Below are 57,671 nucleotides of genomic sequence, written 5' to 3'. Positions count from 1 at the left end.
GAGGGTCGCGCCCTCGCGGCCGATCGGGGCACCCGGCGGACAGCCCTGCGCGGTGAGCCAGTCGCGTGCCTCGGTGGGTGACAAGCGACCGACCTCGATCTGGGCCAGGCAGCGGCCGGGGCGCACGACGGCGGGGTGCAGGCGGGACAGGTCTTCATTGGTGGTGACCGCGATCAGCACATTGCGGCCCTGGCCGAGCATGCCGTCGGTGAGGTTGAGCAGGCGCGACAGCTTCTGTCCCGCAGCCTCTTTCGCCTCGCCGCGGATGAGTTCGTCGCAGTCCTCCAGCACCAGCAGGCGCCAGCGGCTGCCGTCATCGCCGTCGGCGCCCGCGGCGACCTCCATGAGATAGCCGGGATTGCTGAACAGTTCTTCGGGATCGACGACGCAGTCGACCTGACACCACGACGACCACGCCCGCGCGAGCGCGCGCAGCGCGGTGGTCTTGCCGGTGCCCGGCTCGCCGTGCAGCAGCACCAGCCTGCCCCTGATCTCGGCGACCTCGAGCGCCATCAGCCGATCCATACTCGCCGAGACCGGCGCGGCGTAGTTGCCGCGGATCTCCGGCCACGCGGGCGCGCTGATCTGGCGACGCCTGCGCAACGGCCGCCGGACATCCATATGCCAGAAGCCCATCTCCACGGTGGCACCGGCACCCGGCGGCTGCACGGCGTCGGCCGTGGCGCCGGCCAGCACGGTGACGGCGAGTTCGTCGCTGACCGCGGTCACCTCGACCGTGGCCGACCCGCCCGCCCAGCGCACCGCCCGCAGCGACCAGCCCTCGCCTTCGACCAGCATGGCGCTGCTGTCGTCGTCGGCCACCGAGCGCACGATCCGCGAGTCGGCGGGCCGCAGCGGCGCGTCGGGCCGCACCCGGTCCAGGTGTGCCTGCCGGGCGAAGGACTGGTCACCCCGCAGGAACGGCGCGAGCGCCAGCGCGTCGATGGCGTCGCGGGTCGAGTAGGTGGAGTCGATGGCCGCCGACCACGGAAACCGCTCGCCCGGATCGTCCGGCTGACGCGGCGGATCGACGAGCCTGAGCTGTTCATTACGTGTGGACACCGCGCCCATCCTCGCGGCACCGCCCCGGCAATGTCCAATGACTTCTGGGCGGGCAGACCGGCCGCGGCGCCGAAAAACGCCTGGCACGCGCGGTCGATTCGTCGGTAACGTCGCTGTCGTGACGTCCACGCAGAGTGAGCAGGCCGCAGACGAACCAACCACCACGGCCGGGCTCAGGGAGTGGATAGGGCTGGCGGTGCTCGCGCTGCCGACGCTGCTGATCTCGATGGATCTGAGCGTCCTCTACCTCGCCATCCCGAGCATCAGCGAAGCGCTGCAACCGAGCAGTTCCCAGCTGCTCTGGATCCTGGACATCTACGGCTTCCTGGTCGCCGGATTCCTGATCACCATGGGCACCCTCGGTGACCGGATCGGCAGACGCAAGCTGCTGATGATCGGCGCGCTCGCGTTCGGTGCCGCCTCGATCGTCGCCGCGTACTCCACCAGCGCGAACATGCTGATCGGCACCCGGGCGCTGCTCGGCATCGCGGGCGCGACCCTGATGCCGTCGACCCTGGCGCTGATCCGCAACATGTTCCACGACGACCGCCAGCGCACCACCGCGATCAGCGTGTGGATGACCAGCTTCATGATCGGCATGGTGATCGGTCCACTGGTCGGCGGGGCGATGCTGGAGAACTTCTGGTGGGGCTCGGTGTTCCTGGTCGCGGTGCCGGCGATGGTGCTGCTGCTGGTGACCGGACCGATGCTGCTGCCCGAGTACAAGGACCCGAATCCGGGCAAGCTCGACGTCGCGAGCGCGGTGTTGTCGCTGCTGTCGGTGATGGCCGTCATCTACGGCATCAAGGAGCTGGCCAAGGACGGCTGGGCGGTCGACGCGATCGCCGTACTGGTGGCCGGTCTGGTGCTGGGCACGGTGTTCGTGCTGCGGCAGCGACGACTGACCGATCCGCTGATCGACCTGCAACTGTTCGGCAATGTGCGGTTCAGTGGTTCGCTGGTCGCGCTGATGGTCGCCATGCTCGCCATGGGCGGGCTGTTCCTGCTGCTGTCGCAGTATCTCCAGCTGGTGCTCGGGCTGTCGGCCTTCGAGGCCGGGCTGTGGACGGTGCCGCAGGCCGCGGCGATGGTCGTGGCCGCCGGTGTGGTGAGCGCCCTCGCGCCGCGGATGCGACCCGCGTACCTGATGGCGGGCGGCCTGGTGATCGCCATGGCCGGGTACGCGATGTTCACCCAGCTCTCCGGGGCCGACGACCTCGCGCTGATCGTCACCGGCATGGTGGTGTTCTCCCTCGGGCTGAGCCCGATGTTCGTCCTCGGCCTCGATCTGATCGTCGGCGCGGTCGACCCGGCCCGCGCCGGCGCCGCGTCCGCGATCTCCGAGACCGGCCAGGAACTCTCGGCCGCGCTCAGTGTCGCCGTGATCGGCAGCATCGGTACCGCCGTCTACCGCGGCCAGATGGCCGGGAACCTGCCGACCGGCCTGCCCACCGAGGTCGCCAACGCCGCCGAGGACACCCTGGCCGGCGCCCTCCAGGTCGCCGCCACCCTCCCCGAAGCCCTCGGCGCCGAACTCACCACCATCGCCCGCCAGGCCTACACCCATGCCCTCCAGGTGAATTCCCTCGTCGGTATCGGCCTCACCGCCGTCGCCGCCGTTCTGGTCATGGTGCTGCTCCGCCACATCCCCGCCCCGAGCGAGAAGACCCAGGCCACAGACGCCGACGTGAGCTGATGCCGAACCTCGGGACCGCCGACATCGAGGTCCTTCGCGCCAACTGGCAGATCATGGCGGTCGATGCTGAGCGTAAACAGATCCTTGACATCACCCACGCCCGTAAAGGTAACCTTGACAGGTGGAGATCCTGGCATCGGCCCGAAAACATGGTGTGGCCGACGCGGATATTCTCCACGCCTGGGAGAACGCTCTCCGGTACGTCGAACTCGAGATGTACGGCGAGGATCGCATACTGGTCCTCGGTCCAGACCGTGCCGGGCGGATGCTCGAATTGATCGCCGTTCCTCCGAACGGCCCAGTCCGAATCATCCACGCCGACAACATGAGAGCCAAGTTCCACGAGTATTTGAGGTGATGCCGATATGTCGATGACGAAGAAAGGTATGCAGGCCAAGCGTGCTGGCCACACCAGACTGCCAGCAACAGGACTACTCGGGTCCGCGGTGACACCGCGGCGCCCAACTCCCACTGCGGCGGATACGCCACACAGCACCAACACGGTGTATCTAGTCGTGGCCCCCGAGTTACCGTGCAGCCGCGAACCAGCGAACTTGATCTTCGACGCCCAGCCAGGCTCGGACTTGACATCCATCCTCGAACAGTTCGAGGGCTTGCGCCATATCCTGTTGCGGCACTGGGACGTTGGACGAAACGATGCCACACAGAACAGGGTGCCGGACAACATTGAACCGGAGGTGGCCGCAGGCGAGTTGGACGCGGCGTTGGATCAGCTGGATCCAAGTACCACTCCAGCCCGCGATGCCAAGCACTTTCGCGGCATAATCGCAGCACGGAAGAAAGTTGCCGAGGCGGAAGCGGAACTGCGGGCCGCGGTCAAAGCCGCTCGGGATGCCGGGGATTCCTGGACCGTGATCGGCGCAGCGCTTGACACCTCGCGGCAGGCCGCGTTCCAGCGGTTCGGCAAGGACTGACGACAACCCACCGACCCGCTTTCGGCCATGCCGAGACGACCGCGTAACCATGCGCCGATACCCGCCTGGGCCGCGGCGGTGTCCAACGCCCGGAGGGCACAACAAATCCCGCCCGATCGGGATCGGGCGGGATTCGTCAGCTCGTCGAGTTGTCCCCTCCACGAGTGTTCTGGGGCGACCTACTTGGCCGGTGCCGGGTTGTTCGGCATCGGGGAGTTGATCGTGGTGAAGTACTGGACCGCGGCCATGATCGCGACGGGGGCGGTGATGAAGATCTGGCCGGCGAGGGTGCCCAGGGCGCCGATGGCCATGATGCCGGCGATGCAGCCGACGGCGGCGGCGGGGATGAACGGGCCGAACATGCCGACGATGGTGGCCGAGGCGATGGTGGCGCCCGCGATACCGCCGAGCACGCAGCCGATCGCGCCGCCACCGAGGCCGCCGACGAGGGTGGCGACGCTGGCGCCCAGGGAGATGGTGCTGCCCAGACGACTCCAGGCGGCCTGCTCACGGTCGTACTCGCTCTTCCACGGCGCCTTGTCCTCGTACGGCAGCGCGACCGGCTTGTAGGTGGCGTGCGCGAGGTCGAACTGCGGGGTCAGAGTGGCGGTGCGGCCGGAGATCTCGGCGGCGATCGGGAACACGAATTCGTCGACACGGAAGGCCAGTTCGCTGCCCGCGACGGTGGTGCCGTCGGCCGCCTTGATCTTGAACACACCATCCTCGACCACTTGCTTAGGCTAACCTCTCTTCGAGACAGCGTTCGCAGCGAAAGAGAACCCCTGATGAAGAGTCCGCGTGGTGCGTGGTGTTCGTGATCAAGCTCGACGGCGGCCGCGACATTCCACAGCTGAAGCAGGATCCGGCGCTGGCCATGCTGCCTGCCTTCCAGCGGGGCCAGGTCTACGAGCTGCCCGCGGCCGGCAAGCGGCCGGACTACCGGCAGGCCATGGCGACCCTCGACATCGTCGGAGTGGAGCCGTTCGTCACCGAGCGGGCGGCGTTGCTCGAGGAAGGCAACCGCCTTACTGCCGTATACAAGGAGCTGGGGGCGACCGAGGAAGGGTGGGCCGCCTTCGACGGGGCCAGTGCGCTGCACGACCGCTACCGCGAGCTGCTACCCGACATCGTGGTCTCGCGGTGCCCGTTCAGCAATCAGCTGGTGCATTGGCCGCTCGACATCGTCGACGTCGACGGCTGGTTCTGGTTCGCGTTCAACCCGATTCGCCGGTTGGACCCGGTGCCGCACACCTGGTTGTTGATGGCCGGTGCGATGCGGCTCGACGGTGCGCCCGCACCAGCGCCGTTCGATCGCCGCGTAGGTCCCGACGTGCCCTACGTGTACCCCGAGGTCCTCGATCATCCCGACATGCGGGCCGTGATCACCCAGGTGCGGGTCGGCCCGCACACCGGTTGGCCGATCACTTACCACTGCTCCGTCTACCGGCCGCGCGGCATCGCGCTCGAACCGGTCTGGGGCAGTGACAATTACGATGTCAGCCAGGCCCCGGGCAGGTACGCCGCCTGGGACGACAACTGGCACTCGAACCGCCGCGACTTCGACCTGAAACCCTGGCTCGACAGCGGCAAACTCCAGTGGATCGCCCCCGGCGACGACACCGCGACCCTGCGCACCGGCTCCGCCGACTGCCCCTATCTGGATCTCCCAGGCACCCGCAAGTACAACCGGCCGTTCTGGTAAGCAACGCACGGGGCCCTTGCCGTTCGTGATGAACGGCAAGGGCCCCGTGGTGCGTGCGACTTACAGCGCCTTGAGTTCCTCGGTGACCGCACCGACGGACTTCTTGGCGTCGCCGAACAGCATGGAGGTGTGGTCGGCGTAGAACAGCGGGTTGTCGATACCGGCGAAGCCGGAGTTCATCGAGCGCTTGAGCACGATGACGCTCTTGGCCTGGTCGACGTTGAGGACCGGCATGCCGTAGATCGGGCTGGACTTGTCCTCGCGGGCGGCCGGGTTGGTGACGTCGTTGGCGCCGATCACCAGGACCACATCGGTACGGCCGAATTCGCCGTTGATGTCGTCCATTTCCTTCATCGCGTCGTAGGAGACCTCGGCCTCGGCCAGCAGCACGTTCATGTGACCGGGCATACGACCGGCGACCGGGTGGATCGCGTACTTGACCTCGACACCCTTGCCCTCGAGCAGCGAGGCCATCTCCTTGACCGCGTGCTGGGCCTGCGCGACGGCCATACCGTAGCCGGGCACCACGATGACCTGGTTGGCATACGCCATCTGGATCGCGGCATCGGCGGCCGAGGTGGCCTTGGCCTGCTTGGACTCGCCACCGGCGCCGCCACCGGCCGCACCGCCGCCGCCACCGAAGCCACCGGCGACGATGGCCGGGATGGAGCGGTTCATGGCCTTGGCCATGAGGTTGGTGAGGATGGTGCCGGACGCGCCGACGATCATGCCCGCGACGATCATCGCGGTGTTGTTCAGCGCCAGACCCGCGGCCGCGGCCGACAGACCCGTCAGCGCGTTGAGCAGCGAGATGACGACCGGCATGTCCGCGCCGCCGATCGGCAGCACGACCATCAGGCCGAGCACACCGGCCAGCACCAGCAGGCCGATCATCCACAGCTGCGAGACGCCACCGTTGTCGGCGCCGAGGCCGATCACCACGGCGCACACGATCGCGCCGACGAGCAGGAGCAGGTTCAGCGGCTGCTGCAGGCGGCCGACGCTGATCGGCTTGCCGGACAGGAGCTCCTGCAACTTGGCGAAGGCGATGATCGAGCCCCAGAAGGAGACCGAACCGATCACCGCGGCGAACAGCGACCCGATGATGATGTGGATGGTCGGCTCGTCGTGCAGCGCCGAGAAGCCCGAGCTGTCGATGAACTCGGCCCACGCGATGAGCGCGACGGTGCCACCACCGACACCGTTGAACGCGGCGACCAGCTGCGGCATCTCGGTCATCTTGGTGCGCACGGCGGGCGGAACACCCAGCGCCACACCGACGACCAGGCCCGCGCCGATCAGGATCCAGTTGATCAGGTCCGCGTGGCGCACCGAGATCAGCGTGGCGATCACCGCGATGGCCATGCCGACCGCGGCGATCTGGTTGCCGCGCACCGCGGTCTTCGGGCCGGTCAGGCCCATCAGGCCGTAGATGAACATGGAGAAGGCCACGATATAGAGGCCGTTGACCAGGTAGGTCATGTTGTCGACTGCGTGCATCACTCGGCCGCCTTCTTCTTACCCTTGAACATGCCGAGCATGCGGTCGGTGACCACGAAGCCACCGATGACGTTCAGCGTTCCGAACACCACGGCGACGAACAGGATGATCTGGACCAGCAGGGACGGGTCCTTCACATTGCCCAGCGTCACCAGCGCGCCGAGCACGACGATGCCGTGGATGGCGTTGGTGCCCGACATCAGCGGGGTGTGCAGGGTGTTGGGGACCTTGGAGATGACCGCGAATCCGACGAACCCGGACAGGACCAGGATCGCGATATTGGCGAGAAGTTCGGTGTACATCAGGCTTCCACCTCACGGGTGACGCAGGAGTCCGCGAGCACCTGATCGTCGAAATCGGGCGCGAGCTTGCCGTCGACCAGCATCAGTTCCAGCAGCGCGGCGATGTTCTTGGAGTACAGCTCGCTGGCGTGCTCGGGCATGGTGGCGGGCAGGTTCAGCGGCGAGGCGATGGTCACCTCGTGCTTGACGACGATCTCGCCGGGCTCGGTGAGCTCGCAGTTGCCGCCGGTCTCCCCGGCCAGGTCGACGATCACACTGCCGGGCTTCATGCCCTCCACGGCGGCGGCGGTGACCAGGCGCGGCGCGGGACGACCCGGCACCAGCGCGGTGGTGATGACCACGTCGAAACTCTTGATGGCGTCTTCGAGGGCCTGCTGCTGCTGAGCCTTCTCGTCCTCGGTGAGTTCGCGGGCGTAGCCGCCCTCACCGGCGGCGTCGATGCCCAGGTCGAGCCACTGGGCGCCGACCGAGCGCACCTGATCGGCGACCTCGGGACGCACGTCGTAACCGGTGGTGCGGCCGCCGAGGCGCTTGGCCGTGGCCAGCGCCTGCAGACCGGCGACACCGACACCGAGCACCAGCACGGTGGCCGGCTTCACGGTGCCCGCGGCGGTGGTCAGCATCGGGAAGAAGCGGGTGGACTCCGAGGCGGCGAGCAGCACGGCCTTGTATCCGGCGACGTTGGCCTGCGAGGACAGCGCGTCCATCACCTGCGCGCGCGAGATACGCGGAATCGCCTCGACCGCGAACGCCTGCACACCGGCGGAGCGCAGCGCACCGATCTGGTTCTCGGCGTTGCGGGGCGCGAGGAACCCGATCAGGGTCTGCCCGGACGACAGCTTGGCCACCTCGGCATCGCTGGGCGGTGCCACCTTGACGACGACGTCGGCCGACCACGGATCACCGATGGTCGCGCCCGCCTCGACAAAGGCTTCGTCGGGGATGAGGGCGCCGAGGCCGGCACCGGCTTCCACGACCACCTCGACACCCTGCTTGGACAGGGCGGGGATGATCTTGGGCACCAATGCGACCCGCCGCTCACCCGCGCCGGACTCGCGAACGACTCCGACACGCGCGCCGCGCGGCGAACCCTCGCCCACGTTTTGCGTTGTCTCCACTAGTCAGACTTCCTTCTCGTGCTGGCTTCGAGCCGGGGAACAACGGGTCAGCCGACGTTACTAGCCAGTAGGTTCGGCTGAAATCCTCGCTACTGTACTCGGCTCGCGGTGAGCCTAGCCGAGATGCCCGTCACATCGGCGGGCTGGACCATCCACTGGGAAATCGGACAGAGCCGACCCGTTTCGCCAAGTTGACGACCTTTCCGCGCGACGGCCGCGACCCCGCGGCGGTGTTCACATTCGTCGCCGCAGGTAGGGCCGGACAAGAGCGCACATCGAAGTGGGCTACTTACTTCCACGTCCGAATACTGGTCAGACGACCGGTTACTCGGCATACGTGACGCGCGTCATGTCGGTGCGTGGTTCGGACTGTTGCGCGACCCGCGCCACACCGTAGGGTCGTCGCTGTGAACGACTGCGTCTTCTGTCGGATCGTGGCGGGTGCCGCACCGGCGACCAAGGTCTACGAGGACGACGCGGTGTGCGCGTTCCTCGACATCAGGCCGATCACTCGCGGGCACACCCTGGTCGTTCCCAAGCGGCACGCCACCGAGCTCGACGATCTCCATCCCGACCTCGGCGCGACGCTCTTCCGTACCGGGCACCGGCTCGCGCGCGCCCTGCGCCGCAGCGGCCTGAGCAGCGACGGCGCCAATCTCATCCTCAACGACGGCATCGCGGCCTTCCAGACCGTCGGCCACGTGCACCTGCACGTGGTGCCGCGCAGACACGGTGACAAGCTCAGCTTCGCCAAGGGCTTCCTGCTGCGCCGTCCCCACGAACCGAACTCGACCGCGGCCGCGATCCGCGCCGGCCTCACCGCCCTCGACGCTGAAGGAGCACAGGGATGACCGACGGCACGCCCGATCGCGAGCAGTTGACCGACCTGCTCGCCCAGCAGTGGGAGGCCATCGGGATCCTGGTGGCCGACCTCGACGAGAAAGCGTGGCGCAAGCCGTCCCTGCTGCCCGGCTGGACGCTGTTCGACGTGGTCGCGCATGTGATCGGCACCGAGTCGTGGCTGCTCGGCGAGACCCCGCCGCCGCACGACCCACTGCGTCCCAAGACCGACGTGCGGACCCTGCCGCACGTGCGCAACGAGGTCGCCGTGCTCAACGAGATCTGGGTCGACCGACTGCGCCCGCTCTCCGGTAAGCGCCTGCTCGCACTGTTCGACGAGGTCACCGATCGGCGGCGGGCGGCGCTGGTCGCGATGGACGAGCAGGCCTGGCAGACGCCGACGGTGTCGCCGGTCGGCCAGGTGCCCTACGGGCGGTTCATGCGGGTGCGCCTGTTCGACTGCTGGATGCACGAACTCGACCTCGCCGACGGCATCGGCCGCACCGTGTCCGAGGGCGGCGCGCGCGCCGAGACCGCCTTCACCGAACTCACCATCGGGCTGGGCCGCGCGGTGGTGAAGGGCGCCAAGGCTCCCGACGGCGCGCGCCTGACCGTCGACCTGACCGGGCCGGTCACCCGGCAGATCCACCTCGCGGTGGTCGACGGCCGCGGCGCGGTGCTCGACGCCGCCGACGCCGAGCCGAACGCCGTGATCAGCATGGACTCCGGGCTCTTCGCGCGGTTGCGGGGTGGGCGGACCACCGCCGACGCGCACCGCGACGAGGTCACCGTCACCGGCGACCAGGCCCTCGGCGAGCGCCTCGTGCAGAACCTGGCCTTCACCATCTGATGCGGCTGTTCCTGGCGTCCTACCGGTTCGGCGCCTTCGCCGACCGGCTCGCCGGGCTCGTCGGCGCGCCGGGCGGCCGGGTCGCGGTGATTCCCAACGCCTGTGACGCGTGGCCCGCCGCGTGGTCGTCGGCGGTGGCCAGTGACCTGACACCGCTGCGGCAGCACGGGTATTCGCCGGAGGTCCTCGACCTGCGCGACTACGTCGGCAAGCCGGGCGAGCTGGAGCGGCGGCTGCGCGCGTTCGCCATGGTGTGGGTGCGCGGCGGGAACACCTTCGTGCTGCGGGCCCAATTCGCCCGCAGTGGAGCCGATTCCGTCCTACCCGCCCTGCTCGCCGAGAACGCGCTGGTCTACGCGGGCTACAGCGCGGGCGCCTGTCTGCTCGCCCCCGATCTGCACGGTCTCGAGACGATGGACGACCCGGCCGAAGTGCGTCCGGCTACCGGTGTCGAATCACGGTGGGACGGACTGGGTGTGGTGGATCGCCCGCTCGTCGTCCACCTCGACTCCCCCACCGACCCGGACGGCGAGTCCGCGAAGCTGCTGGCCCGCTACCGCGCCGACGGCACCCCGCACTGGGCCCTCACCGACGACGACGTCGTCCTGGTCGACGGCGATCGCACCGAGGTGCTGCGCGGCCGTTCACCGATCGACGGCGACCGGATCCGCTGAGCGCTCGCGCCGGAACACGATCCAGCGCATCGCGGAGTACATGTACACGGCCTCGCAGGCCCCGGCGGCCAGCCGCGCGACGTGGTACTCCACGCCGAGCGCCACCAGCCCGGAGCCGACACCGAGAATGAAGGCCAGATAGTTCACCAGCACCACGACCACGTACACCACGGCCTGCCTGCCCATCGGCGCGTGCGAGTGGAAGTTGAAGGTGCGGTTGAGCAGGAAGGCCAGGCCGAACGCGGCGATATAGGCCAGCGTGATCGACACCGGCACCGGCAGCCCGAACCCGGTGTGCAGCAGCGTGAGCAGCAGCAGGTCGACACCGAAGGTGAAGCTGTTGATCAGGCCGAAGCCGAGCAGCGTCGCGGGGACGATCCGGTCCAGCCCGAACGGCAGGCGGGCGACGACGGCTTCGCACCAGCGGGTGAACCGGTCGGCCATCGAGTCGGTGACACCCGCGTGCTGCTCCACGCCGTCAGCCTGCCAGCGCGAGATGACGTCGAGATGAGCAATCGGCAAACGGGGGCGTGCGCCGCCTCAGTGCGGGACGGCGACGGCCACCGCGCGCGCAGCGGGCTCGACCGCCGGGCGGCCCAGGGCGGTCCAGGTGGCCAGGCAGCGGCGGCGGGTGAACGCGTCGGCCTCGGCGAGCAGCGCGTCGCGCAGCAGGCGCGGGTCGGCGGTCCATTCACCGGCGATCTCGGCCAGCGCGCGGACGCCGAACATGCCGGTCGCCTCCAGCGCGGACAGCCACTCCTCGTGCGCACCGTCGTGCACCCGGCGCATGGCATCGGGATCGATCCCGGCATCGGCGAACTCGGCGGCGAGCAGGGCGCCGACCAACTCGTTGCGGTCCTGCGGTTCCTTCATCTTCCGGCCCCTCCCGGCGAGTTACGGTGCGACGCGGCGCGTCGTGTGTGCGATGCGCGAGCGGGCGCACCGTAGAGCGGAATGCGAAACACGCCGGGTGCGCGGCGGCGAATCGCCGTCGGACACACCCGCTACGGGCATTGTGACGGGTTGGACGCCGTATACACCAACCGGGCGCGCCGGATCACAATCATGCGCGAATTCACTTGGTCGGCCGCACATCACCTCGGTCATGTGACCACCTCGCTCCGGTGGCGGCTTCCCGCTGTTCACGAGTCCGGCCCGAGTGCCGACGCGGGGTGGTCGCCGCGGGTTAGTTTGAGTGGGTGGACGAGAGCAGGGTTGACCTCGATGCGTTGATTTCCGCGGTGTCCGAGGGGGCTGTGGTCATCGATCCCGATCTGCTGGCGGGGTATCGGCAGGACTGGGCGCGCGATCCGGACGCGGGCACGCCGGTGGCGGTGGTGCGGGCACGCGACACCGCCGATGTGGCGGCCACGCTGCGATGGGCGCACACGGGGCGGGTGCCGGTGGTGCCGCGCGGAGCCGGGTCGGGGCTGTCCGGTGGGGCGACCGCGGTGGACGGCGGGATCGTGCTCAGCACCGAGCTGATGCGCGAGATCAGCGTCGACGCGGTCACCCGGACCGCCGTCGTCGGGCCCGGTCTGCTCAATGCCGAGGTGAAGCGGGCCGTCGCGGCGGAGGGCCTCTGGTACCCGCCCGACCCGTCCTCGTTCGAGATGTGCTCGATCGGCGGCAACGCGGCGACCAACGCGGGCGGGCTGTGCTGTGTGAAGTACGGCGTCACCACCGACTACGTGCTCGGCATGGAGGTGGTGCTGGCCGACGGCACGGCGGTGCGCCTCGGCGGGCCGCGATTGAAGGACTCGGCCGGGCTGTCGCTGACCAAGCTGTTCGTCGGCAGCGAGGGCACACTCGGCGTGATCACCGAGCTCACCCTGCGCCTGCTGCCCGCCCAGCCGCCGCAGGCGACCGTCGTGGCGAGTTTCGGCTCGCTCACCGCCGCCACCGACGCGATCCTGGCCATCACCTCGACCCTGCGCCCGGCGATGCTCGAGTTCATGGACACCGTCGCGATCAACGCCGTCGAGGACGAGATGCGGATGGGGCTGGACCGCACCGCCGCCGCCCTGCTGGTCGCCCGGTCCGACGCGCCGGGCGAGTTCGCCGCGCACGAAGCGCAGTTGATGGTGTCGCTGTGCGAGAAGGCCGGAGCGACAGAGGTTTTCGATACCAGCGACCCCGAGGAAGGCGAAGCCTTCACCGCCGCACGGCGATTCGCGATCCCGGCCGTGGAGCGGATCGGGCCGCTGCTGCTCGAGGACGTCGGCGTCCCGCTGCCCCGGCTGGGCGAGTTGATCACCGGGGTCGCCGCCATCGGGGAACGCAACGACGTGCTGGTGTCGGTCATCGCGCACGCCGGCGACGGCAACACCCACCCGCTGATCGTGCACGACCCCACCGACCCCGACAACACCGCCCGCGCGCACCGCGCCTTCGGCGAGATCATGGACCTCGCCATCGCGCTGGGCGGCACCATCACCGGCGAGCACGGGGTCGGCCGGTTGAAGAAAGCGTGGCTGCCGAATCAGGTCGGTCCCGACGTGATGGCGCTGACGCGGCGGATCAAGGACGCACTCGACCCGGCGGGCATTCTCAACCCCGGCGCGGTGCTCTAGCGGAACAACCCGTCCCGACCCCGGGTTAGCATCCGGTATGACCACCAGGCTCGAGCACAACGTCGCCGATACCCGCTACGAGATCTACCACGACGACGTCCTCGCGGGATACGCCGACTATGCCGAACGGGACGACCCCAAGGTCCGCGACTTCCACCACACCATGACCTTCCCGGAGTACCGGGGCCGCGGCGTGGCCGCCGACGTGGTGAAGTTCGGCCTCGACGATTCCCGCGCCAACGGCTACCAGGTCATCCCCACCTGCTGGTATGTGGAGAAGTACATCGCCGAGCACCGCGAATACGCGGACCTGGTCGCCTAGCGGCGCAGGTAGCCGGCCAGGATCGGGCCGATCACGGCGAGCGACTCGGGGGCGGTGAGGCGGTTGTGCTCGTGGCCCGTCTGGTTGTCGATGATCTCGCCGCTGACGTAGGGACGCCAGGTGTCGGCATTGGGCTGGTAGCCGGGCCGGGCGCTGGTGCTGCTGAAGAACAGCAGGTCGCCGTCGAACACGCCCGGCGCGTAGTCGGCGGCTTCGCGGACGATCTGCTGGTAGTCGGCGTAGAGCCGGCGCAGGTCGGCCGCGCTGATGGTGTCGAGGAGCCCTTCGGCCTGGTTGCCGGGGCCTGCGCCGGCGCGAAGCAGTTGGGCGGCCTGATCGTCGCCACCGAGCCGGGCCGGATCGAGCCCACCGAACTCGGCGAGCAGCGCCTCCATCGGCGGCATCTCCTCGGCGCTGGCCGGGTCGACGTCGGCCCGGCCGTCCAGGATGGTCAGCGCGTCGACCTGGGCGCCACGGCGCTGGAGTTCGACCGCGACCGCGTGCGCGATCGGACCGCCCGCGGAGTAGCCGAGCAGCCGGTACGGTCCGTCGGGCTGGGTCGCCTGGATCTCGTCGGCATAGTGCGCGACCCGCTCGCGCAGCGGCCGGTCGGGCTGCTCGGCCGCGATCCCCGGTGATTGCAGGCCGTAGACCGGGTAGCCGGGGTCGAGATGACCGGACAGACCCGCGTAGCACCAGGCGACGCCGATCGCCGGATGCACGCAGAACAGCGCCGGACCGTCGCCGCCGGAGCGCAGCGGCAGCAGCGTCCGCAGAGCCGGATCGACGGGGGCATCCCCGGACGCGGCGATCCGCTCGGCGAGCGCGCCCGGCGACGGGTCGCCGAACATCCACTGCACCGGCATCGGGAAGCCGAGCAGCTCGCGCACCTGCGCGACCAACCGGATGGCGACCATGGAGGTGCCGCCCAGCTCGAAGAAGTTGTCGTCCAAGCCGACTCGGTCGACATCGAGCACGGTCTCGAACGCGGTGACGACGGCGTGCTCGGTCGGCGTCACCGGCGGCCGGTACGGCAGGTCGGCGCGGTGCGCGGGCGCGGGCGCGAGCGCGTGCACGACGGTTCCGGGCGGCGCGGTGACGTCGAGCGCGCCGATCAGCAGGGCGGGGTCCGCGGTGACGGCGCCGAGCACGTCGACGAACCGGTGCGCCAGAGTCTGCGCGGTCGACTCCTCGAACAGGTCGCGGGCGAAGGTCAGGGTGCCCGACATACCCGCGGGCGCGCCGTCGGGGCCGAACTCCTCGGCCAGCATCCACTCGAGGTCGAACTTCGCGCCGACCGGCGGCATCTCGATCGGCCGGACGTGCAGATCGGGCAGGTCGAAGGTCTCCCGGTCGAAGTTCTGGAAAACCAGCAGCACCTGGAACAGCGGGTGGTGCGCGGTCGACCTGGTCGGGGCCAGCACCTCCACGAGCTGTTCGAAGGGGACGTCGGCATTGCTGAAGGCGTCAAGGTCGCCGTTCTTGGTCGCGGCGAGCAGCGTGTCGAAGGTGTCCTCGGAGCGCACCCGGCTGCGCAGGACCAGGGTGTTGACGAACATGCCGATGAGATCGTCGAGTTCACCCGCGCCACGGCCCGCGATGACCGAACCGATCGCCACCTCCTCGGTCCCGGCCAGCCGCGCCAGCAGGGCCGCCAGCGCCGCGTGCGCCACCATGAACACGCTGACGCCGTGCCAGCGCGCCAGCGCGCGCAGCCGGGTCTGGATCGCGGCGTCGATCTCGAATTCGACCAGTCCCGCCCGATGGGTGAGCACCGCCGGTCGTGGATGGTCGCTGGGCAGCGCCGAGACCTCGGGCAGTCCGGCGAGGCGGTCGCGCCAGTACGCCAGCTGCTGGTGCGCCACGCTGCCGGAATCGTCCGCGTCGCCGAGCAATTCGTGCTGCCACAGCGCGTAGTCCGGGTAGTGCAGCGGCAGCGGCGCCCACGCGGGGGCGGTGCCTGCGCGACGCGCCGCGTAGGCAATCGCTACGTCGCGAATCAGCGGTGCCAGCGACCAGCCGTCGGAGGCGATGTGGTGCATGGTGACCGCCAGGACCGACCGGTGCGCGGCGATCCGGAACAGGCCCACCCGCACCGGCACTTCGGTGGTGAGGTCGAAGCCCTGCGCGATCTCACCCGCCACCGCCGCCCGGATACCGTCCGGCTCGATCGTCGACACACGCACCGGCACTTGGGCCTCGGAGCGCACATCCTGGTACGGGTCACCGGCGGCGTCGACCGGGTACACGGTGCGCAGCGATTCGTGGCGGGCCAGGACGTCGGCGACCGCAGCGCGCAGCACCACCGGGTCGATCTCGCCATCCACCTCGACGGCGATCGGCACGTTCTGGGCGGGCGAGTCGGGATCGTAGCGGTTGAGGAACCACATCCGCCGCTGCGCGGCCGAGAGCGGAATCCGGTCGGGGCGCGGCCTCGGGCCCGGACGCGGGCCCGGCGGAAGCGCGTCGGCGCGGATGGCGGCGGCCAGCTCGGCGACGGTCGGCGCGTCGAAGACGGTGCGCACCGGAACGCGGGTATCGAGGGCCGCGCCGAGCCGGGCCGCGATCCTGGTCGCGATCAGCGAGTTGCCGCCGAGGGCGAAGAAATCGTCGTCCAGGCCGACCTTCGGCACGCCGAGCAGGTCGGCGAAGGTGTCGGCCACCGCCCGCTCGGCCGCGGTGACCGGGGCCCGGAACCGGCCGGATCCGAGGTCGGGAGCGGGCAGCGCGCGCCGGTCGAGTTTGCCGTTGGCGGTGCGCGGCAACGCGTCGAGGACGACGAAGGCCGACGGCACCATGTACGACGGAAGGCGCAGCGCCAGCGCCGCTTTCACCACGCCGACATCGAGCTGTCCCGGCTGTTCCGGTACCGGGTAGGCCACCAGCAGTTCGCCCACCGCGGGGTCGGTGTGCACGGTGACGGCGGCCTGGTGCACCGCCGGGTCCGCGGTGAGCGCCGATTCGATCTCGCCGAGTTCGATGCGCAGGCCGCGCAGTTTCACCTGCAGGTCACCGCGACCGCGATAGTCCAGCGCGCCCGCGCGGCGGCACACGAGATCGCCGGTGCGATACATCCGTTCGCCCGGCCTGCCGAACGGGTCGGCGACGAAACGGGCGGCGGTGAGATCGGCGCGACCCTGGTAGCCGCGGGCGAGCGCCGGTCCGGCCAGGTACAGCTCACCGGTGACGCCGTCGGGCACCGGGTGCAGGCGCTCGTCGAGGACCAGCGTGGCCAGGCCGGGAATGGCTGTGCCGATGGTGATCTCGCCGCCGGGCAGCAGCGGGCCCGCACCGGTCGCCCAGATGGTGGCCTCGGTCGGCCCGTAGTCGTTGAAGTGCACCCGCCCCGGCGCCGCCCACCGCCGCACCAGCTCCGGCGGACAGGGTTCGCCACCGGTGACGATCGCCCGCAGGTGCGCGTGGTCGGCGGTGTCCACCGAGCTCAGCGCCGAGGGGGTGAGCGCGATATGGGTGACGCGCTCCCTGGCGAGCAGCTCACCGAGCTCGGCCCCGCCGTACGCGGCCGGCCCGGCGACCACCAGCGCGGCACCCGCCCCCGCGGCCAGCAGCAGCTCCAGCACCGCGGCGTCGAAACCGGGTGAGGCCACGTGCAGTACGCGCGAGTTGCTGGTGATACTCATCCGCTCCCGCTGCGCGGCAACCAGATTCGCCAGCCCGGCATGGGTGACCACGACGCCCTTCGGCCTGCCGGTCGATCCGGAGGTGAAGATGATGTAGGCCGCGTGCGCAGGTCGCGGGGGTGCCAGGCGTTCGGCGGGGTCGATCGGTGCGGCCGACACGGTGTGGTCACGTGCGGCCTGGTCATCGAGAACCAGCCACCGCACACCGGGGATCGCGGAGCGCCCGTCGCCGGCAATATCGATCCACTGGCTGGTCGAAGTGGTGATGCCCAGGTGGGCACCGGAGTCGGTGATGATCTGGGCGATGCGGTCGGCGGGATAGGCGGGGTCGACCGGGACGAAGGGCGCGCCGGTTTTGGCCACGGCCCAGACGGCGACGACCGAGGCCGCGCTGCGGGGGACGGCGATGACCACCGGGTTCTCCGGGCCCGCACCGGAGCGGATCAGGGTGCGGGCCACGCGGTTCGAGCGGTCGTCCAGGTCGCGGTAGGTGAGGTGGGTCGGGCCGTCGATGATCGCGACACCGTCCGGGTTTCTGGTGACGGCGGCGGCGAGCAGGTCGGGGAAGACAGCGGGGGCGACGACGGCGGGCAGTGCGGCGCCGGGCAGGATCGTGCGCTCGCGGGCGTCGAGCAGGCCGATATCACCCACCGGCACTTCGGGATGCGCGACGACGGCGCGCAGGATGCGGAGCCAGCGGTCGGCGAAACGAGCGGCGGTCGAGGCGTCGAAGAGGTCGGTGGCGTAGCCGAGGCGCACGGCCAGCCCGTCGGCGCCGTCGTCGCCGACGGTGACGCTGAGATCGAAGCGCAGGCTCTGCTGGTCCAGGTCGAGCGCCTCGACGCTCAGGCCGGGCAGCGTGAACTCGGCGCGGCCCAGGTTCTGGAAGATCAGCATGGCCTGGATCAGCGGATGGCGGGCCGCCGAGCGAGTGGGTTCGAGCAGGTCGACGAGGTTCTCGAAGGGGACATCGGCGTGCGCGAAGGCATCGAGGTCGGTGCGGCGCACCCGGTCGAGCAGCTCGGTGAACGGCAGCGCGGCGGGCAGGTCGGTGCGCAGCACCACGGTATTGACGAACATACCGACCACATCGTCGAGTTCGGCCACCCCGCGCCCCGCGACGGGCGTGCCGACCGCGATATCGGTGGAGTCCCCGAGGCGGGCGAACAGCACGGCGAGCGCACTGTGCAGGACCATGAACAGCGAGCACTTGCGTTGCGCGGCAAGCTTTTCCAGGCTCGCGTGTAACTCCGGATCCACGGCGCGGGCGACGGTGCCCGCGCGCAGGGACGCGACCGGCGGCCGGGGCCGATCGGCGGGCAATTCCAGCCGGTCCGGGAGTCCCGCCAGGGCCTCGGTCCAGTACGCCAGCTGCCGGGCCGAGAGCGCCTCGGGATCGTCGACACTGCCGAGCCGATCTCGTTGCCACAGTGTGTAATCCGCGAACTGCACCGCGGGCGCCTGCCATGCGGGCGAGGTCCCGGCGGCGCGCGCGGTGTAGGCGATCATCACATCGCGCGCGAGGGGTCCCATCGAGTAGCCGTCCGCGCTGATGTGGTGCACCACCACGGCCAGCACGTGCTCCCGCGGTCCTACCCGGAACAACCGCAGCCGTACGGGGACCGCGGCGGCGACATCGAAACCCTCGGTGACGCAGTCGAGTACGGCGGCGGGTAGGCGGACGGTGTCGATATCGGTGACCTCGACCCGGTCGGCGAGTTCGTCCGGCGTCACGACCACCTGGTAGCCGACGCCGTCGTGGCCGGGATACACGGTGCGCAGCGACTCGTGCCGTTCCACCACGTCGAGCAGCGCCGCACGCAGCGCCGGGAGATCGAGTCGTCCGGTCAGCCGCAGGACCACCGGGATGTTGTAGGCACCGGAGGCCGGGTCGTACTGGTTGACGAACCACATCCGCCGCTGCGCGGGCGCGAGCGGGATCCGGTCGGGGCGCGGCCCCGCGCTCGGCCCGCCGAGCACTCCGGCGGGCAGCACGGCGTCACTGCCGAGCCGGGCCGCGAGCCCGTGCACGGTCGGGGCCTCGAAGAGCAGCCGCAGCGGCACCTGGACGCCCAGTTCCGCGCCGAGACGGGCGGCTGCCCGCGCCGCGGACAGCGAGTCGCCACCGAGAGCGAAGAAGTCGTCGTCGGCGCCGACCGACGGGTGATCGAGGACCGCGGCGTAGACCTGCGCGACCAGTCGCTCGGCACCGACCGGCGCGACGTACGGCGCGAGGGTGTGCTGGGGTTCGGGGAGCGCGCGCAGGTCGACCTTGCCGTTGCCGGTGACGGGGAGCGCGTCCAGGACGGTGACCGTCGCGGGCACCAGGTGCCGGGGCAGCCGCCGCACCAGGATCTCGCGCAGCCCCGTCGGGGTCAGCTCGGCCCCGGCGACCAACGCGACATACGACGCCAGCGTCTGGTCACCGGTCGGCCCGGGACGCGGGACGGTCACGGCGAGCGCGACGCCGGGCGCGGCGAGCAGCGCGGCGTCCACTTCGCCCGGCTCCACCCGGATTCCGTGCAACTTCACCTGGGAGTCGTTGCGGCCCACATAGTTCAGCCGGGTGGCCGAGGTCCGGCGGACCAGGTCGCCGGTGCGGTACATCCGCTCGCCGGGGGCACCGAACGGGTTGGCGACGAAGCGCTCCGCGGTGCGCGCGGCGGCGCGGGCATAGCCGCGGGCCAGACCGGGGCCGATCAGGTACAGCTCGCCGACCGCGCCCTGTGGCACCGGCCGCAGCCAGCTGTCGAGCACCGCCAGGCCGCAACCGGGGAGCGGGGTGCCGAGGTCGGCCGCGTCGTCCGGGGTCAGCGGCGCGCTCAGGGTCACCGCGACCGTCGACTCGGCGGGGCCGTAGGAGTTCAGCATCGTCCGGCCCGTGCCCAGGCGCGCGACCAGTTCGGGCGGGCAGGCCTCGCCGCCGGTCACGATCGTGCGGACCCCGGCGACGGCCGTGGTTGGCAGCGTGGTGAGGACGGCGGGCGTCGCGACCAGGTGGGTCACCCGGTGGTCGGTGATCACCCGGGCGAGGGCGTCGCCCGCGGTGGCCTCCGGCGCGGCGACGACGAGCGTGGCGCCGGCGTGACAGCAGGTCAGCCACACCAGGATCGAGGCATCGAAAGCTGAGTTCATGCACAGCAGGAAGCGGTCGCGCGGACCGGGACGCAGCCTGGCGGCGATGCCGTCGACGAGCCCGCTGAGTCCGGCATGGGTGACCGTGACGCCCTTGGGAGTTCCGGTCGAGCCGGAGGTGTAGATCAGATAGGCGGGGTGCCCGGCGTGTAGTGGTCGCACGCGGTCGGCGTCGGTCACCGGGTCGGCCGGGCGGGCAGTCAGCCGGGTGGCGGTGGACTCGTCGTCGAGCACCAGCCAGGACACCTCGTCCGGCAACGTATTCCGATGCGCGCCGAGGGTGATGCCGAGCCGGGCACCGCTGCCGTGGGCGACCGCGGCGATCCGGCCGGCCGGATGGTCGACGTCGACCGGCACGAACGCCGCACCCGACTTGGCGATCGCCCAGACCGCCACCAACCACTCCGGTGATCGAGGCAGCGCGACCAGCACAGTGCTCTCCGGCCCGGCGCCGGCGGCGATCAGTGTGCGCGCCAACCGATTCGACCGTTCATCGAGCGCGGTGTACCCGAGCTCGACCACCTCCCCCTCCGCGCCAGGCCAGAGCTCGGATCCGATGACAGCGGTCGCGCCCGCGGATACTCCGGCGGCCAACAGGTCCGGCAGCAGCTGGATCGGCCGTGGCCGGGTGCGGAGGACCTGGGCGCCCTCGATGCCGCGTACCGCGCAGACCGGGGTCGCCGGGTCGGCGAGCCTGGCGAGAATGTGGGCCAGGCGGTGTGCGAGCGCGGTGGCCTCGGTGTCGTCGAAGTACTCGTCGGAGCAGGTGAGCGTGAGGTACAGGTCACCCCGGTCGTGGGCGGCCAGGCACAGTGGGTAGTGGGTGCCGTCGCGGCCGTGGAAATCGGTGACGCGCAAACGCGCCCGCGCCGAGGCCGCGCGCAGGGCCTCGGCGTCCATCGGGTACGACTCGAAGACCATGCCGGTGTCGAACAGCGGGCCGAGCCCGACCGCGGACTGGATCTCGTCGAGTCCCACGATGTGCCGGTCGACGAGCGCGCCCTGCTCGCGCTGGACGCGGGCCAGCAGCGCGCCGACCGGCTCGTCGGGGATGAGTCCGATCCGCACGGGGATCGTGTTCACGAGCATGCCGACGATGCGATCGGACCCGGGGAGCTCGGGCGGGCGGCCGGACACGGTGGCACCGAAGACCACGTCGGTGTGGCCGGTCAGTTCCGCCAGCAGCAGCGCCCAAGCCGCCTGCACCACCGTGTTCGCGGTGATGCCCGCGGCGCGGTGCCGGGTCAGCGCGGCGGCGGTACCCGGTTCCAGCGGAACGTCGCGGCGCAGGTCGGCCGGTTCGGGACCGGGTGATCGTGGGGCGCGGGCGGCCGTGACGAGAGTCGGACCGGTGAGCCCGGTGAGCGCGTCCGACCACGCCGTGCGCGCCGCGGCCAGGTCCTGGCGGCCCAGCCACTCCAGGTAGCGCTGATACGGCACCGGCTCACTCAGCGGCACGGTGCCGTCGTAGAGCGCGAGCAGCTCGCCCAGCAGCAGCGGCATCGACCAGCCGTCGAGGACCAGGTGGTGATTGGTGACGATCAGGCGCACGTCGTCGGGCCCGCAGCGCAGGCAGAGAAAGCGCAGCAGCGGTGGCTGTTCGGGATCGAAGGGGCGGGCGAGTTCGGCCGCCGCGAGCGCCGCGCGGTCGGCCGGGTCGACGTCGAGCACCTGCCACGGCACGTCGACCTCGTCGAGCACCACCTGCACCGCCGCGTTCGCCGTGGTGACGAACGCGGTGCGCAGCGCGGCGTGCCGGTGCACGAGGGTCGTGGCGGCGGCCCGGAGCCGATCCAGATCCACGGGTCCGGCCAGCGCGAATTCCGACTGCACGATGTACTTGTCGGTGTGCCCGGCGGCCAGCCGGGTGTGGAACAGCAGACCCCGCTGCAACGGCGACAGCGGCACGACGTCGGCGATGCCGTCGTAGCGGCGCTGCCATCGGTCGAGGTCACCGCCGGTGACCTGCACCAGCGGAAGGTCCGACGGGGTCGGTCCGCCCGCGCCGGGCTCGGCGACGGCGCGCGCGATCGACTCCAGCGTCGACACCCAGCGCCGGGCGATCCGCTCCACCGCGTCGCGGGCGATGACATCGGACGGAAACCGCCACACCGCCTGTACCACAGGCCCTTCCGGACCATCCAGGGTCGCGGCGTCGACGGCGAGCACGGTCGACACCGGCAGCTCGCCACCACCGGCCCCACCGAGCTGATCCGCCACATCGACCGGTAGCCAAGGGATTCCGGAACCGGCACCGGTGATCTGACCGAGGTAGTCGAACCCGATCTGCGGGCTCCCCGCCGCACGCAGGCGGGCCGCGCTGTCCGGACGGAGGTGCCGCAGCAGCCCGAATCCGAAACCACCGCGCGGCACCGCGCGCAACTGCTCCTTGACGGCGGCCACCGCGGCCAGCGGCCCGGCATCGGCACCGAGGTCGAGTGCGATCGGGAACTGGCTGGTGAACCAGCCGACGGTGCGCGACAGGTCGGCCCCGGGCACGACGGTCTCGTCGCGGCCGTGCCGCTCCAGCATGAGCACCGCGGGACCCGCCTCGCCACGGTGCTCGCGCACCGCGGCGACCAGGGCGGCCAGCAGTGCCTCCTCCATGCCGCAGCGCAGCGCCGTCGGCAGGTGCTCGAGCAGGGGCGTGACGGTGGCGGCCGGGATCACGATCTCGATGTGGTCGAGTCCCGCGCCGACGTCGCGCACCGGGTCGAGGGCACGCTCGCCCAGGCGCGGTTCGGGGGTGTCGAGCACGGTGCACCAGTAGTCGAGCTGATCGGCCCATTCCGCGGCGTCGGCCGCGGTGTCGAGCGCGTGCGCCCAGGTCCGCACGGAGGTGCCGACCGGCGGCAACCGCACCGGGGCGCCCGCCTCGACCGCGGTCCACGCGGCGACCAGGTCGGCGATCAGGATGCGCCAGGACACCGCGTCGACGGCCAGATGGTGCACGGCCAGGACCAGCCGCCCACCGGGACCGCCCGGATCGAGCCAGACGGCGGCGAGCACGCGCCCCGCGGCGGGGTCGAGCCGATCCACCGCCGCCGCCGTGGCCGCCGCGATGTCGTCGGCCTCGAGCCGCGGGCAAGCGCGGTGGTCGACGAGGGTGGCCACGTCGATCGTCCGGGGCGAGGCGACCTCGAGCCGCGCACCGTCGTCGACCCGCACGCGCAGCATGTCGTGCTGGTCGACGACGGCTTGCAGCGTGCGCGCCAGCCGAGCGCGATCGATGTCCGCGGGCAGGGCCAGCACCATCGTCTGTGCGAACCGCTGCCAGCCGGGCTGCGTCAGCAGCCAGTCGACGATCGGCGTCCGGCGCACCGGACCCACACCGCCACCGGGCAATTCGCGCAGCACCGCGCGCTCCCCCGGCACCGCGACGACGGTGGCCAGCTCGGCCGGGGTCGGATGCTCGAACACATCACGCGCCGAGAAGACCAGATCGGCGGACCGGCCTCGCGACACCAGCTGGATCGAGAGGATCGAGTCACCGCCGAGGGCGAAGAACGAGGCCTGCGGGCCGACCTCGGGCACCCCGAGCACCTCGGCGAACAGCGTGCACAGCGCCCGCGCCGGCCCCGCCGCGGCGGGTGTCGACGGCGCCGCCGCCGGTTCGGGCAGCGCCTGCCGGTCGACCTTGCCGTTGCCGGTCAGCGGCAGCGACGTGAGCACCGTGACCGAGCTCGGCACCAGGTGTCCGGGCAGCCGATGCAGGCAGAACTCACGCAGCGCCGCGCCGTCGAGCTCACCCACCCCGTGCACCGGCACCACATACGACGCGAGCACGTCGCGCCCCGACGCTCCGGTGCGCACCACCGTCACCGCGAAGTCGACCCCGGGGCAGGTTGCCAGGACGGCGTCGATCTCGCCCGGCTCCACCCGCATGCCGCGCAGTTTCACCTGGAAATCGTTGCGGCCCAGGTAGTCCAGGACGAACGTGCCGTCGACGGCACGCCACCGGACCAGATCGCCGGAGCGGTACATGCGGGCGCCGGGCGCACCGAACGGGTCGGCGACCATCCGCTGGGCGGTCGCGGCCGGACGACCGGCGTAGCCCCGCGCCAGTCCCGGACCCGCGATGAACAGCTCGCCCGGCGTCCCGGCGGGCACCGGGCGCAGCAGATGATCGAGGACATACAGCGTGACACCCGGCACCGGCGACCCGATGCCCGTGTGCCGGTCGGTCGTCAGCGGCGCGGTGAACGTCGCCGCCACCGTCGTCTCCGAAGGCCCGTAGGAATTGATCAGGGCACGGCCGGCGCTGAACCGCGCCACCACCTCGGGTGGGCACGCCTCCCCACCGGTGGACACCGCGCGCACACCGTCGAGCGCGTCGGGCGGCAACGACGACAGCACGGCGGGCGTCGAGCACAGCTGCGTGATCGCCGAATCATGGATCGCGGCAGCCAGTTCGGCGCCCGCGGCCGCGTCGGTGATCACCAGGGTCGCGCCCGCGGTGACGGCGACCAGCAGCTCGAGCAGGGAAGCGTCGAAACTCGGGTTGAGACAGTGCAATACACGCGAGTCGCGGTCGGCGCCGTAGGCGTCGCGGACGGCGCAGGCCAGTCCGGCGATGCCCGCATGGGTGACCACGACACCTTTGGGGGTGCCGGTGGAGCCCGAGGTGAACACGATGTAGGCGGGGTTGTCGATCCGGGCGCGGGGCAACGGCTCGGTGCCGGTGTCCGCTTCGCCGAGTTCGTCGACAACGATCCAGGTCACCGTATCGGGCAGCTCCGCGCGCCGATCCGCGGTCGTGACGCCCAGCCTCGCACCGCATTCCGCCGCCATGCCAGCCAGGCGCGGCGCCGGGTTCTGCACGCCGACCGGCACATACGCCGCGCCCGATCGCACCACGCCCCAGAACGCCACCACCGACTCCACCGATCGAGGCAAGGCCACCAGGACGGCGACCTCCGGACCCGCGCCGACCGCGACGAGGTGACGAGCCAATCGATCCGAAAGCTGATTCAGCGCACCGTAATCCAGAGCACGGTCGCCGTCGACCACCGCCGTCGCCGCCGGACCCGCCGTCGCCATCCCCTCGTCGAGGACGTCCGCGAGCAGCCGGGGCGCGGGGGCGGGCGCACCGCGCAGTCCGGCGCGCAGCGGCCGCTCGCCGGGCAGGAAGTAGTCGAGCGCGCGCACCTCGGTCGCCGGATCGGCGTCGAGGATCGCGTCGAACAGCGCCAGGAACCGCTGATGGTGGCGGGCCAGGGTGTCCGCGTCGTAGAGATCGGGGTTGGCGGTGAAGTCCACGTGGACCGGACTGTTCGCGCCGTACTGATAGAAGTTGACGAAAAGGTCCTCGATCGGGCCGGAGGTCAGCACGTGCAGGCTCGTCTCGACATCGGTGATGTCGACCTCGGCCGGGAACAGCATGATGTTCACCACCGGTCCGACGAACCCGCGTCCGCCCTCGGCCTCCCCCTCGCCGTGCCGGATCTCCTCGTGCCGGAACCGCTGATGCCGCAGCGCACCCGACACCTCGACCCGGATGACGTCGACCAGCTCGGCGACGGTGCTGTCGGCGCGGACCGGCACCCGCAGCGGCACCACATTGGCGAGCATGCCGCCGGAGCGGCGCAGCACGGCGGTGGTGCGGCCGGACACCGGCAGACTCAGCACGACGTCCTCGGTGCCGGTGGCCTGCGCGTAATAGACGGCGAGCGCGGTCATCACGAGCCCGGCCGTACCGACGCCGTGGCGGGCGGCCGCCGCGTCCAGGCGCGTCTTCGCCGCGGGCGAGAGCTCCGCGCGGTGCTGACGGCCGAGGGCATGGGCGGGCGCGGGGGCGTCGACGAGACTGCACCGGCGCGGCATCTCCGCGATCCGCTGCTCCCAATATGCGGCGTCGGCGGTGCAGCGCGTGCTGTCGCGGTAGCGCAACTCCGCCTCGTGCACCGTGCGCAAGCCCGCCGCCACGCTCGGCGTGGGCGGCTGCCCGGCCACGGCCGCGTTGTAGAGCTCGGCGACGCGGTACAGCGCCGTCGCCGACGCGAACCCGTCGATGACGATGTGGTGGGCGCGCGAGTACCAGAGCACCCGCTGCGGTGCGATCCGGATCAGGGCCGACATGACCAGCCGGTCGCCGAGCAGATCTATCGGCGCCGCGACATCGGCGCGCATCCACCGGATCGCCTCGGCCTCGGGATCGGCGGCGTCGGTGAAGTCCAGGACGGTGATCGTCAGGTCGATCCGCCGGTCGACGATCTGGTGCGGCCCGTCGGCGGTGTCGACGAGCCGGAGCAGCCCGGACTCGAACTCCCGGCTCACCTGCCGGGACACCGCGATGAGCAGGTCGACGTCGAGGGGCCCGCGCAGGTCGAGGTACTGCGCCTCGTAGAGCGGCACCGCCGGGTCGAGCTGCTGGGCGTACCACATGCCCAGCTGGGCGGGCGAGAGCGGAAACTCCTCGACCGCTGCCGGGTCGGTCGCCGGCGCGGTGGACAGCTCGCGGGTCATCGTGTGGCGCTCCCCGCCCCGACCCCGTGCAGCTCCTCGTCGTGGTACGCGGGGACCTCGGTGCTCGCGTTCGCGATGAGCCGGTCCACCACGACCCGTCGCACATGTGCGGGCAGGCCGGGCGCGAACTTCTTGACGTAGGCCGACATCCACTCCGGCCGCGCGAGCAGGAACGGGAAATCGGTGGCCATCATGGTGCGCACCACCAGCATCGGGATCGGCGCGTCGAGCGGGTGGTAGTTCCGGTTCCACAGGCCCGGCTGGGTGCACCCGGGGTAGAACTGCCCGAGCATGAGACCGCGTTCGACGAATTCCGATTTGAGCTGGTCGTGCAGGTCGTCGATGAGGGTGTATTCGGGCAGCTCGGGCAGCGCCGTCACCAGGCAGCGCAACACGGTGGCCCCGCCGGTGGCCGGCGGCAGCTTCGGGAACAGTTCCAGCGCGTCCGAGAGCACCAGCCGCACGTACGCGGGCCATGGTTGCGCGCCGGCCACCCGGCCGACCCAGATGAGGTCGCGTCGCATCGCCGGGCCGACATACGGGCAGACCGGGCCGTCCCGGCCGATCTCCGCCAGCGGCTGAGTCAGATATTCGCGCGCCCACCCGCGAATCCCGTCCAACGTGGCCTGCGTGAAACGCGAGCTCTCCGTGGTGGAAGTCGACAGGGGGAACCAGCTCATTCCCGAGCGGGATCCGAAAATTACTTCGGTCATATTCCACCTCGCCACATCACGAGGTCGAGCATTCCCCGAAGTACCGTCGCGCGCACGAGTAGCGGACCACTCGAATATCCGAGGCAGCCCAGCTCACAGAAGGTTTCAGCGCAACGCACCATATTGTCGATTCCTGCTATAGAAGGCCAAAGAGCCAGCTCACAGCCCTTTTCTACTCAGGAGGATTCGACATCGGCCACAAACAACGACCCCGACGGCTCAGTTGGATCCCACCTGTCCTGGTATATTGCATCGATGCCGCGAAACGATTCGCTCCAGGGGCACGAATGAATAACCCTCTGATGTCGGATCAATTTCTCGGCCCGTTCTCCTCTTAATCAAATGGCACAATTCGATCGTCAATCGCCCGCTACGCAGCGCCTATCGAGATAACGCCGCGCAATCACCCGCGCACCGCGATCGACCGCCGCCACACGTCGGCCCGCGCACCCATCGATGCGACATCGCTGCTTTGATTTCCCGGTGAGCGCAGAGAGTTTCCGCCTGATCCCACCCGTCGCGATGCATGCGGCAGCCCCGGGCTGGGCGGCCCAGTTCCCCCAGTTCGACACCGTCATCGGCTACTCCGATCTCGGCCACGTCTTCCCGTCCAACGCCGACAACGAATGCGGCGTACTGCACCCGTACAAGGCCGCCGCCAAGAGTTACGGCACCTTCCCCGACCACGAGACCTTCGCCGACCAGGTCCTGCGCGACCCCGGCTTCGCCACCTACGTCCTGATGCCCGACCACGTAGCCGAGATCCGAGCCCTCCTCGGGCCGCTGCCCTCCGGCCACATCTACATCCCCCAGCCCTACCCGTTCCTCGGCGGTTCCCTGGAACCCTCGACCTACACCACCGGTGACATCTGGGTCTTCCTCGAACTGGTCGGTCAGTTCCAGATCGAGGAGGCCGCGCACGCCACGCCGTCGCCGATCCGGCAGTTCAGCGACGAGCAATTCGGCCTCGCGCTCGCGGAATGGGCCTGGCTCGGTATCGATGGCAAACGCCCGGTCTTCGCGACCCTGTTCGGCGATATCTTCCTCGGCGACGACGACGGTGTGTGGCGGCTCGACATAGTCGACGGCTCGCTGACCCGGTTGTGGGCGTCGTTCGACGAATGCGAAGCGGCCCTGAACGACCCGGCCGTCGGCCCGCACCTCCTGCGGACCGAGCTCGCCGACGAACTCGTCGCCGCCGGTCTGCGACCCGATCCCGATCAGGTCTACGACTTCAGTCACCCACCTGTCCTGGGCGGCGCGCTCACCGCCGCCAACATCGAACTGCTCGACTTCGTCGTCGCCGTCGGCACCGCCGGACAGATCCACGATCAGGCTCGATTCATCCCCGAGGGCGCTCAGATCTCGATCGCCGTCGACGAGGCACCACGACGATCGGGCTGGCGGCGCCTGTTCGGCGGGCGCTGAGGTCGGACCGGAACGCACGTGGCCCCCGGCGGAGTTCGCCGGGGGCCACGGTGTCGCGCTGGTGCGCCGAGATCAGCGCAGGATCTGGCGCGACATCACCAGACGCTGGATCTGGTTGGTGCCCTCGTAGATCTGGGTGATCTTGGCGTCGCGCATCATGCGCTCGACCGGGAAGTCGGTGGTGTAGCCGGCGCCGCCGAAGAGCTGGACGGCGTTGGTGGTGACCTCCATGGCCACGTCGGAGGCGAAGCACTTGGCGGCGGCGGAGATGAAGCCGAGGTTCTTCTCGCCGCGCTCGGCGCGGGCCGCGGAGGTGTAGACCATGAGGCGGGCGGCCTCGACCTTCATCGCCATGTCGGCCAGCATGAACTGGGTGTTCTGGAAGTCGGCGATGGCCTTGCCGAACTGCTTGCGATCCTTGGTGTAGGCGATCGCGGCGTCGAGCGCGCCCTGGGCCAGGCCGACGGCCTGCGCGCCGATGGTCGGGCGGGTGTGATCGAGGGTCTGCAGCGCGGTCTTGAAGCCGGTGCCGGGCTCGCCGACGATACGGTCACCGGGGATACGGCAGTTCTCGAAGTACAGCTCGGCGGTGGGCGAACCCTTGATGCCCAGCTTGTGCTCGAGCGGGCCGACGATGAAGCCCTCGTCGTCCTTGTGCACCATGAACGAGGAGATGCCGTTGGCACCCTTCTCGGCGTCGGTCACGGCCATCACGGTGTACCACTCCGAGCGGCCACCGTTGGTGATCCAGCACTTGGAGCCGTTGAGGATCCAGTCGTCGCCGTCGGCCTTGGCGCGCGTGCGCATGGAGGCGGCGTCGGAGCCGGCCTCACGCTCGGACAGCGCGTAGGAGGCCATCTTGCCGTTCACCAGGTCGCCGAGGACCTTCTGCTTCAGCTCTTCGGAGCCGTTGAGGATCAGGCCCATGGTGCCGAGCTTGTTGACGGCGGGGATCAGCGAGGACGAGCCGCAGACGCGGGCGACTTCCTCGATCACGATGCAGGTGGCGACCGAGTCGGCGCCCTGGCCGCCGTAGGCCTCGGGCACGTGCACGGCGTTGAAGCCGGCGGCGTTGAGAGCGGTCAGCGCCTCCTCGGGGAAGCGGGCGTTGCCGTCGACGTCCTTGGCGTAGGGAGCGATCTCCTTCTCGGCGAGACCACGGATCGCGCCGCGGAGCTCATCGTGGAAGTCCTCGAGCTGGAACAGGTTGAAATCCGGGTTTCCCGCCATCGGGCACTCTCCTGGTCGTGGTGGTGATCGCTGCGGTCAACAGCGCGTCTTGCATCGGCACCCAGTGCCAATCCGACTCGATTATACGCCCGGCACTCTACCCCTACATGGGGATATGCCGGTGGCACTCAGTGTCACCTCATGATTCAGCCGCCGCAGCGGCGCTCACAGGTTACCGAGCTGGGCGGTGATCAGGTCGGCCACCTTGCGCGGCGGCATGTCCCGCGGGAACACCGCGACGACCAGCTCCTCGCGCGGGGCGAGCTCCTGCCTGCCGCGCGGGATCATCGCCAGTTCGGTGCGCAGATCGGCGACGGCGGCCGCGGGCTCGCCGCGCACCATCCGGCGCAGCAGATAGTTGTGCGTGGCGGTCACCGCGGCGGTGAACTGCACCCGCGCCAGATCCGGCGCCTCGGGCAGACGCTCACGCAGGAAATCGGTGAACAGGCGCTCGTACCGGAACACCGTCACGATCTCGCGCTCGCGCAGCGCGGGCACCCGACGCACCACCTGATACCGGCGCGCGGCGATGTCGCGCCACTGGGTGAACCGCTCGAACACCCCGATCACGGCCTCGCACACCGCATCCCACGGATCGCCCTCGGCCCGCCGCAACGAGTCCTCGGCCAAAGCCAGCTGGAACTCGTGATCGGCGAAGATCACGTCCTCTTTGGACCGGAACTGCCGGAAGAAGGTCCGCCGGGAGATTCCCGCCGCCACCGCGATCTCGTCCACCGTCGTCGCCTCGTACCCCCGCTCGGCGAACAACCGCAACGCCTGATCCACCACCGTGAGCCGGAACTGCGCCGCGTCGTCGTGTGCCACCCGACCACCGTAGTCACCGGCCCGCGACCGAAATCAGGCAGGCGAACGTCGAGAGGAACCCAGCCTGTTACGTTTACTTCGAATGTTTCGTATAATTCGAATAGACACCCGTGGTGTCAGAACGCCACCGCACACCTGAGCAGGAGGCAGCGATGTCTGGAATTCAGTCAGCCAAACGCACCGAGCCGGGGGCCATCGACGCAGCCGTCGCCAATCGAGCCATGCGCCGGATCAAGGACTACCTCATGCGCCACCCGGACGAGGAGATCATCCCGGTCACGGGCGAGATCGGCAGCGACGAAGCGCTGGCGCTACCCCGTGAGGCCGTCAGCCTGCTGGCGTTCATCCTGGCGCAAGCAGCGGAAGGCCGAGGCGTCTCGGTTGTCCCTTCGCACGCGGAGATGACGACGCAACAGGCCGCCGACATGCTGAACGTTTCACGTCCCTATCTGGTTGGCCTATTGGAGAACGGCGAGATCCCCTATCGGCTGGTCGGCAGACACCGCCGGATCAGGTTCGAGGACCTCAAGGTATATGCCCAGCGCAGCGAGGCCACCAGCCGCGCAGCCGCGGACGAGTTGACCCGCCTCGGGCAGGAACTCGGCCTCTGATGGCATTCATCGTGGTCTATGACGCGAACGTTCTCTACGGCAACGCCGTCCGCGATCTGTTCATCCGTTTGGCCCGCGCGAAAGTTGTCCAGGCGAAGTGGACAGACCGGATCCTCGACGAGGCACTCGGCAACCTATCTGCCAAACGGCCGGACATCCCTACCGAGAAGATTGCACAACTCCGGCAGATGATCATCGCCGCCGTTCCGGACTGCCGAGTCGAGGGCTACGAACCGCTTGTCGAAAGCTTGAAACTGCCGGATGCGGACGACCGTCATGTGCTTGCCGCTGCCATCAAAGCGGGCGCTCAGGTCATCGTCACATCGAACCTCAAAGACTTCCCCGAGGACTACCTCACGACCTGGGACGTAGCAGCAAAGAGCCCCGACGACTTTCTGCTCGATCTGATCGACCTCGACGATCGGGTGGTCTGGGCGTGCGTGCAGGAAATCGCCTATTCCAGGCGAAACCCTCCCGAAACGGCGGAGGACGTGCTCGACGAACTCGAACGTGCCGGGCTGGTGGAAGCTGTGGCAGCGTTGCGTGAGGGCCGCGATTCGTGAGCTCCCCGGGCATCCACCGCGCTCGCCGGTTCGGTGTCATCGGCGAGCGCGAGGTTGTCAGCCCAGGAGCTTGGTGCGCAGGGCCTCGTCCTTGGCGAGGACCATCTGCTCGAGGCCGGCCTGGAACTGCTCCATGCGGGTGCGCAGGGCGGGGTCGTGGGCGGCCAGGATGCGCACGGCCAACAGGCCCGCGTTGCGGGCACCGCCGATGGAGACGGTGGCGACCGGGACGCCTGCGGGCATCTGGACGATCGACAGCAGCGAGTCCATGCCGTCGAGATACTTCAGCGGAACCGGCACCCCGATCACCGGCAGCGCGGTGGCCGAGGCGACCATGCCGGGCAGATGGGCGGCGCCGCCCGCACCCGCGATGATCACCTGCAAGCCACGGCCCGCGGCGTCACGCGCGTAATCGAGCATGCGCTGCGGGGTGCGGTGCGCGGAGACCACACCGACCTCGAAGCGGATGCCGAACTCGGCCAGCGCCTCGGCGGCGGCCTCCATCGTCGGCCAGTCGGAATCGCTGCCCATGATCAAGCCGACCTGGGGACCGATGTTGCTCACGTGCGCTCCTGTGTTATCGGCGGCTGGTGCCGCGGGTTTTCGGCCTCGTGACCTCGCCTCCGAGGGGCGATACTGCGCCTTCGGCGTTACGTCTCGCCCCTCGGAGGCGAGGCGGCCGAAAACGTGGGGGTCGGGATGGGGGTCACGGTGGGGGGTCGTCAGGCGGTGTGGGGGTTCCAGCCGTCGGTCCAGACTGCGTGGGACATCCAGTGGGCGGCGCGTTCGGCCTTCTCGCGGACCTCGGTGACATTCTCGCCGAGGATGTTGACGTGGCCGATCTTGCGGTCGGGGCGTTCGCCCTTGCCGTAGAGGTGGACCTTCGCCTCGGGCAGGCGGGCGAACAGGTGGTGCAGGCGCTCGTCCATCGACATCTCGGGGGCCTGGGGGGCGCCGAGGATGTTGGCCATCACCGTCACGGGGGCGAGGGGGGTGGTGTCACCGAGCGGGTAGTCCAGGACGGCCCGCAGGTGCTGTTCGAACTGGCCGGTGCAGGCGCCGTCCATACCCCAGTGGCCGGAGTTGTGCGGGCGCATGGCGAGCTCGTTGACGAGCACCTCGCCGTCGTGGGTCTCGAACAGCTCCACGGCCATCACGCCGACGACGCCGAGTCCGGCGGCCAGCTCCAGCGCCATCGTCTCCGCGCGCGCGGCCAGCTCCTCGTCCAGGTCGGGGGCGGGCGCGATGACCACCGCGCACTGACCGTTGCGCTGCACGGTCTCCACCACCGGCCAGGTCGCCGCCTGACCGAACGGCGAGCGCGCGACCATCGCCGACAGCTCCCGCTTCAGGTCGACCTTCGCCTCGGCGAGCAGCTGCACACCGTGCGCGAGCTGGTCGGCGACCAGCCGCTCGGCCTCGGCCGCGTCGGCGGGCATCCACACGCCACGGCCGTCGTAGCCGCCGCGCACCGCCTTGAGGACGAACGGCCAGCCGTGCTCGTCGCCGAAGGCGATCGCGTCGGCGGGCGCGTTGACCTCGACGAACGCGGGCACCGGTAGGCCGAGCTCGGACAGCTTGGTCCGCATGGCGAGCTTGTCCTGGGCGAAGATCAGCGCCTGCGGCGGCGGCGCCACATTGACGCCCTCGGCGACCAGGATCTCGAGATGTGCCGTCGGCACATGCTCGTGATCGAAGGTCAGCGCGTGCGACCCGACCGCGGCCTTGCGCAGGGCGGACAGGTCGTCGTGGCTGCCGAGGACGACATCGGGGCTCACCTGCGCGGCGGGGTCCTCGGGGCGCTCGGCGAGCACCCGCAGACGCTGGCCGAGGGCGACCGCGGCCTGGTGCGTCATGCGCGCGAGCTGGCCACCACCGACCATCGTGACGGTGGGCATGGCAGACGGATCGAACGAACGTGCACTCACGTCGTGCAATGTTGTCATGTCGAAAGCGAATCTTTGCTACCGGTACACTCGGAACTCGTGTCAATCGTCGACGACGTGGTCAGCGTCCTTCCCCCGCGCCTGCGCGAGCTAGCGTTCCGGCATAAAGAGCTGATCAAGTTCGCCATCGTCGGTGCCACGACGTTCGTGATCGACAGCGGCCTGTTCTACCTCCTGAAATGGACGGTGCTGGCCGAGAAACCGGTCACCGCCAAGATCATTTCCGGGGTCGTCGCGGTGATCGCGTCCTACATTCTCAACCGGGAATGGTCGTTCAAGAATCGCGGCGGCCGAGAGAAACATCACGAGGCGTTTCTGTTCTTCGGCGTCAGCGGCGTCGGCGTCATCCTGAGCAACATTCCACTGTGGATCTCGAGCTACGTCCTCGATCTGCGTCAGCCCGATGTGAGCTTCCTGGTCGAGAACATCGCCGACTTCGTGAGCGCGTTCGTCATCGGCAACCTCCTGCAGATGGCGTTCCGGTTCTGGGCGATGCGCCGCTGGGTGTTCCCGGACGAGATGAACGAGATCGTCGCCGAGTTCGAGGACCTCATCGAAGAGGAACCGGAACCCCTCGGCCGCGGCTGAGTCAGCGCGGCTCGGTCAGCGTCGCGTTCGGCGACCGGTTGACCTTCGAGCCGAGGAACACCGCGAACAGCGCGGGACGGCGGCGTTGCAGCTCCAGCCTGCCACCGTCGGCCTCCACCAGCGCACGCGCCAGGGCCAAACCGACACCGGTCGAACCACCGGCCGAGAAACCCCGGTCGAAGATGTGCGGCGCGAGTTCGTCACGCACGCCCTCGCCCTCGTCGGCCACCTCCACACAGATCAGCGGATCACGCGAACTCATCGTCGGCACCGTGCGCACCGACACCGTGCAGGTGCCACCGCCGTGCATCAGGGCGTTGTCGACCAGCACCGCGACGGCCTCCCGCAGCCGTGAGCCGGTGATCGGGGCGCGCAGCGACTCGTCGCCGATCAGGCGCAGCTCGCGCCCCTCCTCGGTGAACGGGTGCGCCCATTCGGCCATGACCCCGCGCAGCTCGGCCATCACCGGGACCGGATCGCGGTCGGCGGCGTCCTCGTCGCGGGATGCCCGGACCAGGTCGTCGATGGCGTCGGTGAGCCGGTCGACCTGCGCCATCGCCTCCTCCGCCTCGTGCACCACCTCGGGGTCGGCGTGAGTGGACAGCTCGTCCAGGCGCAGGCGCACGGCCGTCAGGCGGCTGCGCAGCTGATGGGAGACGTCGGCGACCAGCGCGTGCTCGCGTTGCAGCCTGCCCGCGATCTCGACGGTCGCCGAATCGAGCACGTCGGAGACGCGGTCCAGTTCGGCGATGCCGTGCCGGCGCGGGTCGGGCCGGAAGTCGCCCATGGCCAGCCGGGCGGCGCGCGCGGCCACGTCGCGCAGCGGGTCGGCGACCCGGCGCGCGGTCACCACCGCGACCGAGAACGCCGCGCCGAGCGAAGCGAGCACGGCCAGCGCGACCGCGGCCACCGCCTGCTCCTGCCTGGCGTGCATGGGCCCGGCGGGCACCTCGAGCCGCAGCGAACCGGAGGTGCCCATCGACAGCGATTCGACGAGGGGATCGTCGACATGGTCGACGCCGATATCGGTGCGCGCGGCGTTGTCGTGCGGCGCGGGGTAGACGATCGTCAGCTTGCCGCCCTCGGGCACCAGCGCCCGCATGGCGCGCACGTCCAGGCCGTCGTGGACGGTGCCGTCGCCGCGCTCCTGGGCGATCACCTCGGCGGCGACCCGTTCCAGGCGGCTCTGCAGGTCGTTGCGGGTGATGTCCTCGACCCACAGCCACGCCGTGTAGATCAGCGGCACGCCGAGCACCACCGTGGTGATGGTCAGCACGGTCAGGATCGAACGCAGGATGCGGCGGCGCACTGCCCTGATCAGCCTCGGCCCGCGCTCGACGGCCCGTCGGTGTTGAGCCGGAACCCGACACCGCGCACCGTGACGATGCGGCGCTCCGCCATCGGGCCCTCGTCCCCGATCTTGCGGCGCAACCAGGACATGTGCATGTCCAGGGTCTTGGAACCGCGCAGATCCGCGTCGCCCCAGACCTCGCGCAGGATGGTCTCGCGCGGCACCACCTGACCGGCCCGGTCGATGAGCACCTTGAGCAGCTCGTACTCCTTGTTGGCCAGGTTCACCTCGGCCCCGTTGACCAGCACCCGGCGCGCGGCCGGCTCGAGCCGGATCCCGCCGACCTCCACCGCGTCGTCACCGATGCCACTGCGCCGCAGCAGGGCGCGCACCCGGGCCAGCAGCTCGGCCAGCCGGAACGGCTTGCCGACGTAGTCGTCGGCGCCCGCGTCCAGCCCGACGACGAAGTCGACCTCGTCGGTGCGGGCGGTGAGCATCAGCACCGCCAGATCGGCGCCGCTGGCCCTGACTTGCCTGCACACCTCCAGCCCGTCCATGCCGGGCAGGCCGAGATCGAGGATCAGCAGATCGTGATCGCCCTCGAGGGCACGGCGCAGCACCGCGGGACCGAACCGTTCGACGGTGACGGTGTAGCCCTCGCGACCGAGGGCTCGGGACAGCGGCGCGGCGATCGCCTCGTCGTCTTCGGCGAGCAGTACGGCGGTCATGTGCTCAGGTTACGGATACCGGTCGTGGTGGGCCGGGAGCTCACCGATAACCGCCCCAGGTCGGGTCACGGCGGCTGCTGCCCGCTTCGAACACTTCGTGGTAGAGCAGCGCGTGCACCTGCTGGACCTGCGGGATGTCGTCGTATTCGAGCGGCTCCTCCGACGACGAGCCGATGATCAGCGTGCCGGTGCCCAGCATCCGGTCGAACACCCCGTGCTGGAACTGCACGCTGGAGATGCGGCTGAGCGGGATGTCGATGCCGGTGTGGGTGAGCACGCCCTGGCGCACCAGCACCCGGCGGTCGGTGATGATGAAATGGGTGGACTTCCAGGCGATCACCTTGCCGACGCAGCGCCACAGGATGAGCCCGAGCCAGATCAGCCCGATGAGCAGCAGCAACACCGCGCGTACGTTCCCCTCGGTGTTGCGCCAGGCGAGGCCGCCGAGAAAGCCGGCGACGGCGGTCCCGGCGATGAGTGTGACGACCGGCCACACCAGCATCTTCCAGTGCGGGTGGCGGTGCAGGATCAGCTGTTCCTCGGGCGCGAGAACGTCCTCCGGGTACCCCATGGCCGAACGATACCCCGTTGGGACGGTGCATTTCCCGATGCCACGGCCGAGGCGATACTGTGGTTTCCACGCTAGCTGCCAGGTTTTGCCCATATCTGCTTGCTCGACACCCGACAGTGGAGGCACGCGTGACCAAAGCTCTGACTCAGCTCGAAATCCTGACGGCCCTGGAACCGGTGGCCGAACAGAATCTCAACCGGCACCTCTCGATCGCCAAAGACTGGAATCCGCACGATTACGTCCCGTGGGAGGAAGGCCGCAATTTCGCCGCGATGGGCGGAATCGATTGGGAGCCGGAACAATCCAGGCTCTCCGACGTCGCCAAGGCGGCGATGATCACCAATCTGCTCACCGAGGACAATCTCCCGTCCTACCACCGCGAGATCGCCGAGAACTTCTCCCAGGACGGCGCCTGGGGCACCTGGGTCGGTCGCTGGACCGCCGAGGAGAACCGGCACGGCATCGTGATCCGCGACTATCTGGTCGTCACCCGCGGCGTCGACCCGGTCGCCCTGGAAGAAGCCAGGATGATCCACATGACCCAGGGCGCGCACGCGCCCGCCAACTGGGGCGGATTCCTGGTCAATGTCGCGTACGTGACGTTCCAGGAGCTGGCCACCCGGGTCAGCCACCGCAACACCGGCCGCGTCTGCGACGACCCGGTCGCCGACCGCATGCTGGCCCGCGTCGCCACCGACGAGAACCTGCACATGATCTTCTACCGCAACCTCTGCGGCGCGGCGCTGGACCTGGTCCCCGACCAGGCGATGCCCGCGATCACCAAGGTGCTCACCAACTTCCAGATGCCCGGCGCGGGCATGCCGAACTGGCGGCGCAACGGCGTGCTGATGGCCAAGCACGGCATCTACGACCTGCGCCAGCACCTCGACGAGGTGGTGCTGCCGGTGCTCAAGCAGTGGAACATCTTCGACCGCACCGACTTCGGCGCGGCGGGCGAGGCGGCCCGCGACGAGCTGGCGCAGTTCCTCTCGAAGCTGGAGAAGGACGTGCTCAAGTTCGAGGAGCAGCGCGACCGACTGCTGGCGCGCGAACGCGAGGTAGCCGAGCGCAAGACCACGAGCGCAGCCGCCCGCTGACCCCGACCCCGGATCAGGGCCGTTCGCGGCCCGGCCCGTCGGTCAGGCGCCGTGGCGTAGGCGACGAAGGAGCAAGCCACGGTGCCTGACCGGCGGGCCCCGAAGGGGCCGCGAACACGCGGCACCAGCCGCTGTCAATACTGTCCGCGCAGGTGGCTGACGTCGCCCGCGGAGACCGCCTCGTCGCCGATCAACAGCCGGCCGGTGTCGTCGATGCCGGTCGCGACCCCGGTGAGGACCTTGCCGCCCGGCAGTTCGGCCCGCACCTCGACGCCGAGGGTGGCGCAGCGCTCGCGATAGGCGGCCGCGAGCTCGTCGCTCGCCCAGCCCGCCCGCTCCCACGCGGTGAAGCGGCGGGCGAATTCGGTGAGGATCGCCGCGACCAGCGCGGTCCGGTCGAGGTTCCGGGCACCGGCCAGCGCGAGCGACGTCGCGTGCGGGACAGGCAATTCCGCCTCGTCGAGGTCGACATTGAGGCCGATGCCGACCACCACGGCGGGCGCGATCCCGGTCGCGGCCACCTCGGCCAGGATCCCGGAGAGTTTGCGGCCGTCGAGCAGAACGTCGTTGGGCCACTTCAGTTCCGGCGCGACCCCGGCCGTGCCACGCACCGCGTCGACGACCGCGATCCCGGTGAGCAGGGGCAGCCAGCCGAGTGCGCCGGGGTCGATCCCGGGCAGGCGCACCAGGATCGACAGCGAGATCTGCGCGCGCGGCGGACTCACCCACGTGCGGGCGTGCCTGCCGCGGCCCCGCACCTGCTCCTCGGCCAGCAGCGCCTGCCGGTCGGCGGACGGATCCGCGGCACGGGCCACCAGGTCGGCATTGGTCGATCCGGTCGATTCGACCACGTCGATCCGGTCGTAGAACGTCGGTGCCGGGGTGACGAGAGAGCTGCGCAGACGCGGCGCATCGATCGGTGCCCTGTTCATTCCGGGAACGCTACCCGCCCGGTCACGGGCGCCCTTGTGACCGCACTCAGCTGGGCTTTCTGTACTGGCCGGTAGGCGAGACTGCCGTAGTGCGACGTGGTGTCACTCGTTACACTCGCAACCCATGACGAGTGTCCAGCAGCAGCCCGCATCGGATTCGGCGGGCACCCCCGATATCCACACGACCGCCGGGAAGCTGGCTGACCTGCGGAATCGGCTGGAAGAAGCGCAACACCCGATGGGTGAGGCCGCGGTCGACAAGGTGCACGCCAAGGGCAAGATGACCGCCCGTGAGCGCATCCTCGCCCTGGTCGACGAGGGCTCCTTCGTCGAGCTCGACGCCCTCGCCAAGCACCGCAGCGTGAACTTCGGCCTGGAGAACAACCGCCCGCTCGGCGACGGCGTGGTGACCGGTTACGGCACCATCGACGGCCGCGACGTGTGCCTGTTCTCGCAGGACGTCACCGTCTTCGGCGGCTCGCTGGGCGAGGTCTACGGCGAGAAGATCGTCAAGGTCATGGACCTGGCCATCAAGACCGGCCGCCCGCTGGTCGGCATCAACGAGGGCGCGGGCGCGCGCATCCAGGAGGGCGTCGTCTCCCTCGGCCTCTACGGCGAGATCTTCCACCGCAACGTGCAGGCTTCCGGCGTGATCCCGCAGATCTCGTTGATCATGGGCCCCGCCGCCGGTGGCCACGTGTACTCCCCCGCGCTCACCGACTTCGTGGTGATGGTCGACCAGACCTCGCAGATGTTCGTCACCGGTCCCGACGTGATCAAGACCGTCACCGGTGAAGAGGTCACCATGGAGGACCTGGGTGGCGCGCACACCCACATGACCAAGTCCGGCGTGGCCCACTACGTGGCCTCCGGCGAGCAGGACGCCCTCGACTACGTCAAGGACCTGCTGAGCTACCTGCCGAGCAACAACCGTGCCGAGGCGCCCCGGCACGCGCCGAGCGACCCGATCAACGGCGCGATCGAGGAATCCCTCACCGACGAGGACCTCGAGCTCGACACGATCATCCCGGACTCGCCGAACCAGCCGTACGACATGCACGAGGTCATCACCCGGCTGCTCGACGACGACGAGTTCCTCGAGGTCCAGGCCGAGCGCGCGATGAACATCATCTGCGGCTTCGGTCGCGTCGACGGCCGCAGCGTCGGCATCGTCGCCAACCAGCCGACCCAGTTCGCCGGCTGCCTCGACATCGACGCCTCGGAGAAGGCCGCGCGCTTCGTGCGCACCTGCGACGCCTTCAACATCCCGATCATCACCCTGGTCGATGTCCCCGGCTTCCTGCCCGGCACCGGCCAGGAATACAACGGCATCATCCGCCGCGGCGCGAAGCTCCTCTACGCCTACGGTGAGGCCACTGTGGGCAAGATCACGATCATCACCCGCAAGGCCTACGGCGGCGCCTACGACGTCATGGGTTCCAAGCACATGGGCGCCGATGTGAACCTGGCGTGGCCGACCGCGCAGATCGCCGTCATGGGTGCCTCGGGCGCCGTCGGATTCGTCTACCGCAAGCAGCTGCAGGACGCCGCCAAGAACGGCGCCGACGTGGACGCTCTGCGCCTCGAGCTGCAGAACGAGTACGAGGACACCCTCGTGAACCCGTACGTGGCGGCCGAGCGCGGTTACGTCGACGCGGTCATCCCGCCCTCGCACACCCGTGGTCAGATCGTCTCGGCGCTGCGACTGCTCGAGCGCAAGATGGTGACCCTGCCGCCGAAGAAACACGGCAACATTCCGCTGTGAAAGCGCGATATCCCCGGTAGGCCGCGCACACTTGTTGCTATGACGCAACTATTGATCGTCGCGTCCCTACCGGGAATGATCGCGTCAACCGCGCTGTAGGACATCGGAGTACCACAGCTTCGCCACCGGGGAAGATCTCCCGGACGAGGCAGGAAGGATCTGGCACTGTGACAACTGTGGCAGAAGAGGACGTGTTGACCGCCGCCGAGCTCGAGCTCGCCGTCGAACCACTCGTCGACGAGGTCGAACTGTCCGTAAGCGCGGTTGCCGTCGAGCCCGCGGAGAGCCTCGGTGAGCCGATGTTCCGCATCGTGAAGGGCTCGCCGACCGATGAGGACATTGCGGCGCTGGTCGCCGTGCTGAGCGCGGCCGCCGCGAACGCCCCCGCGGGCGGCGCGACCGGCCCGAACGACAACTGGGGCAGGGCGACGCTGATGCACCGGGGCACGTCCCCGTTCTCGCCGTACGCGTACCCGCTGCTGTCGCACCTGCGCTGACGAGGGTGACCCGGCTGGTTCTGGCCTCCGCGTCCCCCGCCCGTCTCGGGATCCTGCGCACGGCGGGCATCGACCCCGTCGTGCGCGTCTCCGGTGTGGACGAGGACGCTGTTTCGGCCGCTCTCCCCCCTGATACCTCCTCGCACGACGTCGTCGTCGCGCTGGCTCGCGCCAAGGCGGTCGACGTCGCCGCGTCGATTCCCGAATTCGCGACCGACTGTGTCGTCGTCGGCTGCGATTCGATGCTGCTCGTCGACGGGCAGCTGCAAGGCAAACCGCACACGCCCGAGGTGGCGCGTGCCCGCTGGGCCGGCATGGCCGGTCGCAGCGCCGATCTGATCACCGGGCACTGCGTGCTGCGGCTGCGCGACGGCGCGATCGTCGCCGAGTCGGCGGAGTGCAGCAGCACCACGGTGCATTTCGCGAAGCCGGGTCCCGACGAACTCGACGCCTACATCGCCTCGGGCGAACCGTTGCAGGTCGCGGGCGCGTTCACCCTCGACGGGCTGGGCGGCTGGTTCGTGGACCGGATCGACGGCGACCCGTCCAGCGTCATCGGGATCGGGCTACCGCTGTTGCGCAGGCTGCTCGAAGACGTCGGCGTCGGTGTCACGCAGCTGTGGCGGGACGCGCGGGCCTGACGGCGCGATCACGGGCTTTTCCCCGGTCGCGGCCGGTCCGGCCGTCGTGGGCGCGGAGTTCTCCGCGCCGAGGGTGAGTTCCAGCCGGGCCGTGCACAGCTCCGGCTCGACGAACGGGTGCAGCTGCACGTCGACCCGGCCGCGGGCGCCGTTGCGTTCCAGCACCTCCCGCATGAGCCCCATGTGCACCCCGCACACCACTTCGGCGTGCGAACGGGCCAGTTCCCGCAGCGGGCAGGCCGTGAGATTGATCTGCACGTGCTCGGACGTCTCGCCGACCGGGTCCTTCTCCGGCGCGAAGCCGAGTTCCGACATCAGCGACATGGTGATGTCCCTGGCGTCGGCGAGGGTCTCCACCGGGTGCGTGCCGATGTCCATCCGGGCGCCCCAGGCGCGGCCGGCGGCGACCGCGGCGGCCGAGCGGGTGACCGGATCGGGTCCGAGCTGATCGGCGAGGACCTGGGCTAGTTCCTGATAGCCGACCGAGCGCTGCACGGCGCGGTAGCCGATCCGGGGACGGCCGCGACCGCGGGGCGGCTGCTGGAACTGCCGGACGAGGGATTCGCGGGTGAGCACATCGAGATGGAATCGGACGGTGGTGACATGCTGTCCGGTGATCCTGGCCAGTTCCTGGGCATCGAGGGGCTCGGTGGCGCCACGTAGGATCGCGAGCAGTCGCCGTCGCGGCCAAGAATCGGACATAGCTCACCCCTCCTCTCCAGAGACTTTATCGGACAGCTCTGCGCTTTATTCGACCATTGTGTCGATTCGTGATGTGCCAACACAGACATACCATCGGCTGCGACCCCATCACACTGTCGCACCCGCCCATACTCTCGCGTGAAGGACCACACCGTGCCCGTCGCCCCGGATCCGCACCCCGCCTTCGGTTCCTACGCGGTCCCGCACCGCTTGGTAACCACAGAATGGCTGTCCGCAAACATCGGCGTCCCCGGTGTGAAGATCATCGAGTCGAACGATGACATCCTCCTCTACGACATCGGCCATGTGCCCGGCGCGGTCAAAATCGATTGGCGTGGCGACCTGAGCGACCCGATCACCCGCGATTACGTCGACGGCGCCCGGTTCACCGCCCTGATGCGCGCCAAGGGCATCCGGCGCGAGGACACCGTGGTGATCTACGGCGACCGCGACAACGCCCAGGCCGCGCACACCGCCTGGATCTTCACCCTGTTCGGCCACGAGGACGTGCGCCTGCTCGACGGTGGCCGCGACGCCTGGATCTCCGAAGAGCGCGACACCACCTTCGACCTGCCCTACCCGGCGCCCAGCGATTACCCCGACGTCGAGCGCGACGACACCGCCGCCCGAGCGTTCCGCGAGGAAGTGCTGGCCCGCCTCGGCAGCCCGCTGGTCGACGTGCGCTCGGCCCAGGAGTACTCCGGCGAGGTCGAGGACAAGCCGCTCGACCAGGAGTACGCGACGCTGCGCGGCGGCCACGTGCCGACCGCGGTGAACATTCCGTGGACGCAGGCCTGCACCCCCGACGGCCGTTTCCGGTCCAGGGCCGAGCTGGACGAGGTCTACGGCGGGCTGCCCGCCGAGGATCTGGTCGTCTACAGCCGGGTCGGCGAGCGCTCCAGCCACACCTGGTTCGTCCTGACATTCCTGCTCGGCCGCAGGTCGGTGCGCAATTACGACGGTTCCTGGATCGAATGGGGCAACTCGGTGCGGCTGCCGATCAGCCGGGGCACCGAACCGGGCAATGCGATCCGGATCAATTGAAACGTGTTCACATCACAGCGTGCCGAGTACTGTGACCTGCGACCTACTCGACAGTAGGGCTAGCCGAGTTCGGGCCCAATTGGCAGACTGCCTACACTCGCCCGAGACGAAAGTTGTCGATACCGGGCACGGGGCCTACACGGCGACCCGTCCCCCGAAGCGACCAAAGATTGCACACAGGAGGCTCAGTGCCCAGCCATGCCAGCGCACGGATCACGAAGGTACTCGTAGCTAACCGCGGCGAGATCGCGGTCCGCGTGATCCGGGCTGCCAAGGACGCGGGGATCACCAGCGTCGCGGTGTACGCCGAGCCCGATGCCGACGCTCCCTTCGTGAAGCTCGCCGACGAGGCGTTCGCCCTCGGCGGTCAGACCTCGGCCGAGTCGTACCTCGTGTTCGACAAGATCCTCGACGCCGCCGCCAAGTCCGGCGCCGACGCGATCCACCCGGGTTACGGCTTCCTCTCCGAGAACGCCGACTTCGCCCAGGCCGTCCTCGACGCCGGGCTCATCTGGATCGGCCCCTCGCCGCAGTCCATCCGCGACCTGGGCGACAAGGTCACCGCGCGCCACATCGCCGAGCGCGCCAGCGCGCCGATGGCTGCGGGCACCAAGGACCCGGTCAAGAACGCCGACGAGGTCGTCGCGTTCGCCAAGGAGTACGGCGTCCCGGTGGCCATCAAGGCCGCCTTCGGTGGCGGTGGCCGCGGCATGAAGGTCGCCCACACCATCGAGGAGATCCCCGAGCTGTTCGAGTCGGCGACCCGTGAGGCCATCGCCGCCTTCGGTCGCGGCGAGTGCTTCGTCGAGCAGTACCTGGACAAGGCCCGCCACGTCGAGGCCCAGGTCATCGCCGACCAGCACGGCAACGTGGTCGTCGCGGGCACCCGCGACTGCTCGCTGCAGCGCCGGTTCCAGAAGCTCGTCGAGGAGGCGCCGGCGCCGTTCCTGTCCGACGAGGTCCGCGCCAAGATCCACGACTCCGCCAAGCGCATCTGCCGCGAGGCGGGCTACTACGGCGCGGGCACCGTGGAGTACCTGGTGCAGGGCGAGACCGTGTCCTTCCTCGAGGTGAACACCCGCCTGCAGGTCGAGCACCCGGTCACCGAGGAGACCGCGGGCATCGACCTGGTGCGTCAGCAGTTCGCCATCGCCAACGGCGAGGAACTCTCGATCAAGGAAGACCCCACCCCGCGTGGCCACTCCTTCGAGTTCCGGATCAACGGTGAGGACGCCGGTCGCGGCTTCCTGCCCGCCCCCGGCCCGGTCAGCGTCTACCGCGAGCCCACCGGCCCCGGTGTGCGCGTCGACTCCGGCGTCGTCGAGGGCAGCGTCATCGGCGGTCAGTTCGATTCCATGCTGGCCAAGCTGATCGTCACCGGCGAGAACCGCGACCAGGCGCTGCAGCGCGCCCGTCGCGCGCTGGCCGAGTTCGAGGTCAACGGCCTGGCGACGGTCATCCCGTTCCACCGCGCGATCGTCGAGGACCCGGCGTTCATCGGCGACGGCGAGAAGTTCGACGTCTACACCAAGTGGATCGAAACCGAGTGGAAGAACACCGTCGAGCCGTTCACGGCCGGTGCTCCCGCCGACGACGAGGACGAGGATCTGCCCCGGCAGAAGGTCGTCGTCGAGGTCGGTGGCCGTCGCGTCGAGGTGTCGCTGCCCGGTCAGTTCACCCTCGGTGGCGGTGCCGCCGGTTCGGCCGGTAACGGCGTCGGTGTCATCCGCAAGAAGCCGAAGGCGCGCAAGCGTGGCGGCGCGGGTGCCGGTGCGGCCTCCGGTGACGCGGTCACCGCGCCCATGCAGGGCACCGTCGTCAAGGTCGCGGTCGAAGAGGGCCAGACCGTCGAGGCGGGCGACCTGATCGTGGTGCTCGAGGCCATGAAGATGGAGAACCCGGTCAACGCGCACAAGGCCGGTGTGGTCACCGGTCTGGCGGTCGAGGCCGGTGCCGCGATCACCCAGGGCACCGTCCTGGCGGAGATCAAGTAGTACGCCCGTCGTCGTTCCCGACGGCCCGGGAACGATCAGCACGGTCAGGGTTAACGGGCGGCGAAGATCGTGCATCGGCCCCGGCCGGACCTCGGGCGCCTGTCGTATCGTGGATCGGGTGACCAGCAGCGCGCGCATCGATCAGGATCCGTCGGCTTCACCGGGTCCGGCCACGGTCGCCGAGGTGATCCGGGCTCGTCGTGCGGCCGGGCACCGCGCCGACGGCCGTCGCCTCGCGCTGGTGATCGAGGGTGGCGGCAGCCGCGGCGTGTACTCCAGCGGCATGGTGCAGGCGCTCGAGGAGCTGGGCCTGTCCGCGGTGTTCGACGCCGTGTACGGCACGTCTGCGGGCGCGATCAACGGCGCGTGGCTGCTGTGCGGACGCGCGGCGACGGGCATGCGGTCCTGGACCGACGCGACGATCATGCGCCGCGTGGTCGACCCGGTCCGCATTTTGCGCGGCCGCCCGGTGTTCGATCTGCGCTACCTCGTGCACCAGGTCTACGACGGCATCGAGCCGATGGACTTCCCGGCGATCCTGGCCAACCCCACCACGTTCCACCCGATCGCCACCGACGTCCACACCGGCCGGTCGGTGGACCTCGGACCCCACATCGTCGACAAAACCACCCTGATGACCGCGCTACGGGCCTCCGCGGGCCTGCCTCTGCTCGCCGGTCCCCCGGTCGATCTCGGCGGCCGCAGCTACTTCGACGGCGGCCTGTCCGAGACTGTCCCGATTCGCAGCGCCGTCGCCGCGGGCACCACGCACGCCCTGGTACTGCGCACCCGCCGGACTGACGAGGTCCGCCCGCCCGCGCCCCTGCTGCACCGCATCGTCGGCGGCGGCTACATGCGCGCCATCGCGCCCGGCGCCTTCCGCGCCTGGTCCCAGCGCCCCGGCCAGCAGGCCGTCGAGGACGACTTCCTCGCCGCCCTGGGCGAACGAGTCCTCCAGGTGCACCCGCCCGCCGACTCCCCCGCCATCGACAGCGCGGCCCGCGACACCGACCTGCTCACCCGCGCCCTGGACATCGGCCGCACCGCAGTGCATTCGTTGCTGGGCGCCCAACCCCGCCTGGCCTGACCCGCACGCTCGGCCCCGAGGAGGGCGGGCAGGCGAACGCGGCCGTCCCGTCGGTCCGGTGCCGTTGTGTAGCGGGAGGGGCCGCGAACTCGAGCGCACCGGCGGCTCCGAATACACTCCCGACGTGGAACCGATCGAGATCAACGCCGGCGCCTGGTATCTGCGTGCCCTGCGGGCCGACGAGCGCATCGACGACCGCCCGGCGCTGGCCGACGGCGGCATCACCGATCCCGGCTACGTGGCCACCCGCTGCGCGCAGTGGGCCGACGAATCCCACTTCTCCTGGGCCGTCTGCGTCCCGACGACCGCGGAGCTGGTCGCCGAGATCGGCGTGACCCCCGGCCCCGGCAACACCGCCACCGTCACCGGCTGGGCCCGGCCCGGCGAGGACGAGGCGCTGGCGGCAGGTCTCGCCTCGGTCCACCGGTTCGTCGCGGGCGCACTGGGCCTGACCGCCGTCCCCGCCTGACCGGGTACCGGCCGACTCACCGCACCGGCACCGCGAATCGCTGGGCGAGCTACCGCATGACCCCGTGTGCCCGGTGGAATAGCGCCCCGGCTGCGGCCACACCGTCGGCCATCATGTCGGCGACGAAGCAACGCCGGAATCCAGCAATTCGGACAGCGTGCCGCCCACAGCCCGGTGCGTCATCGATCGACACGCGGTGACCCGGCCGTGAGCGGCACCTGTTGCGCTACAGGTGCTCTCGCGTCAGCACAGCGTCCAAGGCATCGACCGCGCGCTCCAGCTCTTCCTCGGTGACCGTCAGCGGCGGCCGGAACCGGATGCCACTGGTCCCGGTACCGAGCAGCAGCACGTGCTGACGTTCCCGCAGCGCCGTCACCACCCGATCCCGCAGGTCCGGATCGGCCAGCGTGACCGCGCACATCAGGCCGCGCCCGCGCGGTTCGCTCACCTTGTCCGGGTGCGCGGCGGCGAGCTGGCCGAGCTGGTCGAGCAGGTAGGCGCCCAGTGGCACCGACTTCGCGATCAGCCGATCCCGTTCCAGCACTTCGAGAATGCGCCGGCTGCGCACCATGTCGGTGAGGTTGCCGCCCCAGGTGGAGTTCAGCCGCGAGCTCACCCGGAAGACGTTGTCGGGCACCTCGTCGACGCGCCCACCGGCCATGATGCCGCACACCTGGGTCTTCTTGCCGAAGGCGACGACATCGGGCTCGACGCCCAATTGCTGGTAGGCCCAGGTGGTTCCGGTCATCCCGACGCCGGTCTGCACCTCGTCGAGGATGAACAGCGCGTCGTTGTCGTGACACAGGCGCTGCATCGCGCCGAGGAACTGCGGCCGCAGATGCCGGTCACCGCCCTCGCCCTGAATGGGCTCGGCGATGAAGCAGGCGATGTCGTGCGGATGGTCGGCGAAGGCCTGCGCGGCCTGGGCGATGGCACGGGCCTCCAGCGCGGCAACGTCCGGGCCGGCGAAGGTGTGCGGGGTGTCGATGCGCGGCCAGCCGAACTTCGGGAACCGCGCGGTCTTGACCGGGTCGGTGTTGGTCAGCGACATCGTGTAGCCGCTGCGGCCGTGGAAGGCGCCGGTCAGGTGCAGCACCTGAGTACCGAGTTCCGGTGACCGACCGTGCGATTCGTTGTGCCTGCTCTTCCAGTCGAACGCGACTTTGAGCGCGTTCTCCACCGCCAGCGCACCGCCGTCGACGAAGAACAGGTGCGGCAGGCGGGGGTCGCCGACGACGCGCACGAAGGCTTCGACGAAGCGGGCCATCTCGACGGTGTAGATGTCGGAGTTGCTCGGTTTGTTCAGCGCGGCGGTGGCCAACTCGGCGCGGAAGCGTTCGTCGGCCGCCAGCGCCGGATGGTTCATCCCGAGCGCGTTGGAGGCGAAGAAGCCGAACATGTCGAGGTAGGCGGTGCCGTCACGTTCGTCGATCAGTGTCCGGCCGTGCGACTTGTGCAGGTCGAGCACAAGCTCGAAGCCGTCCGCGAGGATGTGCGTGGACAGGATTTCGTGGACCCGGTTGGCGGGGGTGACCGCCGCGCCGGGGCGCTCCAGTTCGATGGTCACAAAACCGAGGGTACGCAAATATTTACGGAACCTCTACGGAATCGCGGAACAATTACGAAGAATCGTTACCTGTCGTAGAATGTCTGCAGGATGATGGTGCTGCGCGTCCGCACATTGGCGGTGGCTCTGATCTCCTGCAGCAGCTGTTCCAGGTGCCGCGGGGAGGCCACTCGCACCAGCAGGACGTAGCTCTCCTCGCCCGCCACCGAGTGGCACGCCTCGATGCCGGGGATGTGCTGCAACAATGCGGGCGCGTCATCGGGCTGGGACGGATCGAGAGGAGTGATCGCGACGAACGCCGACAACAGGTGCCCGAGCGCTTCGGGATCGACGTGCGCCGCGTACCCGCGGATCACTCCGCGCGCTTCGAGCCTGCGAACCCGCGACTGCACTGCCGAGACCGAGAGGCTGGCCTTCTCCGCCAGGTTCGACAACGTGGCGCGACCATCGCTCATCAGTTCTTTGATCAATAGTCGGTCGATGTCGTCGAGCTGGGGTCTAGCCGGTGTATCCGCCATCAGCGAAGGCTAACGCAGCACGGGGGTCGCGCGGGGAAAACTTCTTTCTGTTCCCCCACCGAATCCCACCGAACTTTTCCGTGAGCCGTACCAAACAGCAGAAGGTGAGCAGCGATGACCCACACCGTGACCGAGCACTTCTCCGAGCAGCTGGCACTGCGGGCCAGGGCGCTGCTGCACGGACTCGGCGCCGATCTCCCCGAGTCCGGTGACCTGCTCACCCGCACCCCGATCTCCGGCGGCGCCTTGCCGCAGCTCACCACCGACACGACCGACGACGTCGACGCCGCGGTCGAGCGGGCGGCCACCGCGTTCCTGAGCTGGCGCACGGTGCCCGCGCCGGTCCGTGCGGCGCTGGTGCGCCGGCTGGCCGAACTGCTGGTCACCCACCAGGGCGAGCTGGCCGAGCTGGTCACGCTGGAGGCGGGCAAGATCGGGCCCGAGGCCCTGGGCGAAGTGCAGGAGATGATCGACGTCTGCGAGTTCGCGATCGGCCTGTCCCGCCAGCTCTACGGCGCCACCATGCCCTCGGAACGGCCGGGGCACCGGCTCATGGAGACCTGGCATCCGCTGGGCGTGGTCGGGGTGATCTCGGCGTTCAACTTCCCCGTCGCGGTGTGGGCGTGGAACACCGCGATCGCGCTGGTCTGCGGTGACACGGTGGTGTGGAAGCCGTCGGAGACCACCCCGCTGACGGCGCTGGCCTGTCACACCCTGCTGCGCCGCGCCGCCGTCGACGTGGGCGCCGACCCCGAAGTACACCAACTGATCCAGGGCGACGCGGCGGTCGGCGAAGCGCTGGTCGACGACCCGCGGGTCGCGCTGCTCAGCGCCACCGGCTCGGTGCGGATGGGCGCCACCGTCGCCCCGCGCGTGGCCGCCAGGTTCGGCCGCTGCCTGCTGGAGCTGGGCGGCAACAATGCCGCGATCGTGGCGCCGAGTGCGGATCTGGAGCTGGCGGTGCGCGGCATCGTCTTCTCGGCGGCGGGCACGGCGGGTCAGCGCTGCACCACCCTGCGCAGGCTGATCGTGCACCGCTCCATCGCCGATCAGCTCGTCGAGCGGCTCTCCGCCGCGTATCGCCAACTGCGCGTGGGTAATCCACTCGACGACGGCGTGCTGGTCGGTCCGTTGATCAACGAGCGCGCGTTCATCTCGATGCAGAAGGCGCTGCTGCAGGCCGAGGACACCGGCGGCGAGATCGTCTGCGGCGGTGAGCGAATCGAGCTGGTCGGGCCGGACGCCTATTACGTGCGCCCCGCGCTCGTGCGCATGCCGGCGCAGACCGAGCTGGTGCGCGAGGAGACCTTCGCGCCGATCCTCTACGTGCTCGTCTACGACGAGATCGACGACGCGATCGCCCTCAACAACGGTGTGCCGCAGGGCCTTTCCTCCTCGATCTTCACCCTGGACCAGCGCGAGGCCGAGCGGTTCCTCGCGGGTTCGGACTGCGGCATCGCCAATGTCAACATCGGCACCTCGGGCGCGGAGATCGGCGGCGCGTTCGGCGGCGAGAAGAACACCGGCGGCGGACGCGAATCCGGCTCCGACTCATGGAAGGCCTACATGCGCAGAGCCACCAACACCATCAACTACTCGACCGAGCTGCCGCTGGCGCAGGGCATACATTTCGGCTGATCAGGAACCGATTTCGTCATTCGTGCCGCGCCGTGTACAGTGGTATTTACGACGCGGGATGGAGCAGCTCGGTAGCTCGCTGGGCTCATAACCCAGAGGTCGCAGGTTCAAATCCTGTTCCCGCTACTAGACGAAAACCCCGGAGTTTCCACTCCGGGGTTTTCGTCGTTTCCGGCCCAGGTCGGTCACCGATTCGCCACCGTGCCCACGGAATTCGCCGATCGGTGAGCCACGCCGGTTCGACGCGGCCCACCGTGCACCCTGCGAGCTTCGTCCCGATGCGCGTGCTCGCTCACCGGGACGAGGTCTCACTCGTAGGCGACCTCCCAGCGCTTGATCCCGTTGAGCCAACCCGAGCGCAGCCGCACCGGTTCCTCGACCTGCCGCAGGTTCGGCATGACGTCGGCGATCGCGTTGAACATCAGGTCGATTTCCAGCCGGGCGAGGTTCGCGCCGACACAGAAGTGCGTGCCGGTGCCGCCGAAACCGACGTGGGGGTTCGGGTTTCGGAAGATGTCGAACTCGAAGGGATTCTCGAACGACTCCGGATCGAAGTTGGCCGCGCTGTAGAACATGCCGATGCGCTGCCCCTTCTTGATGAGCTGACCGCCGAGTTCGGTGTCGACCAACGCGGTTCGCTGGAAGGCGGTCACCGGCGTTGCCCAGCGGACGATCTCGTCGGGCGCGGTACGCGGACGCTGCTCCTTGTAGAGCTCCCACTGCTCCGGGTGGTCGACGAACGCCTTCATGCCGTGGGTGATGGCATTGCGGGTGGTCTCGTTGCCCGCGACGGCGAGCAGGATGACGAACCAGGCGAACTCATCCGATGCCAGCGCCTCGCCGTCGACATCCGCGTTCACCAGCGTGGTGACGATGTCGTCCATCGGGCACTTGCGCTTCTCCTCGGCCAGGTTCCAGGCATAACCCATGACCTCGGCGGTGGCCATCTTGTGGTCGCCATCGAAGTCGGGATCGTCGTAGGAGATCATCTGGTTCGTCCAGTCGAAGATCTTCTTGCGATCCTCCTGGGGCACACCGATCAGCTCCGCGATGGCCTGCAGCGGCAGTTCGCAGGCGACCTGCTGGACGAAGTCGCCGCGGCCTTCCTTCTTCGCCTCGTGCACGATCCGCTCGGCGCGCTCGGTGAGCGCGTCGCGCAGCGTGTTGACGGCGCGGGGGGTGAAGCCCTTGGACACGATCCGCCGGTTCTGGGTGTGCCGCGGCGGATCCATGTTGAGCATCAGCCCGCGCAGCATCTCCACCTCGGGGCGGGTGATGTCGCCGTTGAAGCGAATGATGGCGGTGTTCTCCTCCGACGAGAACACCTCCGGAGTCTTGGACATCTCCTTGATGTGATCCATCTTCGTGACGACCCAGTACCCGCCGTCGTCGAAACCGCTGACACCCTTCTCCTGCTCGCACCACCAGACCGGCGCGGTGCGACGAAGCTCGGCGAACTCCTCGACCGGCAGGCGCTCGGCCAGCACGTTGGGATCGGTGAAATCGAATCCTGCGGGAATGGACGGCAGTGTCACGAGTACCTCCTTCGCGGCCTGCCTCAGTGCAGACCTCATCACCTCGATTAGAACACGTTCTAGTTCGATCGTACTAGGCCCGACCGCCCCACGGCACGGATCGGATGGCCGGCCGCACGCTCAGGAAGACTCCCGGCGTCCGCTTCGAACCCGGTGAATCGACGCTCCACCGGCCAGTTCCGCCGCGAGCCGGTCCGGGTCGAGCTGGTCGCCGCCCGGGCTGACCATCGGGACGCCGGGTGGGTAGGCGATCAGATAGTCCAGCGGCCTCCGCGCCGCCAGGATCTGCCGGGAAAGCACCAGGTCACGACCATCGGCCGGCGCGGGCGCAGGATCGCGGAGGGTATCGGCCAGGCCCGCCAGCAGCGCGTCGACCGCCTCGGCGCCGACCCCGATCGTCAGGTTCACCAACAGCTCGGACCCCACCGGATGGGGCAGATACACCCGATGCCCGGCGATCAGCCGCCGACGTACCTCCGCCGCGGCCGGCACGGGGAAAGCGCACCGCAGTTCGTCCGGTGCGTACCACTGCGACGCCGCGCGACCGAGCTCGAGCCGATCGCCCGACAGGCCCAGAGCGGCCACACCCGCCCGCAGGCGGCGCAGCATGGCCGACGCCCGGTCGACGCACGCGCTGCCTTCCAGCTCGGCGTGCGCCCTGGCCAGATCCAGCGACGCCATGATCGGCCAGGAGGGCGACGAGGTGTGGTGCCGATAGATCGCCGCCGCGGTCGCTTCCACGACCCGTTCGTCGCCGAGCACATGCACCATCGCGGCCTGGCGCATCGCGCACATCGTCTTGTGCGCCGAGTGGGTCACCCAGATCGCGCCGCGGAATTCGCCCGCATCGCGGAGCCGGGCGCCGACCGAGGTGGGCGACAGCGCGCGAGTCAGCTCGTGAAAGTTGTGAATACCCGCCCACGCGTCGTCGAGCACGACATTCGTGGTGGGCGAAACGTCGCGCACGGCGCGCAGCAGTCGCTCGGCGCGCACTCTGAGGCCGGCGTAGGTCGACGATCCGAGTACCACGGTGGCGTACGGCTGCCCGGCGAGGTGTGCCGCGGCAAGCATGCTTATCGCTTCGTCCAGATCGGCCACGTCCGGCCGCTCCTCGACGGCGGGAATTCGGGTGGTACGCAATCCGAGTAGATCGCAAGCGAAATGCAGTGATTGATGCGCGGTCGAGTCGAGCAGGGCGGTGTCGCCGAATTCCGCGGCCGCCGCCACCGCGACCAGGTTGGCCACGGTGGTACCCATCGAGACGAAGAAGGTGGCGTCGGCGCGGAATGCCCGCGCCGCCTGCTCCTGGGCGGCGGCCAAAGGGCCCCTCGGCCAGAACGGCGAGTCCAGGAGATCGCGGCCGTACGACAGATCGATATCCGGTGGGGAATTGGCGCGAAGGCGCGCGTACGCCGACCGCAGGGTGGGATCACGGATCAGTGGATCGCCACTCCACGGCAGGGCGTGAAAGTTGTATCGCGGTACCGCCGAGACCTGCGCGAGGGCCGTCATCAGCGGCGTCGCGCCATGAATGGTCATGACGCCGTCTCCATGATGGTCGCGTAGTATCGCGCGATCGCCGAGGGGGTCGGCGCGCGATAGAGTTCCCGAACCGGCAACGCGGCCAAGCCGCTGTCCTCCAGCCGACGCGAAGTCGTCACGGCGAGTAGAGAATTGCCGCCGAGGTCGAAGAAGTCCGCGTCGCCGTCGACCTCGACATCGAACAGGTCGGCCCAGATATTGCGCACCACCGACGCGATATCGCGAACGCTCCGTTCGGCTTCGCGATCCGTCGACGGAGCCCACTCGGCATGCGCCCGCGTGGTGGTTGCCGCGCTCTCGCGTAACGCGTCGATGTCGACTTTGCCGTTGGGGGTGAGGGGAAACGCGTCGACGACCGAAAACGTCGCGGGAACCATATATGCCGGAAGCCGCTGGGTCGCCCAACGCCTGATATCGACCGGGTCGGGCACCGAACCGCCGGCGAGATACGCGTGAATCCGCAGATCACCACTGGCGTTCTCGTCCTGCGCGACGACGACCACCGATGCCGCCCCTGGCATTTCGGACAAGACGACCTGGATTTCGTCCAATTCGATCCGGTACCCGCGGACCTTGACCTGATTGTCGATGCGTCCCCAATGCTCGACCCGGCCGTCGGGAAGGAAACGGCCGAGATCGCCACTGCGGTAATACCGGATCGCCGAACGCGGATCGACGACGAACCGCTCGGCCGTCAGTTCGGGCCGGTTCAGGTACCCCTGCGCCAAGCCGACCCCGGATACCCAGATCTCCCCCTTGACCAAGGGCGGCACCCGGCGCCCGGCGCTGTCGCGGATCTCGATGCCCCAACCGGGCAGCGGCAGCCCGACCGCGCGCGGGTGCGCGCGAACCGTGTTCCGGCTCAACACCTCCGCGGTGACATGCACCGTGGTCTCCGTGATCCCGTACATATTGACGAACTGGCACTGCCGCTCCGGGACCAGATCGAACCAGCGGCACACCGGCGCGAGGTCCAGCGCCGCGCCGCCGGAGACGATCAGCCGCAGGGCCGATCGGGCGGGCTCGCGCTCGGCGGCGGCAACGAGCTGGGCGAAAGCCGCCGGCGTCTGGCTCAGCACCGTCACCTGCTCGCGCCGGATCAGCTCCCACAATTCGGAGGGCGACTTGGCCGTGAAGTACGGCACCACCACCAGCCTGCCCCCGGTCGCGAGACAGCCCCAGATCTCCCACACCGAGTAGTCGAACGCGGCCGAGTGGAAGAACGACCAGGTGTCGCCGGAGTCGAAGGCGAACTGCCGTACCCCGGCGCCGACCAGCTGCATGATGTTGCCGAGCGGTACCGCGACGCCCTTGGGGCGGCCCGTGGAACCGGAGGTGTAGATGACATACGCGGCGCGGGCGGGGTCGTCGAACGGCTCGGGTGCGGTATCGCTGTTCGATTCGAGCTCGGCGATGGTGAATCCGGCTGTCTGGGCGGTGCTCGCCTGGATCAGCAGGCGTGGGTTCGCGTCGTCGAGGACATAGTGCAGCCGGTCGGCCGGCCACTCCGGGTCGATCGGGACGTAGGTGGCCCCGGCCCGCAATACCCCGAGCAGGGCGACGACGAGCTCGGCGGAGCGGGGAAGACACACCGCGACTCGATCGTCCGGGACGACACCGCGAGCGCGCAGCCCCGCCGCGATCCGCCCACTGCGCGCGTACAGCTCGCGATAGGTGAGGCGCTCGGTGCCGTCGACGACGGCCACCGCGTCGGGGTTGCCGGTGGCATGTCCGCCGATCGCCTGGTAGACACTCATCGCGGCCGGCGCAGGCGGCGGCACGATGACCGGCCGCACCGCCGCGGCGAGCTCGATCTCGCCTACTTTCGCGTCCCCGGTACTGCCGAGAAGTTCGCCGCAGAACGCGGCGACGTCGGTCGCGAATTGATCCAGGGCCGCGACCGTGACAACCTCGTCGGTCGCGCAGAACGACAGTCGTACCCGCGCGTCGGTGTGCTCGACGTGCACTGTCATCGCGAAGTGGTCGAAGTATCCCGGGTGATAGTGCACCCGGTGTTCCTCCAGGGCGGTGTCGACCCGGTCCTCGACGATCAGCACCGTATCCAGGCGCGCGGTCCCGACCGGTTTCGCGTTCGGCCGGACGGTTCCGGGGCCGACCGGGTCGGATGCCGCGAGCAGATCCCGCACCGACAGGTCCGGTTCGTCGCCGGGAATCCGGTGCAGCGCGATCGCCGCCGTGCCGTCGAGCAGAAATCCCACGATCACCGAGGACGTCGACGCGTAGCGAGCGAGCACAGCCGCGACCGCGGCGGAGGCCGCCTGTCGCTGACGCACCGGATCGTCCGTGCCGGTGATCCGCCGCTCGAGGTGAATCCGGCGTGGCGTGCTCCGATGAGCCAGGTACCGGACGGAGTCCCACCCGATGCCAAGCTGGAGCGCTGCGGCCGGAACAGACGATTCATCGTCCGCGTGCTGTGCCCGGGTCGGCACCGGCTTCTCGACCGGGCGACCACTCGACAACCGGGCCAGGACGGCCCGATCCGCGACCGTACGGTCGGCAACGGCTACCACGGCCCATCCGTCGGCGAACTCCGCCGCCACCATGCGGACGTGTTGCCCACCGGCGCGGTCGAGTTCACGTTCGGTCTCGCGGCGCAGCCACGCGTGCGCTTCGCTCGTGTGCCTGCCGAACGGCAAGGCCTCCACCGTGATCCGCGCATCGGCCGACGGCCCGGCCAGGACGCCGATCGCCGCTCGCAACTGCTCGAAATCGGGTGGGCCGTCCACGTGCACGGCCAGGCCGTGCGGCATCTCCATGACGCGGTTCATCGTGTCGTGTACCCCCCGTCGACCGGCAGCGCTACGCCGGTGACCTGCCGCGACAGATCCGACACCAGCCACAGCGCGGCCGCCGCCACGTCCGCCGGTTCGATCAGGCGGTTCATCGGCTGAGATTGGATGAACGCGGACTCGTGGTCGCCGCCGGACAGCTCGAGCGCGCGCGCGATCTCCCGCAGCATCACGCCTTCGACCGACTCGCAATCGCGCACCGATCCCGGGCACAACGCGTTCACCCGGACCTGGTGTGGCCCGTAGTCCAGCGCCGCGGCCTTGGTCAGACCGATCAGGCCGTGCTTGGCGGCGGTATACGCCGCGAAATTCCGGTATCCCACCAGTCCGGCGGTGGAGGACACATTGACGATGCTGCCCGCGCGGCGCTCGATCATGCCCGGCACGGCGTACTTCGTCATCCGCCACGCACCGTTCAGATCGATATCGATCATCAACTGCCATTGGTCTTCGGTGATGCGGTGCGCGGGCTCCCCCGACGGTGCCGCGATGCCGCCGCAGTTGATGAGTGCGTCGCACTTGCC

At 69.6% G+C, this 57,671-nt stretch carries 46 protein-coding genes and 1 tRNA gene (2 of these 47 only partly in view); 23 read left to right on the top strand and 24 right to left on the bottom strand.

Translation table 11 applies throughout. The features are described 5' to 3' along the window. On the bottom strand, nucleotides 1–1,071 hold the 5' portion of the coding sequence (locus NV348_RS22225; RefSeq protein ID WP_447148620.1) for a DUF5925 domain-containing protein. It extends 84 nt beyond the left edge of the window; the window shows 1,071 of its 1,155 coding nt (coding positions 1–1,071); its start codon is at nucleotides 1,069–1,071; its stop codon lies off the left edge, out of view. 109 nt (nucleotides 1,072–1,180) lie between these two features. On the opposite strand from NV348_RS22225, the gene NV348_RS22220 reads away from it, so the two are divergent. The 3 genes from NV348_RS22220 (at nucleotide 1,181) to NV348_RS22210 (ending at nucleotide 3,693) form a co-directional block, all read left to right on the top strand. Next, nucleotides 1,181–2,758 carry an MFS transporter gene (locus NV348_RS22220; RefSeq protein ID WP_447148619.1) on the top strand — a complete coding sequence of 526 codons (1,578 nt, stop codon included), beginning with the start codon at nucleotides 1,181–1,183 and terminating at the stop codon, nucleotides 2,756–2,758. A 121-nt stretch (nucleotides 2,759–2,879) separates the two neighbouring features. Further along, nucleotides 2,880–3,116, top strand: a complete 237-nt coding sequence (locus NV348_RS22215) for a hypothetical protein (RefSeq protein ID WP_447148618.1) — start codon at nucleotides 2,880–2,882, stop codon at nucleotides 3,114–3,116. Between the two features lie 196 nt (nucleotides 3,117–3,312). Next, nucleotides 3,313–3,693, top strand: a complete 381-nt coding sequence (locus NV348_RS22210) for a hypothetical protein (RefSeq protein WP_447148617.1) — start codon at nucleotides 3,313–3,315, stop codon at nucleotides 3,691–3,693. A 179-nt stretch (nucleotides 3,694–3,872) separates the two neighbouring features. On the opposite strand, the gene NV348_RS22205 is transcribed toward NV348_RS22210, so the two are convergent. Beyond that, nucleotides 3,873–4,424: a DUF8020 domain-containing protein gene (locus NV348_RS22205; protein WP_447148616.1), complete on the bottom strand. Its 552-nt coding sequence runs from the start codon at nucleotides 4,422–4,424 to the stop codon at nucleotides 3,873–3,875. Between the two features lie 74 nt (nucleotides 4,425–4,498). On the opposite strand from NV348_RS22205, the gene NV348_RS22200 reads away from it, so the two are divergent. Further along, a complete protein-coding gene (locus tag NV348_RS22200) occupies nucleotides 4,499–5,395 on the top strand; it encodes a hypothetical protein (protein WP_447148615.1) in 897 nt (298 codons plus the stop codon). Nucleotides 5,396–5,455: 60 nt separating this feature from the next. Here the strand turns inward: NV348_RS22200 and NV348_RS22195 are convergent, their stop codons facing one another. From NV348_RS22195 to NV348_RS22185, 3 genes are read right to left on the bottom strand one after another with little or no spacing between them, the layout of a single operon-like run. Next, nucleotides 5,456–6,877 carry an NAD(P)(+) transhydrogenase (Re/Si-specific) subunit beta gene (locus tag NV348_RS22195; protein ID WP_447151119.1) on the bottom strand — a complete coding sequence of 474 codons (1,422 nt, stop codon included), beginning with the start codon at nucleotides 6,875–6,877 and terminating at the stop codon, nucleotides 5,456–5,458. 17 nt (nucleotides 6,878–6,894) lie between these two features. Next, nucleotides 6,895–7,197: an NAD(P) transhydrogenase subunit alpha part 2 gene (locus tag NV348_RS22190; protein WP_019045334.1), complete on the bottom strand. Its 303-nt coding sequence runs from the start codon at nucleotides 7,195–7,197 to the stop codon at nucleotides 6,895–6,897. Then, complete coding sequence (locus tag NV348_RS22185) at nucleotides 7,197–8,315, bottom strand: Re/Si-specific NAD(P)(+) transhydrogenase subunit alpha (protein WP_447148614.1); 1,119 nt, start codon at nucleotides 8,313–8,315, stop codon at nucleotides 7,197–7,199. The genes NV348_RS22190 and NV348_RS22185 overlap by 1 nt, the downstream gene beginning before the upstream one ends. Nucleotides 8,316–8,722: 407 nt before the next feature. Between NV348_RS22185 and NV348_RS22180 the strand changes: the two genes are divergently transcribed. The 3 genes from NV348_RS22180 to NV348_RS22170 are packed head-to-tail and all read left to right on the top strand — an operon-like array spanning nucleotide 8,723 to nucleotide 10,679. Next, nucleotides 8,723–9,166, top strand: coding sequence for an HIT family protein (locus NV348_RS22180; protein WP_447148613.1), 444 nt, complete (start codon nucleotides 8,723–8,725; stop codon nucleotides 9,164–9,166). Beyond that, nucleotides 9,163–10,005: a maleylpyruvate isomerase family mycothiol-dependent enzyme gene (locus NV348_RS22175; RefSeq protein ID WP_447148612.1), complete on the top strand. Its 843-nt coding sequence runs from the start codon at nucleotides 9,163–9,165 to the stop codon at nucleotides 10,003–10,005. Before NV348_RS22180 ends, NV348_RS22175 begins: the two co-directional genes overlap by 4 nt. Further along, nucleotides 10,005–10,679 (top strand): Type 1 glutamine amidotransferase-like domain-containing protein, encoded by a 675-nt coding sequence (locus tag NV348_RS22170; RefSeq protein ID WP_447148611.1) that lies wholly within the window; start codon nucleotides 10,005–10,007, stop codon nucleotides 10,677–10,679. Before NV348_RS22175 ends, NV348_RS22170 begins: the two co-directional genes overlap by 1 nt. Here NV348_RS22170 and NV348_RS22165 read toward each other — a convergent pair. After that, the gene (locus NV348_RS22165; RefSeq protein ID WP_447151118.1) at nucleotides 10,650–11,123 is read right to left on the bottom strand and encodes a GtrA family protein; all 474 of its coding nucleotides are present in this window, start codon (nucleotides 11,121–11,123) and stop codon (nucleotides 10,650–10,652) included. The two genes, NV348_RS22170 and NV348_RS22165, sit on opposite strands and share 30 nt — an antisense overlap. Before the next feature lie 96 nt (nucleotides 11,124–11,219). Beyond that, nucleotides 11,220–11,552 (bottom strand): hypothetical protein, encoded by a 333-nt coding sequence (locus NV348_RS22160; RefSeq protein WP_447148610.1) that lies wholly within the window; start codon nucleotides 11,550–11,552, stop codon nucleotides 11,220–11,222. A 368-nt stretch (nucleotides 11,553–11,920) separates the two neighbouring features. Between NV348_RS22160 and NV348_RS22155 the strand changes: the two genes are divergently transcribed. Both NV348_RS22155 and NV348_RS22150 read left to right on the top strand, forming a co-directional pair. After that, nucleotides 11,921–13,252, top strand: a complete 1,332-nt coding sequence (locus NV348_RS22155; protein ID WP_447148609.1) for an FAD-binding oxidoreductase — start codon at nucleotides 11,921–11,923, stop codon at nucleotides 13,250–13,252. A 37-nt stretch (nucleotides 13,253–13,289) separates the two neighbouring features. Further along, nucleotides 13,290–13,574, top strand: coding sequence for a GNAT family N-acetyltransferase (locus NV348_RS22150; RefSeq protein ID WP_447148608.1), 285 nt, complete (start codon nucleotides 13,290–13,292; stop codon nucleotides 13,572–13,574). On the opposite strand, the gene NV348_RS22145 is transcribed toward NV348_RS22150, so the two are convergent. Together NV348_RS22145 and NV348_RS22140 are read right to left on the bottom strand one after the other, a co-directional pair. Next, nucleotides 13,571–26,815, bottom strand: a complete 13,245-nt coding sequence (locus NV348_RS22145) for a non-ribosomal peptide synthetase (protein WP_447148607.1) — start codon at nucleotides 26,813–26,815, stop codon at nucleotides 13,571–13,573. The two genes, NV348_RS22150 and NV348_RS22145, sit on opposite strands and share 4 nt — an antisense overlap. Further along, nucleotides 26,812–27,528 (bottom strand): DUF6875 domain-containing protein, encoded by a 717-nt coding sequence (locus NV348_RS22140; protein WP_447148606.1) that lies wholly within the window; start codon nucleotides 27,526–27,528, stop codon nucleotides 26,812–26,814. Before NV348_RS22140 ends, NV348_RS22145 begins: the two co-directional genes overlap by 4 nt. Before the next feature lie 483 nt (nucleotides 27,529–28,011). Here NV348_RS22140 and NV348_RS22135 point away from each other — a divergent pair, with 483 nt between their 5' ends. Continuing rightward, nucleotides 28,012–28,956, top strand: coding sequence for a T6SS immunity protein Tdi1 domain-containing protein (locus NV348_RS22135; RefSeq protein ID WP_447148605.1), 945 nt, complete (start codon nucleotides 28,012–28,014; stop codon nucleotides 28,954–28,956). Between the two features lie 72 nt (nucleotides 28,957–29,028). Here the strand turns inward: NV348_RS22135 and NV348_RS22130 are convergent, their stop codons facing one another. Beyond that, nucleotides 29,029–30,186, bottom strand: a complete 1,158-nt coding sequence (locus tag NV348_RS22130) for an acyl-CoA dehydrogenase (RefSeq protein ID WP_447148604.1) — start codon at nucleotides 30,184–30,186, stop codon at nucleotides 29,029–29,031. A 165-nt stretch (nucleotides 30,187–30,351) separates the two neighbouring features. Then, a complete protein-coding gene (locus tag NV348_RS22125) occupies nucleotides 30,352–31,011 on the bottom strand; it encodes a TetR family transcriptional regulator (protein ID WP_447148603.1) in 660 nt (219 codons plus the stop codon). Between the two features lie 152 nt (nucleotides 31,012–31,163). Here NV348_RS22125 and NV348_RS22120 point away from each other — a divergent pair, with 152 nt between their 5' ends. Together NV348_RS22120 and NV348_RS22115 are read left to right on the top strand one after the other, a co-directional pair. Further along, nucleotides 31,164–31,622 (top strand): excisionase family DNA-binding protein, encoded by a 459-nt coding sequence (locus tag NV348_RS22120; protein ID WP_447148602.1) that lies wholly within the window; start codon nucleotides 31,164–31,166, stop codon nucleotides 31,620–31,622. Beyond that, on the top strand, nucleotides 31,622–32,185 hold the full coding sequence (locus NV348_RS22115; protein ID WP_447148601.1) for a PIN domain-containing protein: 564 nt from the start codon (nucleotides 31,622–31,624) through the stop codon (nucleotides 32,183–32,185). The genes NV348_RS22120 and NV348_RS22115 overlap by 1 nt, the downstream gene beginning before the upstream one ends. 57 nt (nucleotides 32,186–32,242) lie before the next feature. Here NV348_RS22115 and purE read toward each other — a convergent pair whose 3' ends face one another. Together purE and NV348_RS22105 are read right to left on the bottom strand one after the other, a co-directional pair. Further along, complete coding sequence (gene purE / locus NV348_RS22110; RefSeq protein WP_447148600.1) at nucleotides 32,243–32,749, bottom strand: 5-(carboxyamino)imidazole ribonucleotide mutase; 507 nt, start codon at nucleotides 32,747–32,749, stop codon at nucleotides 32,243–32,245. A 158-nt stretch (nucleotides 32,750–32,907) separates the two neighbouring features. After that, the gene (locus NV348_RS22105; protein WP_447148599.1) at nucleotides 32,908–34,131 is read right to left on the bottom strand and encodes a 5-(carboxyamino)imidazole ribonucleotide synthase; all 1,224 of its coding nucleotides are present in this window, start codon (nucleotides 34,129–34,131) and stop codon (nucleotides 32,908–32,910) included. 39 nt (nucleotides 34,132–34,170) lie between these two features. Between NV348_RS22105 and NV348_RS22100 the strand changes: the two genes are divergently transcribed. Further along, complete coding sequence (locus tag NV348_RS22100) at nucleotides 34,171–34,719, top strand: GtrA family protein (RefSeq protein ID WP_447148598.1); 549 nt, start codon at nucleotides 34,171–34,173, stop codon at nucleotides 34,717–34,719. A 1-nt stretch (nucleotide 34,720) separates the two neighbouring features. Here NV348_RS22100 and NV348_RS22095 read toward each other — a convergent pair whose 3' ends face one another. Genes NV348_RS22095 through NV348_RS22085 form a run of 3 tightly spaced genes read right to left on the bottom strand, consistent with a single transcriptional unit; the run spans nucleotide 34,721 to nucleotide 37,309 of the window. Next, nucleotides 34,721–36,028 carry a sensor histidine kinase gene (locus NV348_RS22095; protein ID WP_218720923.1) on the bottom strand — a complete coding sequence of 436 codons (1,308 nt, stop codon included), beginning with the start codon at nucleotides 36,026–36,028 and terminating at the stop codon, nucleotides 34,721–34,723. Nucleotides 36,029–36,036: 8 nt separating this feature from the next. Then, nucleotides 36,037–36,738 (bottom strand): response regulator transcription factor, encoded by a 702-nt coding sequence (locus NV348_RS22090; RefSeq protein WP_019045310.1) that lies wholly within the window; start codon nucleotides 36,736–36,738, stop codon nucleotides 36,037–36,039. 40 nt (nucleotides 36,739–36,778) lie between these two features. Further along, entirely contained in the window at nucleotides 36,779–37,309 is a 531-nt protein-coding gene (locus NV348_RS22085; RefSeq protein WP_447148597.1) for a PH domain-containing protein, read from the bottom strand. A 128-nt stretch (nucleotides 37,310–37,437) separates the two neighbouring features. On the opposite strand from NV348_RS22085, the gene NV348_RS22080 reads away from it, so the two are divergent. Continuing rightward, the gene (locus NV348_RS22080) at nucleotides 37,438–38,406 is read left to right on the top strand and encodes an acyl-ACP desaturase (protein WP_447148596.1); all 969 of its coding nucleotides are present in this window, start codon (nucleotides 37,438–37,440) and stop codon (nucleotides 38,404–38,406) included. Nucleotides 38,407–38,540: 134 nt separating this feature from the next. On the opposite strand, the gene NV348_RS22075 is transcribed toward NV348_RS22080, so the two are convergent. Further along, nucleotides 38,541–39,338 carry a biotin--[acetyl-CoA-carboxylase] ligase gene (locus NV348_RS22075; protein ID WP_447148595.1) on the bottom strand — a complete coding sequence of 266 codons (798 nt, stop codon included), beginning with the start codon at nucleotides 39,336–39,338 and terminating at the stop codon, nucleotides 38,541–38,543. Between the two features lie 124 nt (nucleotides 39,339–39,462). Between NV348_RS22075 and NV348_RS22070 the strand changes: the two genes are divergently transcribed. From NV348_RS22070 to NV348_RS22060, 3 genes are all read left to right on the top strand, one after another. Next, nucleotides 39,463–41,103 carry an acyl-CoA carboxylase subunit beta gene (locus NV348_RS22070; RefSeq protein ID WP_447148594.1) on the top strand — a complete coding sequence of 547 codons (1,641 nt, stop codon included), beginning with the start codon at nucleotides 39,463–39,465 and terminating at the stop codon, nucleotides 41,101–41,103. A gap of 167 nt (nucleotides 41,104–41,270) precedes the next feature. Continuing rightward, nucleotides 41,271–41,600: an acyl-CoA carboxylase epsilon subunit gene (locus tag NV348_RS22065; protein ID WP_447148593.1), complete on the top strand. Its 330-nt coding sequence runs from the start codon at nucleotides 41,271–41,273 to the stop codon at nucleotides 41,598–41,600. Nucleotides 41,601–41,605: 5 nt separating this feature from the next. Then, nucleotides 41,606–42,241 (top strand): Maf family protein, encoded by a 636-nt coding sequence (locus tag NV348_RS22060; protein ID WP_447148592.1) that lies wholly within the window; start codon nucleotides 41,606–41,608, stop codon nucleotides 42,239–42,241. Here the strand turns inward: NV348_RS22060 and NV348_RS22055 are convergent. Continuing rightward, nucleotides 42,167–42,943 carry a helix-turn-helix transcriptional regulator gene (locus NV348_RS22055; RefSeq protein WP_447148591.1) on the bottom strand — a complete coding sequence of 259 codons (777 nt, stop codon included), beginning with the start codon at nucleotides 42,941–42,943 and terminating at the stop codon, nucleotides 42,167–42,169. The two genes, NV348_RS22060 and NV348_RS22055, sit on opposite strands and share 75 nt — an antisense overlap. A gap of 153 nt (nucleotides 42,944–43,096) precedes the next feature. On the opposite strand from NV348_RS22055, the gene NV348_RS22050 reads away from it, so the two are divergent. From NV348_RS22050 to NV348_RS22035, 4 genes are all read left to right on the top strand, one after another. After that, nucleotides 43,097–43,987 carry a sulfurtransferase gene (locus tag NV348_RS22050; protein WP_447148590.1) on the top strand — a complete coding sequence of 297 codons (891 nt, stop codon included), beginning with the start codon at nucleotides 43,097–43,099 and terminating at the stop codon, nucleotides 43,985–43,987. 188 nt (nucleotides 43,988–44,175) lie between these two features. After that, nucleotides 44,176–45,981, top strand: coding sequence for an acetyl/propionyl/methylcrotonyl-CoA carboxylase subunit alpha (locus NV348_RS22045; RefSeq protein ID WP_447148589.1), 1,806 nt, complete (start codon nucleotides 44,176–44,178; stop codon nucleotides 45,979–45,981). Nucleotides 45,982–46,099: 118 nt separating this feature from the next. Beyond that, nucleotides 46,100–47,068, top strand: coding sequence for a patatin-like phospholipase family protein (locus tag NV348_RS22040; protein ID WP_447148588.1), 969 nt, complete (start codon nucleotides 46,100–46,102; stop codon nucleotides 47,066–47,068). Between the two features lie 124 nt (nucleotides 47,069–47,192). Beyond that, a complete protein-coding gene (locus tag NV348_RS22035) occupies nucleotides 47,193–47,537 on the top strand; it encodes a hypothetical protein (protein ID WP_447148587.1) in 345 nt (114 codons plus the stop codon). Nucleotides 47,538–47,763: 226 nt separating this feature from the next. On the opposite strand, the gene lat is transcribed toward NV348_RS22035, so the two are convergent. Then, complete coding sequence (lat, locus tag NV348_RS22030) at nucleotides 47,764–49,104, bottom strand: L-lysine 6-transaminase (protein ID WP_447148586.1); 1,341 nt, start codon at nucleotides 49,102–49,104, stop codon at nucleotides 47,764–47,766. Between the two features lie 65 nt (nucleotides 49,105–49,169). Next, nucleotides 49,170–49,622, bottom strand: coding sequence for an Lrp/AsnC family transcriptional regulator (locus NV348_RS22025; RefSeq protein ID WP_071926582.1), 453 nt, complete (start codon nucleotides 49,620–49,622; stop codon nucleotides 49,170–49,172). Nucleotides 49,623–49,736: 114 nt separating this feature from the next. Between NV348_RS22025 and amaB the strand changes: the two genes are divergently transcribed. Together amaB and NV348_RS22015 are read left to right on the top strand one after the other, a co-directional pair. Beyond that, nucleotides 49,737–51,260 carry an L-piperidine-6-carboxylate dehydrogenase gene (gene amaB / locus NV348_RS22020; RefSeq protein WP_447148585.1) on the top strand — a complete coding sequence of 508 codons (1,524 nt, stop codon included), beginning with the start codon at nucleotides 49,737–49,739 and terminating at the stop codon, nucleotides 51,258–51,260. A 52-nt stretch (nucleotides 51,261–51,312) separates the two neighbouring features. Further along, nucleotides 51,313–51,386 (top strand) — tRNA-Met (locus NV348_RS22015). Nucleotides 51,387–51,568: 182 nt separating this feature from the next. Here NV348_RS22015 and NV348_RS22010 read toward each other — a convergent pair. From NV348_RS22010 to NV348_RS21995, 4 genes are all read right to left on the bottom strand, one after another. After that, complete coding sequence (locus NV348_RS22010) at nucleotides 51,569–52,795, bottom strand: cytochrome P450 (RefSeq protein ID WP_447148584.1); 1,227 nt, start codon at nucleotides 52,793–52,795, stop codon at nucleotides 51,569–51,571. A gap of 120 nt (nucleotides 52,796–52,915) precedes the next feature. Further along, complete coding sequence (locus NV348_RS22005) at nucleotides 52,916–54,334, bottom strand: aminotransferase class I/II-fold pyridoxal phosphate-dependent enzyme (protein ID WP_447148583.1); 1,419 nt, start codon at nucleotides 54,332–54,334, stop codon at nucleotides 52,916–52,918. Then, the gene (locus NV348_RS22000) at nucleotides 54,331–57,126 is read right to left on the bottom strand and encodes a non-ribosomal peptide synthetase (RefSeq protein WP_447148582.1); all 2,796 of its coding nucleotides are present in this window, start codon (nucleotides 57,124–57,126) and stop codon (nucleotides 54,331–54,333) included. Before NV348_RS22000 ends, NV348_RS22005 begins: the two co-directional genes overlap by 4 nt. After that, a protein-coding gene (locus tag NV348_RS21995) for an SDR family oxidoreductase (protein WP_447148581.1) crosses the window boundary here: on the bottom strand, nucleotides 57,123–57,671 show its 3' portion. 276 nt of this gene lie beyond the right edge of the window; the window shows 549 of its 825 coding nt (coding positions 277–825); its start codon lies beyond the right edge, outside the window — the gene reads right to left on this strand; its stop codon occupies nucleotides 57,123–57,125. Before NV348_RS21995 ends, NV348_RS22000 begins: the two co-directional genes overlap by 4 nt.

The organism is Nocardia fodinahabitans, assembly GCF_052983615.1.
This window is presented reverse-complemented; position numbering and strand designations above follow the sequence as displayed.

Coding starts and splice junctions, on each gene's coding strand:
- NV348_RS22130 (WP_447148604.1), bottom strand. CDS start 30,186: ATGGCGGGAAACCCGGATTTCAACCTGTTCCAGCTCGAGGACTTCCAC.
- NV348_RS22005 (WP_447148583.1), bottom strand. CDS start 54,334: ATGACCATTCATGGCGCGACGCCGCTGATGACGGCCCTCGCGCAGGTC.
- NV348_RS22120 (WP_447148602.1), top strand. CDS start 31,164: ATGTCTGGAATTCAGTCAGCCAAACGCACCGAGCCGGGGGCCATCGAC.
- NV348_RS22150 (WP_447148608.1), top strand. CDS start 13,290: ATGACCACCAGGCTCGAGCACAACGTCGCCGATACCCGCTACGAGATC.
- NV348_RS22075 (WP_447148595.1), bottom strand. CDS start 39,338: ATGAACAGGGCACCGATCGATGCGCCGCGTCTGCGCAGCTCTCTCGTC.
- NV348_RS22025 (WP_071926582.1), bottom strand. CDS start 49,622: ATGGCGGATACACCGGCTAGACCCCAGCTCGACGACATCGACCGACTA.
- NV348_RS22090 (WP_019045310.1), bottom strand. CDS start 36,738: ATGACCGCCGTACTGCTCGCCGAAGACGACGAGGCGATCGCCGCGCCG.
- NV348_RS22140 (WP_447148606.1), bottom strand. CDS start 27,528: ATGACCGAAGTAATTTTCGGATCCCGCTCGGGAATGAGCTGGTTCCCC.
- NV348_RS22165 (WP_447151118.1), bottom strand. CDS start 11,123: ATGGCCGACCGGTTCACCCGCTGGTGCGAAGCCGTCGTCGCCCGCCTG.
- NV348_RS22145 (WP_447148607.1), bottom strand. CDS start 26,815: ATGACCCGCGAGCTGTCCACCGCGCCGGCGACCGACCCGGCAGCGGTC.
- NV348_RS22195 (WP_447151119.1), bottom strand. CDS start 6,877: ATGACCTACCTGGTCAACGGCCTCTATATCGTGGCCTTCTCCATGTTC.
- NV348_RS22000 (WP_447148582.1), bottom strand. CDS start 57,126: ATGAACCGCGTCATGGAGATGCCGCACGGCCTGGCCGTGCACGTGGAC.
- NV348_RS22115 (WP_447148601.1), top strand. CDS start 31,622: ATGGCATTCATCGTGGTCTATGACGCGAACGTTCTCTACGGCAACGCC.
- NV348_RS22175 (WP_447148612.1), top strand. CDS start 9,163: ATGACCGACGGCACGCCCGATCGCGAGCAGTTGACCGACCTGCTCGCC.
- NV348_RS22055 (WP_447148591.1), bottom strand. CDS start 42,943: ATGTCCGATTCTTGGCCGCGACGGCGACTGCTCGCGATCCTACGTGGC.
- NV348_RS22105 (WP_447148599.1), bottom strand. CDS start 34,131: ATGACAACATTGCACGACGTGAGTGCACGTTCGTTCGATCCGTCTGCC.
- NV348_RS22190 (WP_019045334.1), bottom strand. CDS start 7,197: ATGTACACCGAACTTCTCGCCAATATCGCGATCCTGGTCCTGTCCGGG.
- NV348_RS22160 (WP_447148610.1), bottom strand. CDS start 11,552: ATGAAGGAACCGCAGGACCGCAACGAGTTGGTCGGCGCCCTGCTCGCC.
- NV348_RS22070 (WP_447148594.1), top strand. CDS start 39,463: ATGACGAGTGTCCAGCAGCAGCCCGCATCGGATTCGGCGGGCACCCCC.
- NV348_RS22170 (WP_447148611.1), top strand. CDS start 10,005: ATGCGGCTGTTCCTGGCGTCCTACCGGTTCGGCGCCTTCGCCGACCGG.
- NV348_RS22085 (WP_447148597.1), bottom strand. CDS start 37,309: ATGGGGTACCCGGAGGACGTTCTCGCGCCCGAGGAACAGCTGATCCTG.
- amaB (WP_447148585.1), top strand. CDS start 49,737: ATGACCCACACCGTGACCGAGCACTTCTCCGAGCAGCTGGCACTGCGG.